General features: G+C 70.6%; 56 protein-coding genes and 1 tRNA gene (1 of these 57 only partly in view). 21 read left to right on the forward strand and 36 right to left on the reverse strand.

All coding sequences use genetic code 11. The annotated features are described in order from the left end of the window. Positions 1–416 carry the 3' end of a glycoside hydrolase family 6 protein gene (locus tag OHA89_RS12790; RefSeq protein ID WP_406366206.1) on the forward strand. Its footprint begins 622 nt before the window's first position, so only the last 416 of its 1,038 coding nucleotides appear in the window; the start codon falls outside the window, past its left edge; it ends in the stop codon at positions 414–416. Between the two features lie 14 nt (positions 417–430). Here OHA89_RS12790 and OHA89_RS12795 read toward each other — a convergent pair whose 3' ends face one another. Both OHA89_RS12795 and OHA89_RS12800 read right to left on the reverse strand, forming a co-directional pair. After that, the gene (locus OHA89_RS12795; RefSeq protein ID WP_257554101.1) at positions 431–727 is read right to left on the reverse strand and encodes an MTH1187 family thiamine-binding protein; all 297 of its coding nucleotides are present in this window, start codon (positions 725–727) and stop codon (positions 431–433) included. Further along, a complete protein-coding gene (locus OHA89_RS12800; protein WP_215140245.1) occupies positions 724–1,068 on the reverse strand; it encodes a DUF3817 domain-containing protein in 345 nt (114 codons plus the stop codon). The genes OHA89_RS12795 and OHA89_RS12800 overlap by 4 nt, the downstream gene beginning before the upstream one ends. 236 nt (positions 1,069–1,304) lie before the next feature. Here OHA89_RS12800 and OHA89_RS12805 point away from each other — a divergent pair, with 236 nt between their 5' ends. From OHA89_RS12805 to OHA89_RS12825, 5 genes are all read left to right on the forward strand, one after another. Next, positions 1,305–1,943, forward strand: coding sequence for an AIM24 family protein (locus OHA89_RS12805; protein WP_215140246.1), 639 nt, complete (start codon positions 1,305–1,307; stop codon positions 1,941–1,943). After that, entirely contained in the window at positions 1,943–2,593 is a 651-nt protein-coding gene (locus tag OHA89_RS12810) for an AIM24 family protein (RefSeq protein ID WP_215140247.1), read from the forward strand. The genes OHA89_RS12805 and OHA89_RS12810 overlap by 1 nt, the downstream gene beginning before the upstream one ends. Continuing rightward, a complete protein-coding gene (locus OHA89_RS12815; protein WP_406366208.1) occupies positions 2,590–3,417 on the forward strand; it encodes an AIM24 family protein in 828 nt (275 codons plus the stop codon). Before OHA89_RS12810 ends, OHA89_RS12815 begins: the two co-directional genes overlap by 4 nt. A gap of 68 nt (positions 3,418–3,485) precedes the next feature. Next, on the forward strand, positions 3,486–3,962 hold the full coding sequence (locus OHA89_RS12820) for a MarR family winged helix-turn-helix transcriptional regulator (RefSeq protein WP_215140274.1): 477 nt from the start codon (positions 3,486–3,488) through the stop codon (positions 3,960–3,962). Positions 3,963–4,071: 109 nt separating this feature from the next. Next, positions 4,072–4,653 carry a PepSY domain-containing protein gene (locus OHA89_RS12825; protein WP_406366210.1) on the forward strand — a complete coding sequence of 194 codons (582 nt, stop codon included), beginning with the start codon at positions 4,072–4,074 and terminating at the stop codon, positions 4,651–4,653. Between the two features lie 70 nt (positions 4,654–4,723). Here the strand turns inward: OHA89_RS12825 and OHA89_RS12830 are convergent, their stop codons facing one another. From OHA89_RS12830 to OHA89_RS12840, 3 genes are all read right to left on the reverse strand, one after another. Further along, positions 4,724–4,798 carry a 50S ribosomal protein bL37 gene (locus OHA89_RS12830; protein WP_099895366.1) on the reverse strand — a complete coding sequence of 25 codons (75 nt, stop codon included), beginning with the start codon at positions 4,796–4,798 and terminating at the stop codon, positions 4,724–4,726. A 66-nt stretch (positions 4,799–4,864) separates the two neighbouring features. Next, the gene (meaB, locus tag OHA89_RS12835) at positions 4,865–5,827 is read right to left on the reverse strand and encodes a methylmalonyl Co-A mutase-associated GTPase MeaB (RefSeq protein WP_266614912.1); all 963 of its coding nucleotides are present in this window, start codon (positions 5,825–5,827) and stop codon (positions 4,865–4,867) included. Positions 5,828–5,879: 52 nt separating this feature from the next. Then, positions 5,880–7,082 (reverse strand): acetyl-CoA C-acetyltransferase, encoded by a 1,203-nt coding sequence (locus tag OHA89_RS12840; protein WP_215140251.1) that lies wholly within the window; start codon positions 7,080–7,082, stop codon positions 5,880–5,882. Positions 7,083–7,219: 137 nt separating this feature from the next. On the opposite strand from OHA89_RS12840, the gene mce reads away from it, so the two are divergent. The 7 genes from mce (at position 7,220) to OHA89_RS12875 (ending at position 17,364) form a co-directional block, all read left to right on the forward strand. Then, on the forward strand, positions 7,220–7,648 hold the full coding sequence (gene mce, locus OHA89_RS12845) for a methylmalonyl-CoA epimerase (RefSeq protein WP_215140252.1): 429 nt from the start codon (positions 7,220–7,222) through the stop codon (positions 7,646–7,648). 179 nt (positions 7,649–7,827) lie between these two features. Further along, complete coding sequence (gene scy / locus OHA89_RS12850; protein WP_266614919.1) at positions 7,828–12,210, forward strand: polarized growth protein Scy; 4,383 nt, start codon at positions 7,828–7,830, stop codon at positions 12,208–12,210. A gap of 194 nt (positions 12,211–12,404) precedes the next feature. Next, positions 12,405–13,343 carry a cellulose-binding protein gene (locus OHA89_RS12855; RefSeq protein WP_069921983.1) on the forward strand — a complete coding sequence of 313 codons (939 nt, stop codon included), beginning with the start codon at positions 12,405–12,407 and terminating at the stop codon, positions 13,341–13,343. Between the two features lie 80 nt (positions 13,344–13,423). Then, on the forward strand, positions 13,424–14,458 hold the full coding sequence (locus OHA89_RS12860) for an ABC transporter ATP-binding protein (protein WP_215140254.1): 1,035 nt from the start codon (positions 13,424–13,426) through the stop codon (positions 14,456–14,458). A 2-nt stretch (positions 14,459–14,460) separates the two neighbouring features. After that, a complete protein-coding gene (locus tag OHA89_RS12865) occupies positions 14,461–15,240 on the forward strand; it encodes an ABC transporter permease subunit (RefSeq protein WP_215140255.1) in 780 nt (259 codons plus the stop codon). Between the two features lie 145 nt (positions 15,241–15,385). Then, positions 15,386–16,513 carry an ABC transporter ATP-binding protein gene (locus OHA89_RS12870; protein WP_215140256.1) on the forward strand — a complete coding sequence of 376 codons (1,128 nt, stop codon included), beginning with the start codon at positions 15,386–15,388 and terminating at the stop codon, positions 16,511–16,513. After that, positions 16,510–17,364, forward strand: coding sequence for an ABC transporter permease (locus tag OHA89_RS12875; protein WP_266614926.1), 855 nt, complete (start codon positions 16,510–16,512; stop codon positions 17,362–17,364). Before OHA89_RS12870 ends, OHA89_RS12875 begins: the two co-directional genes overlap by 4 nt. A gap of 12 nt (positions 17,365–17,376) precedes the next feature. Here the strand turns inward: OHA89_RS12875 and OHA89_RS12880 are convergent, their stop codons facing one another. Next, complete coding sequence (locus OHA89_RS12880) at positions 17,377–17,703, reverse strand: ATP/GTP-binding protein (protein WP_266614927.1); 327 nt, start codon at positions 17,701–17,703, stop codon at positions 17,377–17,379. Positions 17,704–17,931: 228 nt separating this feature from the next. Between OHA89_RS12880 and OHA89_RS12885 the strand changes: the two genes are divergently transcribed. Beyond that, positions 17,932–18,963, forward strand: coding sequence for an LLM class flavin-dependent oxidoreductase (locus tag OHA89_RS12885; RefSeq protein ID WP_406366213.1), 1,032 nt, complete (start codon positions 17,932–17,934; stop codon positions 18,961–18,963). 31 nt (positions 18,964–18,994) lie between these two features. On the opposite strand, the gene OHA89_RS12890 is transcribed toward OHA89_RS12885, so the two are convergent. Further along, a complete protein-coding gene (locus OHA89_RS12890; protein WP_257554130.1) occupies positions 18,995–19,387 on the reverse strand; it encodes an SCO5389 family protein in 393 nt (130 codons plus the stop codon). A 220-nt stretch (positions 19,388–19,607) separates the two neighbouring features. On the opposite strand from OHA89_RS12890, the gene nucS reads away from it, so the two are divergent. Next, positions 19,608–20,279, forward strand: coding sequence for an endonuclease NucS (gene nucS, locus OHA89_RS12895; RefSeq protein WP_215140260.1), 672 nt, complete (start codon positions 19,608–19,610; stop codon positions 20,277–20,279). A gap of 98 nt (positions 20,280–20,377) precedes the next feature. After that, positions 20,378–20,833, forward strand: coding sequence for a hypothetical protein (locus OHA89_RS12900; protein WP_406366215.1), 456 nt, complete (start codon positions 20,378–20,380; stop codon positions 20,831–20,833). A gap of 139 nt (positions 20,834–20,972) precedes the next feature. Here the strand turns inward: OHA89_RS12900 and OHA89_RS12905 are convergent, their stop codons facing one another. The 3 genes from OHA89_RS12905 to OHA89_RS12915 all read right to left on the reverse strand — a co-directional run bounded on the left by OHA89_RS12905 (position 20,973) and on the right by OHA89_RS12915 (position 24,360). Continuing rightward, positions 20,973–22,835 (reverse strand): ATP-binding protein, encoded by a 1,863-nt coding sequence (locus OHA89_RS12905; RefSeq protein ID WP_406366216.1) that lies wholly within the window; start codon positions 22,833–22,835, stop codon positions 20,973–20,975. A gap of 182 nt (positions 22,836–23,017) precedes the next feature. Beyond that, entirely contained in the window at positions 23,018–23,341 is a 324-nt protein-coding gene (locus OHA89_RS12910) for an STAS domain-containing protein (RefSeq protein WP_215148886.1), read from the reverse strand. Between the two features lie 170 nt (positions 23,342–23,511). Further along, on the reverse strand, positions 23,512–24,360 hold the full coding sequence (locus OHA89_RS12915; RefSeq protein ID WP_215148884.1) for a 3-hydroxyacyl-CoA dehydrogenase family protein: 849 nt from the start codon (positions 24,358–24,360) through the stop codon (positions 23,512–23,514). Positions 24,361–24,597: 237 nt separating this feature from the next. On the opposite strand from OHA89_RS12915, the gene OHA89_RS12920 reads away from it, so the two are divergent. After that, entirely contained in the window at positions 24,598–25,170 is a 573-nt protein-coding gene (locus tag OHA89_RS12920) for a cob(I)yrinic acid a,c-diamide adenosyltransferase (RefSeq protein ID WP_257554142.1), read from the forward strand. Here OHA89_RS12920 and OHA89_RS12925 read toward each other — a convergent pair. Continuing rightward, positions 25,167–25,739, reverse strand: coding sequence for a hypothetical protein (locus tag OHA89_RS12925; RefSeq protein WP_406366217.1), 573 nt, complete (start codon positions 25,737–25,739; stop codon positions 25,167–25,169). The two genes, OHA89_RS12920 and OHA89_RS12925, sit on opposite strands and share 4 nt — an antisense overlap. A 167-nt stretch (positions 25,740–25,906) precedes the next feature. Between OHA89_RS12925 and OHA89_RS12930 the strand changes: the two genes are divergently transcribed. From OHA89_RS12930 to OHA89_RS12940, 3 genes are all read left to right on the forward strand, one after another. After that, entirely contained in the window at positions 25,907–27,088 is a 1,182-nt protein-coding gene (locus OHA89_RS12930; protein ID WP_406368481.1) for a sensor histidine kinase, read from the forward strand. Next, entirely contained in the window at positions 27,085–27,729 is a 645-nt protein-coding gene (locus tag OHA89_RS12935) for a response regulator transcription factor (RefSeq protein ID WP_266614937.1), read from the forward strand. The genes OHA89_RS12930 and OHA89_RS12935 overlap by 4 nt, the downstream gene beginning before the upstream one ends. 106 nt (positions 27,730–27,835) lie before the next feature. Beyond that, complete coding sequence (locus tag OHA89_RS12940; protein ID WP_406366219.1) at positions 27,836–29,776, forward strand: glycosyl hydrolase family 18 protein; 1,941 nt, start codon at positions 27,836–27,838, stop codon at positions 29,774–29,776. Positions 29,777–29,851: 75 nt separating this feature from the next. Here OHA89_RS12940 and OHA89_RS12945 read toward each other — a convergent pair whose 3' ends face one another. The 25 genes from OHA89_RS12945 to OHA89_RS13065 all read right to left on the reverse strand — a co-directional run bounded on the left by OHA89_RS12945 (position 29,852) and on the right by OHA89_RS13065 (position 55,909). After that, positions 29,852–30,298, reverse strand: coding sequence for a DUF2550 domain-containing protein (locus OHA89_RS12945; protein ID WP_215148874.1), 447 nt, complete (start codon positions 30,296–30,298; stop codon positions 29,852–29,854). 164 nt (positions 30,299–30,462) lie between these two features. Beyond that, positions 30,463–30,834 carry a F0F1 ATP synthase subunit epsilon gene (locus OHA89_RS12950; protein ID WP_031150521.1) on the reverse strand — a complete coding sequence of 124 codons (372 nt, stop codon included), beginning with the start codon at positions 30,832–30,834 and terminating at the stop codon, positions 30,463–30,465. Positions 30,835–30,999: 165 nt separating this feature from the next. Next, complete coding sequence (gene atpD, locus OHA89_RS12955; RefSeq protein ID WP_030708152.1) at positions 31,000–32,442, reverse strand: F0F1 ATP synthase subunit beta; 1,443 nt, start codon at positions 32,440–32,442, stop codon at positions 31,000–31,002. Next, positions 32,442–33,359 carry a F0F1 ATP synthase subunit gamma gene (locus OHA89_RS12960; RefSeq protein ID WP_266614941.1) on the reverse strand — a complete coding sequence of 306 codons (918 nt, stop codon included), beginning with the start codon at positions 33,357–33,359 and terminating at the stop codon, positions 32,442–32,444. The genes atpD and OHA89_RS12960 overlap by 1 nt, the downstream gene beginning before the upstream one ends. 20 nt (positions 33,360–33,379) lie before the next feature. Next, on the reverse strand, positions 33,380–34,975 hold the full coding sequence (gene atpA, locus OHA89_RS12965) for a F0F1 ATP synthase subunit alpha (RefSeq protein WP_215148869.1): 1,596 nt from the start codon (positions 34,973–34,975) through the stop codon (positions 33,380–33,382). A 129-nt stretch (positions 34,976–35,104) separates the two neighbouring features. Further along, positions 35,105–35,920, reverse strand: coding sequence for a F0F1 ATP synthase subunit delta (locus OHA89_RS12970; protein ID WP_257554166.1), 816 nt, complete (start codon positions 35,918–35,920; stop codon positions 35,105–35,107). Further along, positions 35,917–36,459, reverse strand: coding sequence for a F0F1 ATP synthase subunit B (locus OHA89_RS12975; protein WP_215148865.1), 543 nt, complete (start codon positions 36,457–36,459; stop codon positions 35,917–35,919). The genes OHA89_RS12970 and OHA89_RS12975 overlap by 4 nt, the downstream gene beginning before the upstream one ends. A gap of 42 nt (positions 36,460–36,501) precedes the next feature. Continuing rightward, positions 36,502–36,735 (reverse strand): ATP synthase F0 subunit C, encoded by a 234-nt coding sequence (gene atpE, locus OHA89_RS12980; protein WP_030857147.1) that lies wholly within the window; start codon positions 36,733–36,735, stop codon positions 36,502–36,504. A gap of 79 nt (positions 36,736–36,814) precedes the next feature. Continuing rightward, on the reverse strand, positions 36,815–37,621 hold the full coding sequence (gene atpB / locus OHA89_RS12985) for a F0F1 ATP synthase subunit A (RefSeq protein WP_257559327.1): 807 nt from the start codon (positions 37,619–37,621) through the stop codon (positions 36,815–36,817). Positions 37,622–37,862: 241 nt separating this feature from the next. Then, positions 37,863–38,300 carry a hypothetical protein gene (locus OHA89_RS12990; RefSeq protein ID WP_215148863.1) on the reverse strand — a complete coding sequence of 146 codons (438 nt, stop codon included), beginning with the start codon at positions 38,298–38,300 and terminating at the stop codon, positions 37,863–37,865. A gap of 274 nt (positions 38,301–38,574) precedes the next feature. Beyond that, positions 38,575–39,909, reverse strand: a complete 1,335-nt coding sequence (locus tag OHA89_RS12995) for an MraY family glycosyltransferase (RefSeq protein ID WP_215148861.1) — start codon at positions 39,907–39,909, stop codon at positions 38,575–38,577. A 116-nt stretch (positions 39,910–40,025) separates the two neighbouring features. Next, positions 40,026–41,255, reverse strand: coding sequence for a serine hydroxymethyltransferase (glyA, locus tag OHA89_RS13000; RefSeq protein ID WP_266614943.1), 1,230 nt, complete (start codon positions 41,253–41,255; stop codon positions 40,026–40,028). Between the two features lie 136 nt (positions 41,256–41,391). Next, entirely contained in the window at positions 41,392–42,024 is a 633-nt protein-coding gene (locus OHA89_RS13005; protein ID WP_215148857.1) for a protein-tyrosine-phosphatase, read from the reverse strand. Then, positions 42,021–42,668 (reverse strand): L-threonylcarbamoyladenylate synthase, encoded by a 648-nt coding sequence (locus OHA89_RS13010; protein ID WP_257554170.1) that lies wholly within the window; start codon positions 42,666–42,668, stop codon positions 42,021–42,023. The genes OHA89_RS13005 and OHA89_RS13010 overlap by 4 nt, the downstream gene beginning before the upstream one ends. 58 nt (positions 42,669–42,726) lie before the next feature. Beyond that, the gene (prmC, locus tag OHA89_RS13015; RefSeq protein WP_054224694.1) at positions 42,727–43,572 is read right to left on the reverse strand and encodes a peptide chain release factor N(5)-glutamine methyltransferase; all 846 of its coding nucleotides are present in this window, start codon (positions 43,570–43,572) and stop codon (positions 42,727–42,729) included. A 49-nt stretch (positions 43,573–43,621) separates the two neighbouring features. After that, on the reverse strand, positions 43,622–44,701 hold the full coding sequence (gene prfA / locus OHA89_RS13020; protein WP_257554173.1) for a peptide chain release factor 1: 1,080 nt from the start codon (positions 44,699–44,701) through the stop codon (positions 43,622–43,624). Between the two features lie 126 nt (positions 44,702–44,827). Continuing rightward, a complete protein-coding gene (gene rpmE / locus OHA89_RS13025) occupies positions 44,828–45,046 on the reverse strand; it encodes a 50S ribosomal protein L31 (protein ID WP_215148851.1) in 219 nt (72 codons plus the stop codon). Positions 45,047–45,217: 171 nt separating this feature from the next. Further along, the gene (locus OHA89_RS13030) at positions 45,218–46,318 is read right to left on the reverse strand and encodes an LCP family protein (protein WP_215148849.1); all 1,101 of its coding nucleotides are present in this window, start codon (positions 46,316–46,318) and stop codon (positions 45,218–45,220) included. Between the two features lie 313 nt (positions 46,319–46,631). Beyond that, on the reverse strand, positions 46,632–48,785 hold the full coding sequence (rho, locus tag OHA89_RS13035) for a transcription termination factor Rho (RefSeq protein ID WP_406366221.1): 2,154 nt from the start codon (positions 48,783–48,785) through the stop codon (positions 46,632–46,634). Positions 48,786–49,212: 427 nt separating this feature from the next. Beyond that, complete coding sequence (gene thrB / locus OHA89_RS13040) at positions 49,213–50,139, reverse strand: homoserine kinase (protein ID WP_215146875.1); 927 nt, start codon at positions 50,137–50,139, stop codon at positions 49,213–49,215. 324 nt (positions 50,140–50,463) lie between these two features. Then, positions 50,464–51,534: a threonine synthase gene (gene thrC / locus OHA89_RS13045; RefSeq protein ID WP_257554177.1), complete on the reverse strand. Its 1,071-nt coding sequence runs from the start codon at positions 51,532–51,534 to the stop codon at positions 50,464–50,466. 6 nt (positions 51,535–51,540) lie between these two features. Continuing rightward, entirely contained in the window at positions 51,541–52,833 is a 1,293-nt protein-coding gene (locus OHA89_RS13050) for a homoserine dehydrogenase (protein WP_257554178.1), read from the reverse strand. A 124-nt stretch (positions 52,834–52,957) separates the two neighbouring features. Next, positions 52,958–54,349 carry a diaminopimelate decarboxylase gene (gene lysA, locus OHA89_RS13055; RefSeq protein ID WP_257554179.1) on the reverse strand — a complete coding sequence of 464 codons (1,392 nt, stop codon included), beginning with the start codon at positions 54,347–54,349 and terminating at the stop codon, positions 52,958–52,960. Positions 54,350–54,368: 19 nt separating this feature from the next. Further along, positions 54,369–55,340, reverse strand: a complete 972-nt coding sequence (nrtL, locus tag OHA89_RS13060) for an ArgS-related anticodon-binding protein NrtL (RefSeq protein WP_266614945.1) — start codon at positions 55,338–55,340, stop codon at positions 54,369–54,371. 95 nt (positions 55,341–55,435) lie between these two features. After that, entirely contained in the window at positions 55,436–55,909 is a 474-nt protein-coding gene (locus OHA89_RS13065; protein WP_406368484.1) for a PleD family two-component system response regulator, read from the reverse strand. 107 nt (positions 55,910–56,016) lie between these two features. Here OHA89_RS13065 and OHA89_RS13070 point away from each other — a divergent pair. After that, a tRNA-Arg gene (locus OHA89_RS13070) sits at positions 56,017–56,088 on the forward strand. Positions 56,089–56,140 lie beyond the last annotated feature (52 nt).

Here is a 56,140-nt window from a genome sequence, read left to right on the forward strand (position 1 = left end):
ACGCCGGCAACCCGGCCTGGATCCCGAACCCGCTGGACCTCGTCGAGCCGCTCTCCAAGGCCGGCCTCGCGCGCGCCGACGGCTTCGCGCTGAACGTCTCCAACTTCCAGCCAGCGGCCGCCACCCGGGCGTACGGCGCCGAGATCTCCAAGGCCGCCGGCGGCAAGCACTTCGTCGTGGACACCGGCCGCAACGGCGAGGGCCCGCTGCCCGGCGACCGCGAGAAGGCCTGGTGCAATCCGCCCGGCCGGGCGCTGGGCACGCCGCCGACCGACAGGACGGACGACCCGCTCGTCGACGCGTACCTCTGGATCAAGCGGCCCGGCGAGTCCGACGGCCCGTGCCGCGGCGGACCGCGGGCGGGCACGTGGTGGCCGGACTACGCGCTGGGACTGGCGCGCCGGGCCAGGGAGTGACCGGCGGCGGGGCCTCAGCCCCCGGCGAGGTGGCGTTCCACCGTTTCGACCTTCGAGGTCATTCCGTCGGAGACCCCGGGTCGGATGTCGGCCTTCAGGATGAAGGAGACCCGCGGCGCCCGCTCCTCCACGGCGGCCACCGCACGCCGGACCACGTCCATGACCTCGTCCCACTCACCTTCCACGGTGGTGAACATGGCGTCCGTGCGGTTGGGCAGCCCCGACTCGCGGACCACGCGGACCGCGTCGGCGACGTACTCCCCGACCTCTTCACCGACCCCCAGCGGGGTCACCGAGAACGCGACGATCACGCGTCGGCCGCCTGCCGGGCACGGGCCGCGATCACGCTGTCGGCCTCGTCCCGCTTGAGCAGCCGGTCGCCGTACAGGCCGCCGAAGGGCAGCAGCGCCAGCACGAAGAACAGCGCGACCTTCTTGACGGGCCACTTCGCCTTGTTCCAGACATCCAGCAGGAAGACCGCGTAGATGACGAACAGGATCCCGTGCAGGATGCCGAGCGGCATCATCAGGTAGTCGATGTCCGAGATCCGGCTCAACAGCGAGCCGAAGATCAGCAGAGCCGGGAACGACAGCGCCTCCGGGACGGAGATGAGGCGCAGCCGGTGCAGGGCGGAAGCGGTCTTGATGTCCACGGGGGAACCTTCGGGGTGGGAGGCCGGGGGCCGTTCCAGTGTCTCAGCCGCTTTGCGGGATCTTGACCCGGGCCCCTGTCCGCCGGAATCCGCGCGCGGCCGCGGGCTGCCAAGGACGGCCAAGGCGCCCCCGCGCGCCGGGATCGCGCCCGGATCGCGCCCGAAACCGCCCGGGTGTGGCGCATATCGGCCACGAGACCCTGTTCGCGTCCGCCCGCTGCCGATAACGTCATCCCGTGGCTCAGTTCCGACTCCAAGGCAGCAAGGTGCTCGCCGTCGACCTGACCGGGGATGCCGTGAAAGCGAAAAACGGCTCCATGGTCGCGTACGACGGCCAGATGGCCTTCAAGAAGATGACCGGCGGCGGCGAAGGCATCCGCGGGATGGTGACGCGCCGTCTGACCGGCGAGCAGATGACCGTGATGGAAGTGCAGGGGCACGGCACCTGCTTCTTCGCCGACCGCGCGAGCGAGATCAATCTGGTCAGCCTGCGCGGTGAGAAGCTCTACGTCGAGTCCAGCAACCTGCTGTGCACCGACGCGGGGCTGCGCACCGGCACGACCTTCACCGGTCTGCGCGGCGCGACGACGGGCAACGGCCTGTTCACCACGACCGTCGAGGGCTCGGGCCAGGCGGCGATCATGTCCGACGGCCCGGCGGTGGTGCTGCGCGTCAGCGCCCAGTACCCGCTCTCCGTCGACCCGGGGGCGTACATCGCGCACACCGGCGACCTCCGGCAGTCCTTCCAGTCCGGGGTGAACTTCCGCACGCTGATCGGCGAGGGCTCCGGCGAGTCCTTCCAGATCCGCTTCGAGGGCGAGGGCCTGGTGTACGTGCAGCCCAGCGAGCGCAACACCATCGGGGGCGACATCTGATGCCGTTCCGCGAGATCAACTCGAAGATGGTCGAGGCCCAGGTGATCCCCGGGCAGAAGATGTACAGCCAGCGCGGCGCGATGCTCGCGTACCGCGGCGAGGTCTCGTTCACCCCGAGTCTGACCGGTGGTCAGGGCGGGGTGATGGGCATGATCGGGCGCCGGGTGGCCAACGAGCAGACCCCGCTGATGACGGTCGAGGGCAGCGGCACCGTGATGTTCGGCCACGGCGGCCACCACATCCAGGTGATCAGCCTGACCGGGGAGACGCTGTACGTCGAGGCCGACCGGCTGCTGGCCTTCGACGGAACCCTCCAGCAGGGCACGATGTTCATGGGCTCGCAGGGCGGGGTCATGGGCATGGTCCGCGGCCAGGTGACCGGCCAGGGCCTGTTCACCACGACGCTCAAGGGCCACGGCGCGGTCGCCGTGATGGCCCACGGCGGGGTCATCGAACTTCCCATCACCCCCCAGCGGCCGGTCCACGTGGACCCGCAGGCGTACGTCGCCCACCACGGCGACGTCCGCAACAAGCTCTCCACCGCGCTCGGCTGGCGGGACATGGTGGGGCGCGGCTCGGGTGAGGCGTTCCAGCTGGAGCTGTCCGGCCAGGGCGCGGTGTACGTACAGGCCTCGGAGGAGAAGCTGTGAACTTTGGCCCCGTGACGGCCGGACCCGGCGGCGCCGGCGGTCCAACGGTCTACGACCCGTACTCCCTGCCCTCCGACGACAACGTGAACGCGTACACCTTCTGCGTGGAGCTCAAGGGGAGCCAGTGGTTCCTGCAGAAGGGCAAGATGATCTCGTACTACGGGAGCATCGAGTTCAACGGCATCGGCAACGGCCGCTTCGACCGGCTGCTGCGCACCAGCTTCCACTCGCCGCTGCACGCCAGCGACTGGGTGGTGGCCGAGGGCCAGGGCAAGATGCTGCTGGCCGACCGGGCCTTCGACGTGAACTCGTACGACCTGGAGAACGGGAACCTGACGATCCGGTCAGGCAACCTGCTCGCGTACCAGCCCTCGCTCGCCCTCAAGCAGTCGATCGTCCCGGGCTTCCTGACGCTGATCGGTACCGGAAAGTTCGTGGCGGCGTCCAACGGGCCGGTGGTGTTCATGGAGCCGCCACTGCGCGTGGACCCGCAGGCGCTGGTGGGCTGGGCGGACTGCCCCTCGCCGTGCCACCACTACGATCATGGCTACATGTCGGGCGTGATGGGCGGGCTGCGCTCGCTGACCGGCCTCGGCGGCACCTCGGGCGAGGAGCACCAGTTCGAGTTCGTCGGAGCGGGAACCGTTCTGCTCCAGTCATCGGAGATGCTGATGGCGGAGCAGGCGGTCGGCACGGTCGGCACCGGTGCGGCCACGGGCAACGCGCAGGGCGTTCCGGGGGCCGGCCAGGGCCCGCTCGGGCAGCTGGGCGTACCGCGGATGCCTGGGCAGCTGGGTGATCTCCAGCGCCGCTTCGGACTGTGATCCCCCAGACGCACGACCAATTTTTGTACGTAATTCAACTTCTTAGGTAGAGTTCATTCATGGAGACCATGGAGACCGAGACGGCCACCCGGTGGCTGACCGACGCCGAGCAGTGCGCCTGGCGCACCCATCTGGACGTCAGCAGACTGCTGATGCACCAGCTGGAAAAGGATCTCCAGCCTTTCGGACTCACCAACAACGACTACGAGATCCTCGTGAACCTCTCGGAGTCGCCCGAGCACCGGATGCGGATGAGCGATCTCGCGACCTCCACGCTGCAGTCCAAGAGCCGGCTGTCCCACCAGATCACGCGCATGGAGGCGGCGGGCCTGGTCCGCCGCGTGAACTGCGAGTCCGACCGCCGCGGCCTGTTCGCGGTGCTCACGGACGAGGGCATGGAGACGATGCGCAAGGTCGCACCGCACCACGTGGCGTCCGTCCGCCGGCACTTCATCGACCTGCTGCCGCCGGAGGCCCTGGCGGCGCTGCGCGAGTCGCTGAACCCGGTGGCGGACCACCTGCGCGGCACCCGCGGCAAGGCCTGAGGCCACCGCGCCCTGCCCGGCGATCGGCCTGACAATGGGTGGGAACGCTCACTGCCGGCCGCCCGCCGGGCAACCGTCAGAGGTGATGGCCGGCCTGAGGAGGTCAGCCATGAAGCGCAACCTGTACGTTTCCGCGGCCGCGTCCGTGGTCCTGATGGCGGGAGGCCCGGTGGCGGCCGCGACAGCGGCATCCGCCGACACGGCGAGAACCGTCCCGGCGGCCACCGCCGCCCGGGGCGACGTCACCGCGGAGGCCGCGATCGCCGCCGCCCTGAAGAACTACCCCGGAGTGGTCGAGTCCCTCGACCGGGACGGCAACGTCTGGCACGTGGACGTGATCACCAAGGACGGCAAGGGTCACGCCGAGCCGGAGGTCGACGCCGCGACCGGCGCGGTCACCCGACAGAACGTGGACACCGGCGAGGACAGCAGCGAGCACAAGGAACTGCTCGCCGCCAAGGTCACCGCGGGGCAGGCCGGCAAGGCCGCCGTCGCCGCCCATCCCGGGCAGGTCTGGACGGTCGAGTGGGATGCAGACGACAACGGCAAGGCCCCGTACTGGCACGTCGAGGTGAGGGGCGCCGACGGCAAGACGTGGGACGCCTCCGTGGACCCCACGACCGGCAAGGCCACCGCGCAGTCCGACTCGGACGGCGACTCGGACAGCGACTCGGACGGCGGCAACGGCTGACCCGCGGACGAAAGCAGCCGCGCTCCCCTGCCGGGCGCGCGGCTGCTTTCGTACTGCTCAGACGGTGCGGTCAGGCGTTGGGACGCTTGCCGTGGTTCGCCTTCTTCTTCTTGCGTGCTCGCTTCTTGTTGCCGCGCTTGGCCATGAGCCACTCCCTGAATCGGGGTAATCCGGGCGTTCGCCAGTCTAGGGGCGCCGCGCCGGTCCCGCATCAGAGTTCGGTCAGACTGCCCAGCAGGACGTCGGCGGCCGCGTACGGATCCAGCTCGCCCACGGCCACCCGGGCCGCCAGCGCGTCCAGCCGGGAGTCCCCGTGCAGATCGGCCATCCGGGCACGCAGGGACGTCACCGTGATCGTCTCCACCTCGCGCGCCGCGCGCGCCGTGCGCCGCTCCGCCAGGATCCCCCGCTCGTCCATCCACGCCCGGTGCTTCTCCAGCGCCTCGACGAGTTCGTCGATGCCCTGGGCCCGTGCGGCGACGGTCTTGATGATCGGCGGGCGCCAGTCCGCCGGCCCCCGGGACTCCCCCAGGCCCAGCATGTGGTTCAGCTCCCGGGCGGTGGCGTCCGCGCCGTCCCGGTCGGCCTTGTTCACCACGTACACGTCGCCGATCTCCAGGATCCCCGCCTTCGCGGCCTGGATCCCGTCCCCCATCCCGGGCGCCAGCAGCACCACCGAGGTGTCCGCCTGAGCGGCGATCTCCACCTCCGACTGCCCGACCCCGACCGTCTCGACCAGGATCACCTCGCAGCCGGCCGCGTCCAGCACCCGGATCGCCTGCGGGGCGGCCCAGGCGAGACCGCCCAGGTGGCCGCGGGTGGCCATGGACCGGATGTAGACCCCGGGGTCGGAGGCGTGGTCCGACATCCGCACCCGGTCGCCGAGCAGCGCGCCGCCGGAGAACGGCGAGGACGGGTCGACGGCGAGGACGCCGACCCGCTTCCCGGCCTTGCGGTACGCCGAAACGAGCGCCGAGGTCGAGGTCGACTTGCCGACACCCGGCGAGCCCGTCAGCCCCACCACGTACGCGTTGCCCGTCAGCGGGGCCAGCGCCGCCATCACCTCGCGCAACTGCGGGGACGCCCCCTCCACCAGCGAGATCAGCCTGGCCACCGCTCTCGGCCTGCCCTCACGTGCCTGGGCCACCAGCTGGGGGACGTCCACCGCCGTCATACGTGCTGCGCTCCTCGGTTCTCGTACGGGTACGGGCGGGTGCTGTACCCGGCTACGCCTTGGCCACGCGGATGATCAGGGCGTCGCCCTGGCCGCCGCCGCCGCACAGCGCGGCCGCGCCGACCCCGCCGCCGCGGCGCTTCAGCTCCAGCGCCAGGTGCAGCACGACGCGGGCGCCGGACATGCCGATCGGGTGGCCCAGGGCGATGGCGCCACCGTTGACGTTCACCTTTTCCGGGGTCACGCCGAGGTCCTTCATTGACTGCACGGCGACCGCCGCGAAGGCCTCGTTGATCTCGATGAGGTCCAGGTCGGCGACCTCCAGGCCCTCCTTCTTCAGGGCGTGCAGGATCGCGTTCGAGGGCTGCGACTGCAGCGAGTTGTCCGGGCCGGCCACGTTGCCGTGGGCGCCGATCTCGGCGATCCACTCCAGGCCCAGCTCCTCGGCCTTGGCCTTGCTCATCACGACCACGGCGGCCGCGCCGTCGCTGATCTGCGAGGAGGTGCCGGCGGTGATCGTGCCGTCCTTCGCGAAGGCCGGGCGCAGCTTGCCGAGGGACTCCACCGTGGTCTCCGGGCGGATGCCCTCGTCCTGGGAGAAGACGACCGGCTCGCCCTTGCGCTGCGGGATCTCGACCGGGGTGATCTCGGCCTCGAAGACGCCGTTCTTCTGCGCGGCCGCGGCACGCTGGTGCGAGCCGGCGGCGAACTCGTCCTGCGGGGCGCGCTCGATGCCCAGGCGGGTGTTGTGCTTCTCGGTCGACTCGCCCATCGCGATGTTCTCGAAGGCGTCGGTGAGGCCGTCGTAGGCCATCGCGTCCAGCATTTCGATCGCGCCGTACTTGAAGCCCTCTCGAGACTTCGGCAGCAGGTGCGGGGCGTTGGTCATGGACTCCTGGCCGCCGGCGACCACGATGTCGAACTCACCGGCGCGGATCAGCTGGTCGGCCAGCGCGATCGCGTCCAGTCCAGAGAGGCACACCTTGTTGATCGTCAGGGCGGGGACGTTCATCGGGATGCCGCCCTTGACCGCGGCCTGACGGGCCGGAATCTGGCCCGCACCGGCCTGGAGCACCTGCCCCATGATCACGTACTGCACCTGGTCACCGGCGATGCCGGCCCGGTCCAGGGCGGACTTGATGGCGAAGCCGCCGAGGTCGGCACCCGAGAAGGACTTCAGCGAGCCGAGCAGCCGCCCCATGGGCGTGCGGGCCCCGGCGACGATCACTGAGGTGGTGTTGTTCGTTCCGGACATGAGGCACAGCCCCTTGAGGATGAGGAGTGAACGAGGGTTTACCTGAATGTACTGAGCAGTACCGGCGGCGTCACCGGGCTGTCGGTGTGATCGCTGGCACGTTGCGTGACCACCCCTCTCGGCGGTGCACTGGTCCCATGCTGACAAGGATCGACCACATCGGAATCGCCTGCTTCGACCTCGACAAGACCGTCGAGTTCTACCGTGCCACGTACGGCTTCGAGGTCTTCCACTCCGAGGTCAACGAGGAGCAGGGCGTCCGCGAGGCCATGCTCAAAATCAACGAGACGTCCGACGGCGGCGCCTCCTACCTCCAGCTGCTCGAGCCGACCCGCGAGGATTCGGCCGTGGGCAAGTGGCTGGCCAAGAACGGCGAGGGCGTCCACCACATCGCCTTCGGCACCGAGGACGTCGACGGCGACTCGGAAGCCATCCGCGGCAAGGGCGTCCGCGTCCTCTACGACCAGCCCCGCATCGGCTCCATGGGCTCCCGGATCACCTTCCTGCACCCCAAGGACTGCCACGGAGTCCTGACCGAGCTCGTCACCTCCAACCCCGAGCACTGATGTCCCGATTCCCCGGCCGGTAGAGTGGCCATGGCTCGGCCGGGGTTCGGTGCGGAGACGGGGGTCGGGGCCTGTGTCCCCTGCCCCGGTATCTGACACCATTCCCCCCGGGGGCGTCGTTCAGCGGGCGAGCGATGCTCATTGTGAGCTTGCGACCAGGGGACGGATGGGACCGCGCTGTGCGGGGCTACGAAAGCCAGGAGAGCCATCAGGCCGAGGCCGACCATCTCTCGCGCTTCGAGGCCGAGATGGAGCGGCTGAAGAAGGAGCGCGGGAAGGCCGTCCAGCACGCTGAGGACCTGGGATACCAGGTCGAGGTGCTGCGCGCCAAGCTCCACGAGGTACGCCGATCTCTGGCGTCCCGCCCCGCCTACGACGGCGCGGACATGGGGTACCAGGCGGAGCAGCTGCTTCGCAATGCCCAGATCCAGGCCGACCAGATGCGCTCCGACGCCGAGCGCGAGCTGCGCGACGCCCGGGCGCAGACCCAGCGCATCCTCCAGGAGCACGCCGAACACCAGGCGCGCCTCCAGGCCGAGCTGCACGCCGAGGCCGTCAACCGGCGCCAGCGCCTGGACCAGGAGCTGGGCGAACGCCGCCAGACCGTCGAGGCGCACGTCAACGAGAACGTGGCCTGGGCCGAGCAGCTGCGCGCCCGTACGGAGTCCCAGGCGCGCCGGCTCATGGAGGAGTCCCGCGCCGAGGCCGAGCAGTCCCTGAACGCGGCCCGCGCCGAGGCCGCCCGGGTCGCCGAGGAGACCCGGCGCCGGATCGCCGCCGAAGCCGAGGCCTCCCGTGCGGAGACCGAGGCCACCCTGCTGCGCGCCCGCAAGGAGGCCGAGCGGCTGCTGACCGCCGCCTCCGCGCAGGCCCAGGAGGCCACCGAGCACGCGGAGCGGCTGCGCTCCAGCACCTCCGCCGAGGCGGAGCAGACCCGGCAGCAGACCCTTGACCTCGGCCGGGTGGCCGAGTCCCGTGTGCAGGAGGCCGACGGCGCGCTGCGCGAGGCCCGCGCCGCGGCCGAGAAGCTGCTCGCGGAGGCCAAGGAGAGCGCCGCCCGGCAGCTCGCCTCGGCGGAGTCCGTCAACGAGCAGCGCACCCGTACCGCCAAGGAGCAGGTGGCGCGGCTGGTCGGCGAGGCCACCAAGGAGGCCGAGGCCCTCAAGGCGGAGGCCGAGCAGGCCCTGGCCGACTCCCGCGCGGAGGCCGAGCGGCTGCGCACCGAGGCCGGCGAGCAGGCCCGTACGGCCGCGGCCGAGGACACCGCGGCGCAGCTGGCGAAGGCGGCCCGCACCGCCGAGGACGTACTGAACAAGGCCTCGGAGGACGCCCGGGCCACCACGAAGGCGGCGTCCGAGGAGGCCGAGCGGATCCGCCGCGAGGCGGAGGCCGAGGCCGACCGGCTGCGCCTCCAGGCGGCGACCACGGCCGACGAGCTCAAGGGCGCCGCGAAGGACGACACCGAGGAGTACCGGGCCCGTACGGTCGAACTCCAGGAGGAGGCCCGGCGGCTGCGCGGCGAGGCCGAGCAGCTGCGCGCCGAGGCCGTCGCCGAGGGCGAGCGGATCCGCGGCGAGGCCCGCCGCGAGGCGGTCCAGCAGATCGAGGAGGCGGCCAAGACCGCCGAGGAACTCCTCGGCAAGGCCAAGGCGGACGCGGACGAGCTGCGCGGCGGGGCCAACGCCGAGAGCGAGCGGGTCCGCGCCGAGGCCGTCGAGCGGGCCACCACCCTGCGCCGGCAGGCCGAGGAGACCCTGGAGCGGACCCGCGCCGAGGCGGAGCGGCTGCGCGCCGACGCCGAGGAGCAGGCGGAGGCCGTACGGGCCGAGGCCGACGCGGCGGCGCTCGCCCGGCGTGCGGAGACCGAGCAGGCGCTGGCCGCCAAGCGCGCGGAGGCCGACGAGGAACTCGTACGCCTGCACACCGACGCCGAGAGCCGGCTGGGCACGGCCGAGCAGACCCTGCGCGACGCCCGGACGGCGGCGGAGAACATCCGCCGGGAGACCGGCGAGGAGACCGACCGGCTGCGCGCCGAGTCGGCGGAGCGGATCCGTACCCTCCAGACGCAGTCCGAGGCCGAGGCCGACCAGCTGCGCACCGATGCGGCCCAGGACGCCGGGCGGGTGCGCGCGGAGGCCGAGCAGGTCGCCGTGCGGCTGCGCGGCGAGGCCGAGGCCGAGGCGGAGCGGGTGCGCTCCGAGGCGCAGGAGACCGCGGACCGGCTGCGCGCGGAGGCGAAGGCGGCGGCCGAGCGGATCGCCGAGGAGGGCGCGGAGGCGCTGGCCGCCGCGCAGGAGGAGGCCGCCCGGCGTCGCCGGGAGTCCGAGGAGACCCTGGCGTCGGCGCGTACCGACGCCGAGAACGAGCGGGCGCAGGCCCGCGAGCAGAGCGAGGAGCTGCTGGCCGCGGCCCGCAAGCGCTCCGAGGAGGCGCAGGCCGAGGCGGCCCGCCTGACCGAGGAGGCCGAGCGGCGCGCCTCGGAGCTGGTGGCGGCGGCGGAGGCCACCGCCCAGCAGGTACGGGACTCCGTGGCGGGTCTGCACGAGCAGGCCGAGGAGGAGGTCGCCGGACTGCGCAGCGCGGCCGAGCACGCGGCGGAGCGCACCCGGACCGAGGCCGCGGAAGAGGCCGAGCGGGTCCGCGGCGACGCGTACGAGGAGCGGGAGCGGGCCACCGAGGACGCCAACCGGATCCGCAGCGAGGCGCGTGCGGAGACGGACGCGGCGAAGGCGCTGGCGGAGCGGACGGTCGGCGACGCGATCGCCGAGGCGGAGCAGCTGCGCGGCGACACGGCGGAGTACGCGCAGCGGGTGCGTACCGAGGCCACGGACGCGCTGGCGGCGTCGGAACGGGACGCGGCCCGTACCAGGGCGGACGCCCGGGACGACGCGAACCGGATCCGCAGCGAGGCGTCGGCCGCGGCCGACGCCACCCGTGCCGAGGCGGGCGCCACCCTCGACGAGGCGCGCGCCGAGGCGAACCGGCTGCGGACCGAGGCCGCCGAGCAGGCGGACCGGCTCATCACCGAGGCCGCTTCGGAGGCGGACCGGCTCACCGAGGAGACCCGGGCGGCGAACGAGGCGACGGTCGGCGAGGCGACGGCGAAGGCCGAGCGGCTCACCTCGCAGGCGGCGGACACCCTGGCCGCGGCCGAGCGGGACGCCGCGAGGGTTCTGGTCGACGCCCGTACCGAGGGCGACCGGCTGGTCGACGAAACCCGTGCGGCCAACGAGCTCACGATCGGCGAGGCCGCCGAGGAGGCCGAGCGGCTGCGCGCCGAGGCGGCGCGGGCCCTGGACGACGCCCGGGCGGAGGGCGGCCGGATCATCGGCGAGGCCACCGCGGAGGCGGACCGCGTCACGGTCGCGGCGAACGAGACCCTGGCGAGCGCCGAGCGGGAGTCCGAGCAGACGCTGGACGAGGCGCGCGCCGAGGGCAACCGGCTGCGGACCGAGGCCGCCGAGCAGGCGGACCGGCTCATCACCGAGGCCACGGCCGAGGCCGAGAAGCTCACCGCGCAGACGCGCAAGGACACCGAGCGCACGGTCGGCGAGGCCGCGAACGAGGCGGAGCGGCTGCGCGCGGAGGCGTCGGAGGCGCTGTCCTCGGCCCAGGAGCACGCGACCCGTACCCGGTCGGAGGCCGAGCGGGTCAAGGCGGACGCCGCGGGCGAGGCGGAGCGCATGCGCGCGCAGGCCCGTACGGAGTCCGAGCGGCTGCTGGACGAGGCGCGCGAGGAGGCCAACAGGCGCCGTACCGAGGCCGCCGAGCAGGTCGACCGGCTCATCACGGAGTCCGCGGCGGAAGCCGACAAGCTCACCGGCGACGCGCAGAAGCAGGCGCTGGCATCCACCACGGCCGCCGAGGAGCAGGCCGACGCGATGGTGGACGCGGCCCGCAAGGAAGCCGCGCGGATCACCTCGGAGGCGACCGTCGAGGGCAACTCCCTGGTGGAGAAGGCCCGTACGGACGCCAACGAGCTGCTGGTCGGGGCGCGTACGGACGCGTCGGCCATAAGGGAGCGGGCGGAGGAGCTGCGCGGCCGGGTCGAGGCCGAGGTCGAGGAGCTGCACGAGCGGGCCCGCCGGGAGTCGGCCGAGCAGATGAAGTCGGCCGGCGAGCGGGTCGACAAGCTGGTGCGGGCGGCGACCGAGCAGAGCGTCGAGGCCGAGGCGAAGGCCAAGGAGCTGGTGTCGGACGCGAGCAGCGAGGCGAGCAAGGTCCGCATCGCGGCGGTGCGCAAGGCCGAGGCACTCCTGAAGGAGGCCGAGCAGAAGAAGGCCGAGCTGGCCCGCGAGGCGGAGAACGCCCTCGCCCAGGCGAAGGCGGAGGCCGAACGGCTCGTCGAGGAGGGCCGCCGCGAGCTGGAGGTCCTGGTGCGCCGTCGCGAGGACATTCAGGCGGAGATCTCCCGTGTCCAGGACGTTCTTGAGGCGTTGGAATCATTCGAGGCGCCTTCGGGCGGCGGAAAGCCCGTGGTCGGCGGCCAGGGCGCGGGGGGCGTGAAGGCCGGCGCGGCAGCGGGGTCCACTCGATCGGGTGGCAAGACGTCAGAGGGCTAGTCGGTGCACAGGACGTGTGCTCCTGATGGAGGTTCAGGCGAACGGGTGACAAGCATTCCGTCGCCTTGCCACTCAAAAGGGGTGTCATTGTCCAGATCAAACGTGGATTGACTCGATGACACGCCGCTCGGGCGCCTAGGATTCCCCTTAACACCTCACGTAGCACCTCATCGGTCTCATTCGACAGGAACCCCATGAGCGACACTTCCTCCCCCTTCGGCTTCGAGCTCGTGCGGCGTGGTTACGACCGTGGTCAGGTGGACGACCGCATTACCAAGCTGGTCTCCGACCGCGACAGCGCCCTTGGACGTATCAACTCTCTGGAAAAGCGGATCGAGGAGTTGCACCTCGAGACGCAGAACGCCCAGGCCCAGGTGAACGACGCCGAGCCGTCGTACGCCGGCCTCGGCGCCCGGGTCGAGAAGATCCTTCGGCTGGCCGAGGAGGAGGCGAAGGACCTGCGCGAGGAGGCCCGTCGCGCGGCCGAGCAGCACCGCGAGCTGGCCGAGTCGGCCGCCCAGCAGGTGCGCAACGACGCCGAGTCGTTCGCCGCCGACCGCAAGACGAAGGCGGAGGACGAGGGCGTCCGCATCGTCGAGAAGGCCAAGGGCGACGCCTCCACCCTGCGTGCCGAGGCCCAGAAGGACGCGGCCTCCAAGCGCGAGGAGGCCGACGCGCTGTTCGAGGAGACCCGCGCCAAGGCCGCCCAGGCCGCCGCGGACTTCGAGACCAACCTGGCCAAGCGCCGTGAGCAGTCCGAGCGCGACCTGGCCTCGCGTCAGGCCAAGGCCGAGAAGCGCCTCGCGGAGATCGAGCACCGCGCGGAGCAGCTGCGCCTGGAGGCCGAGAAGCTGCGTACCGACGCGGAGCGCCGTGCCCGCCAGACCGTGGAGACCGCGCAGCGCCAGGCCGAGGACATCGTGGCCGACGCCAACGCCAAGGCGGACCGTATCCGCAGCGAGTCCGAGCGCGAGCTGGCGGCGCTCACCAACCGCCGCGACTCCATCAACGCGCAGCTGACCAACGTCCGCGAGATGCTGGCGACGCTGACCGGTGCGGCGGTCGCGGCCGCCAACCCGATCGTCGACGACGAGCCGGTCACCCGCGGCGTTCCGGCCCAGCAGAGCCGCTAGTACCCGACGGGTCCGTTCGAGGGCCGTACGTCACCTGTTTGAGGTGGCGTACGGCCCTTCGGCGTTCTAGCGTGGCCCGCATGATCGAGCTTGAGGGCCTTACCAAACGATTCGGCGCGAAGACCGCCGTGGACAACCTCAGCTTCCAGGTCAGACCGGGGGTGGTGACCGGCTTCCTCGGCCCCAACGGGGCGGGCAAGTCGACGACCATGCGCATGATGCTCGACCTCGACAATCCGACCAGCGGTACGGTCCGGATCGACGGGAAGCACTACCGGGACCTGCCGGAGCCACTGAAGTACATCGGAGCGCTGCTCGACGCCAAGTCCATGCACGGTGGACGCAGCGCCTACAACAACCTGCTCTGCCTCGCCGAGTCGAACCGGATCCCGAAGCGGCGGGTCGCCGAGGTTTTGGACCTGGTCGGGCTGACGCCCGTGGCGAAGAAGAAGTCCAAAGGATTTTCACTGGGCATGGGGCAGCGGCTGGGAATCGCCTCCGCGCTGCTCGGTGATCCGGAAATCCTGATGTTCGACGAACCCGTCAATGGTCTGGACCCCGAGGGAATTCTCTGGATCAGGAATTTGATGAAGGGGCTGGCGTCGGAGGGCAGGACGATCTTCGTCTCCTCCCATCTCATGAGTGAAATGGCGCTGACGGCAGACCATTTGGTGGTCATCGGGCAGGGAAAGCTGCTGGCAGACCTGTCGATGGCTGATTTCATCCACCAGAACTCGCGCAGCTACGTACGGCTGCGCTCCCCTCAGCAGGAGCGGCTCAAGGACGTCCTGCACGAGGCGGGGATCGACGCCATCAGCGTCCCGGCCACCGGCGTGCTGGAGATCGACGGCGTGGGCCCGGAGCGGCTCGGCGAGCTGGCAGCCCAGCACCAGATCGTGCTGCACGAACTCAGCCCGCAACGGGCTTCACTGGAGGAAGCGTTCATGCGCATGACGGCGGACTCCGTCGAGTACCACGCCCACGGCATGCCGGGTGCCCTGGGGGCACCGGGCGGGCCGGCCGGCATGGCCGCCGACAACCCGGCCCGGCCGGCCGACGTGCCCGCCTGGGGCGCCGGTTCCGGCTTCGAGGCGCAGCGCAAGGGCGGCGAGTGACCATGTCGTCCTTCCCCGCCGTCCTCAAGTCCGAGTGGACCAAGATCCGTACGGTCGCCTCGACCATCTGGACCCTGGCCGCAGCCCTCATCGTCACGGTCGGCATCAGTGCCGCCCTGTGCGCGCTCCTGAACAGTTCCTTCGAGGACATGCGCCCGGAGGAGCAGGCCACCTTCGACCCGACCCTGACCAGCTTCGCCGGGATGACCCTCGGCCAGCTCGCCATGATCGTCTTCGGCGTCCTGGTCGTCGGCACCGAGTACAGCTCTGGCATGATCCGCACCTCGCTGGCCGCCGTGCCCCGGCGCGGCAGCTTCCTCCTCGGCAAGCTCCTCGTGGCGACCGGTCTCGCGCTGGTCGTCGGCCTGGTCACGAGCTTCCTGTCCTTCTTCCTCGGACAGGCCATCCTGGGTGACCGCAGCATCGCCATCGACGCGCCGAACGTCCTGCGCGCGGTGATCGGCGCCGGCCTCTACATGGCGATGATCGCCCTGTTCTCCATGGGTGTGGCCACCATGCTGCGCAGCTCGATGCTCGCGCTCGGCATCCTGATGCCGTTCTTCTTCCTGGTCTCGAACATCCTCGGCGTGGTCGAGGCGACCCGGAAGGTCGCCCAGTACTTCCCGGACCAGGCCGGATCCAAGATCATGCAGGTCGTCCCCGGAGCGATGGGCAGCGAAGCGCCGCCGTACGGACCGTGGGGCGGTTTCGGGATCATGGCCCTGTGGACGCTGGCCGCGGTACTCGGGGGCTACGTCGTCCTCCGCAAGAGGGATGCCTGACCTCCTGCCGACGTACTACGGGTGATCCCCGGGTCGGTCTCAGGGGTAGCTCAGGGATCGGCCCGGGACGGAACCGCGGGGGACTCGATATCCTCTTAATCCTTACGCGGGCGAAAGTCGTCCCGGCCTGGTAAGGGGCAGCAAGATGATCGAGGCAGTCGGCCTGACCAAGCGCTTCGGCGCCAAGACCGCCGTCGACCAGCTGTCGTTCCAGGTCAGGCCGGGTCACGTGACCGGTTTCCTGGGGCCCAACGGCTCCGGGAAATCCACCACCATGCGCATGATCGTCGGCCTCGACCGGCCCACGTCCGGTCATGTCACGATCAACGGCCGCCCCTTCCGGGAGCTGCCGAACGCCCAGCGGCACGTCGGGGCGCTGCTCGACGCCAAGGCCATGCACGGCGGCCGCCGGGCCCGTACCCACCTGCTCGCCATCGCCCAGCTCTCCGGGATCCCGGAGAGGCGGGTGGACGAGGTCCTGGCCGTGGTCGGTCTGCAGGACGTCGCCCGGCAGCGTACGAAGGGCTTCTCGCTCGGCATGGGCCAGCGGCTCGGCATCGCCACCGCCCTGCTCGGGGACCCGCAGGTGCTGCTGTTCGACGAGCCGGTCAACGGGCTGGACCCCGAGGGCATCCTCTGGGTCCGCAACCTGATGCGCCGGCTCGCCTCCGAGGGCCGCACCGTCCTCGTCTCCTCGCACCTGATGAGCGAGATGGCGCTGACCGCCGACCACCTGATCGTGATCGGCCGGGGGCGGCTGCTGGCCGATATGGGCACCCAGGAGTTCATCACGCACAACTCGGCCGGATTCGCACGGGTGCGTGCGGCCGACACCGATCCCGATGGCCGGGACTCGCTGGGTACGACCCTCACCAAGGCGGGCGCGCGGGTCCTCCAGGAGCCCGACGGAGCACTGCGCGTGACCGGCCTGGACCTGCCCCGCATCTCGGACCTGGCGCACGAGGCCGGCGTACGGCTGTGGGAGCTGTCACCGCACCGGGCCTCGCTGGAGGAGGCGTACATGCGGATGACCCAGTCCTCCCTGGAGTACACCTCCACCGAGGACCCGCGGGCCGAGCTGTGGGAGCCGGAGCCGCTGACCGTCCCGGCCTGGGAGGACGAGCCGGCCACCCCCGAGATCCCGCAGACGGGCTTCTACGCGCCTCCGCCGCCCGGAGCGGGCGGCCGGCCCTTCCTGATGCCGAGCGACCCCGGCGAGCTCGCGCGGGCCGCCCGGAACACCACCGCAGACAGCCAAGAGGACACCCGATGACCGGCCCCACGCCCACCGGCGCCACGACGACCGCGGAGGGGCAGCCGCAGGGCTACAGCTCGCCGCTGCCGACACCGCGGCCGCACCTGGGGCACGCCCTGGCCTCGGAGTGGACCAAGCTGATCTCGGTCCGCTCCACCCTGTGGACGCTCGGCTCCCTCGTGCTGACCGTCGTGGGCATCGGGCTGCTCTTCGTCGTGCAGACCAATTCCGGGGACTACGTGGAGATCTCCTTCACCACGCCCGCCCTCTTCGGTCTGCTGGTCGGGCAGATCGCGGTGATGGTCCTCGGCGTCCTGACGATCACGTCGGAGCACGCCAGCGGGCTGGTGCGGACCACCTTCACCGCCTCCCCGGAGCGGCACCGCGTGCTGACCGCGAAGTACCTCGTCTTCAGCATCACGGCCTTCGTCACGATCGCCATGTCGGTGTTCCTCGTCGGCATGGCCGCGGCCCTGGTGCACAACGGCGCCGCCGCCGGCGTGCACTCGCTCAGCGAGTGGTTCGGGGCGCTGGTGGGCTGCCTCTACGTCACCCTGCTCGGGGTGCTCGGCCTCGCCGTCGGGGCGCTCGTGCGGCATTCCGCCGGGGCGATCGCCGTGATGCTGGGCGTCGTCACGCTGCCGCCGGTGATAGGCGGGATGCTCAGTATCTGGGAGGCGTCCGCGCCCATCGGGAAGGTGATCATCGAGCGCAACGCGCCGGTGGCGCTGATGCAGCTGTTCGGCATGGAGGAGGGCGCGGGCGGCGCACCGATGCCCAGCAACCTCTCGCACATGCTGATCATCCTGCTGGTCACCGGCGGCGCGGTGGCCGCCTCGTACGCGACGGTCACCCGCCGGGACGTGTAGGCGGCGGCCGGGCTAGTACCTGGGCGCGTTACGGGACCGCTGCACCTTCGAGGTGCGGCGGTCCTTCGCGTTCCAGCAGGCCTTGTGCCAGTGGCGCCGGTCGTCCACTCCGCCGTACTCCGGCCAGGCCACCAGGTGCGGGGTCCCGGAGGGGATCTCCTGGTCGCAGCCCGGGCAGCGGTAGCGCTTGCCCGCCGCGCTCGCGCCCGCGACGTGCCGGACCTTCCACTGCTCGCCCTGGTACTCCTCCGTGCGCTCCAGCCCGTAGCGGTCGAGGCCGGTGCTGGGGCGTTCGTCCGGAGTCTCGCCGCCCCTGGGGCGGTTGTGGCGCGGTGACACGTATACCTCACGGATGGGCGGACGGCAGTGACTTTCTCCCAGACTACGCGCAGCGAGGCCGGGTACCCGCAGGGTGGCAGTGGAAGGGCGGTCCGCGAAGAGGAATGGCCCGACAATCCCAATAACTTTCCTGTCAGCCCGTGCCTTTGGCACGTGTCAGACGTTGTTGCCATCGGAAGAACCGGTCCACCTGGGGAGGCCGCGTCAGCCGCGAGGAGGGTAAAGGCGATGCGCGTAGGAGCGTTTGTACTGGCGGCCCAGTTCCCGGGTCAGGGACAGGGAGAGGCGCTGCACCGTGCGGTACGGACCGCCGAGGTGGCCGAAGAGGCCGGGCTCGACTCGGTCTGGCTCGCCGAACACCACTTCGTCCCGTACGGGGTCTGCCCCTCGGCGGTGACCCTGGCGGCCCTGCTGCTGGGCCGGACCCGGCGCCTTCGGGTGGGCACGGCGGTCAGCGTGCTGCCGAGCACGCACCCGGTGGCCCTCGGCGAGCAGTCGGCGCTGCTGCACCTGACCTCGGGCGGGCGGTTCACCCTCGGGGTGGGCCGGGGCGGGCCGTGGGTCGACCTGGAGGTCTTCGGGGGCGGCCTGGACGCGTACGAGAACGGCTTCCCGGAAGCCCTGGACCTGCTGCGGCGCTGGCTGTCGGAGGCGCGGGTGGGGGCCGCCGGCGAGCGGTTCGGCTTCCGCGAGGTGGCCGTCGTACCGCGGCCGTCGGAGGCCCTGGACGGGGACGGGGCGGGCCCGGAGGTCATCGTGGCCTGCACCTCTCCCTCGTCGGTACGGATGGCCGCGCAGCGGGGCTTGCCCATGCTGCTGGGCATGCACTGCGGGGACGAGGACAAGGCCGGGATGGTCGCGCTGTGGCGGGCCACGGCGCTGGAGGCGGGCCACTCCCGGGAGTACGTGGCCGGCGCGGGCCACGTCTCCGCCGGGGTCTGCCAGCTGGCGGACCGTACGGCGGACGCGCGCGAGACGCTGATGAAGGCGCTGCCGGGCTGGCTCAAGCAGGGTCTGGACGCGCATGTGACGGTGGACGGCCGGGTGCGCGCGATGCGGGACCCGGTCGCATACACGGAACTCCTGTGCGATCTGCACCCGGTGGGCACCCCCGAGCTGGCGGCGGACCGGCTGGCGGCCACCTCCGAGCGGACCGGCATCACGCGCTTCGCCCTCCTGACGGAGGGCTCGGGCGATCTCGCCGCGACGGAGGAGAACGTACGGCGCCTCGGCACCGAAGTCCTGCCCCGTCTCGGCTGAGATCTGCCGGCCGGGCTCCTAGGTTGTGCCCCTAGCAGTCCCGCAGCTCGGGCGACTGGTTGAGCAGCTGACCGCGGATCGAAGTGAACTTGGCCAGCCGGTCGTCCACCGCGGGGTCCAGCGGGAACACCGCTACCCGGTGACAGTTCTGGAACGCCAGGCGCACTCCGAAGTGCCGCTGCAGAGCACCGCGTATCGCGTCACTCGCGAGAGCGCGCAGCAGCTGCCCGCGCGCCTGCTCGTCGGGCGGCGGCGTCTGGTTGTCGGCGAACTGTCCGCCGTCGACCTTCAACTGGGCCACCAGCGAGCTGATCATCTCCCATGCGTAAGGCAGGGAGGTCCGGACGCAGTCGACGAAAGCGGCTTCGTCGACCTCGCCTCGCTCGGCCTGTTCGAGTAGGGCCGGTGAGACGTCGAGCGACATGGGTTCTCCTCTCGTGACCCCGGCCGATTGGGTTGCCGGAGTCTTACGGGCAGGGAAGGAGGCCGCGACGCAGCGTGCACGCTCCGCAACCTCCCGCTCACCACGGTAGGCGTCCCATGGGTGACGCACCAGGAGAATGCGCATACAACGCGCCATCCGCGAACGGGGCTTTCACGGGCGAATCGCGTGGAGCCCCATCGGTCGAGTAGCGTTGCCGACCATGCGTCTCGTCATTGCCCGCTGCTCCGTCGATTACGCGGGCCGGCTCACCGCCCATCTGCCCTCGGCACCCCGTCTGATCCTCGTGAAGGCCGACGGCAGTGTCTCGATCCACGCGGACGACCGGGCGTACAAACCGCTCAACTGGATGTCGCCCCCGTGCACCCTCAAAGAGGGGAGCGGTGACGACGCCGGTGTGTGGACCGTCGTCAACAAGGCGGGTGAGAAGCTCATCATCACCATGGAGGAAGTCCTGCACGACTCCTCCCACGAGCTCGGCACCGACCCGGGGCTCATCAAGGACGGCGTGGAAGCACACCTCCAGGAACTCCTCGCGGACCGCATCGAAACGCTGGGCGAGGGCTACACGCTGATCCGGCGCGAGTACATGACGGCGATCGGGCCGGTGGACATCCTGTGCCGGGACGGCTCCGGCGCGACGGTGGCCGTGGAGATCAAGCGGCGCGGCGAGATCGACGGCGTCGAGCAGCTGACCCGCTACCTGGAGCTCCTGAACCGCGACCCGCACCTGGCCCCGGTCCGCGGCATCTTCGCGGCCCAGGAGATCAAGCCGCAGGCCAAGGTCCTGGCGACGGACCGCGGGATGGACTGCGTGGTCCTGGACTACAACGCGATGCGCGGCATCGAGGACGACAAGCTGCGGCTGTTCTGACCCACCGCCCGCACCGTCACGATGGCTCCGTCCCGAAGGACGGAGCCTTCGGCGTTCACGGGCCGTCCCCCAGACTCCGTCCGGGGGTACCCCCAGCGGTGGCCGACGCCGTACCCGTACCCGAGGTGGCCGTCGGCGACGGCGCGGCGGTCTCCGTGGGCGTCGGGGACGCGGACGGCTCCGCGGAGGTCGGCGGCGGTGAGACCGACGAGGAGGTCGGCGGCTGCGGCGGGGTGGACTGCGGGCGGCGCGAGGGCGTACGGGACGGGGTACGGCCCGGGGTCGTCGGGGAGGTGGTCTCCCCCGGGGTGGCGGACTCCGAAGGCGGGGCCGCCGGGTCGGAGGGCTCCGGTGCGGGATCGTTCCCGCTGGCCCCCGGCACCACCGGCGGAGCCGACCGCGTCTTGGTGCCCGAGACCGCCGGACTCTGCGCGGGCGGCGCCGAGGTGTCCGAAGAGCTCATCGCGAGGCTCACCACCGTGCCCAGCGCGACCACGGCGAGCGCGCCCGCCCCGGCCAGCAGCACCCGGCGCCGACGGGCGGCGCCGTCGTGAGCCGGCTGTGGGGCGGGACGGGAGGCCGGGGCGGCGGGCTCCGGCTTCGGCGAGATCGGGAAGGCGTCCTCGAACACCTCCGACAGGGTCGTGGGCGGCTCCTGGCGCCGGATCACGGGCACCACCGGGGCCACCCGCGTCACGGCCTCCGACTTGGCGGAGGACACCGGGGCAGCCGGGGCCACGGGGGCAACAGGGGCTGCCACGGCCTTGGGGACGGCCTGGCCGGGAAAGCCGGCCGCGGCGGCAGGCGGGGCCGGGGGCAGGGCCGCGGGCGCCGCAGCCGGGGGAGGGCCGGTGCCTCCAGCCGCAGCGGCGGCGAAGCCGCCACCTCGGCGGCCTCCCGGTCCACCACCAGGGCCAGCGCCCTGCGGCCCGCCACGGTGCCCCGCTTGTCGGCCAGCGCCCCGCGCAGCCCGATCGAGGTCTCCAGCTCGGCCCGTGCCCGGTCCAGGCGTCCCTCGCACAGGGCGAGCACGCCGAGTTCGTGGTGGAAGTACGCCTGCTCGGCGACCTCCCCCGCCTTGCGCGCGGCCTCGGCGCCCGAGCGCAGCACCCGCTCCCACGCCTCCCAGTGCCGCGAGGCCGCGAACGCCGGGGCCGCCGTCCGCGCCAGCAGCACCGCCGCCACCACGTCCGCGCCGGACAGTGCGCAGAGCACCGCGTCCGCCTCGGCCGCGACCCGCTCCGGGGTCACCGAGGAGTGCCCGGTCCACCAGGCGTAGTGCCGGGCGGCCGTACGGGCCTCCTCGGCCGCGGTGTCCCCGTACCCGACCTCCTCCAGCTGCCGGGCGACGCCCGCGGCCAGCCGGTAGCGCGTGCCGACCGGTGTCAGCAGCCCGCAGTCCAGCAGTTCCGAGACCGCCGAGTCGGCGTGGGTGTCCCCCACCAGGGCCGGCAGGTGCGCGTGGTGCGGCAGCTCCCCGCCGAGCGCGCAGGCGATCCGCAGGGCGGCACGCGCCGACTCGCTGACCCGCGAGGCCAGCAGCTCCGCGGGGGCCGCGCCCTCGGCGAGCGTAGGCAGCGGCACCTCCACGGCGTCGCGGGGGCGCTCGTCGAAGACGCCGGGCTCCTCCTCGTCGTCGTCCTCGGCGGTGTGGTTGAGCTCGTCCCGCTGCCGCAGCAGCGCGGCGGCCTGTACGAAGCGCAGCGGGAGCCCTTCGGAGGCGAAGCGCAGATCGGACGCCCAGGCGGTCTCCAGGTCCGTCAGCGGCCGGCCGAGGCGCGTCTCCAGCAGCTCCAGGCAGTCGGCCTTCCCCAGCCCGCCGAGGAAGACCTCCTCGATGTGCGAGTCGTCGGAGGGAGAGCGGGTTTCGGGGGTCGCGGCCAGCAGATACGCGCACTCGGGCGTGGCGTGCAGCAGCTCGTCGAGGGCGGGCCCGCCCATCTCCAGGTCGTCGAGGAGGACGATGGCGCCGATGTCCCGTACGCGGGCCAGCAGTTCGATCCGGTCGGGCCGCTGGTCCGAGGCCTCGTACACCGTCGCGTACAGCGCCTGGAGCAGCTCGGCGGGCTGCTGGTGCCCGTGGCCGGAGAGCCGTACGACGCCGTCGGGGGCCAGGCCAGCGCACTGGGCGGCCACCGCGTCGAGCAGCGCGGTGCGGCCGGAGCCTGAGGGTCCGGTCAGGCGTACGGAGCGCCCCCGGCCCAGCAGCCGTACGAGTCGCTCCCGCTCCTCCTCGCGCTCCAGCAGCGGCCGGGCGGGTACGGGAGGGCCGGGCAGGACGGGCGGCCGGGCTGCGGCGGCCCGGGCGGTGCGGGCGGCCGCGTCGCGCTTGGCGGGGCGGCCGGGGCGCGTGCCGGGCCGGAGCGGCTCGATCTCGCTGCCGTCGACCGGGTTGACGGTGAGCGTGAACTCGCCTGCGGTGAGGGTGACGACCCGGGCGGGCCCCACGGGCGCCGGTGCGGGCACGTGCCCGGCCTTCGCGGGCAGCGCGGGAGGCAGCCCGGCGGCACCCCCGGACTGCTCCTCCGGATCGGCCTGCCCCTGTATGTGGTCCATGACCAAGTCCCCCGATCGCGCCGTGCGCCTCGCCGTCGTACCGCCCGGCCTTCGCACACGCCGCTGCCGCTACTGGTCCGGTTTCCGCCCGAACCCTAGACCGTGGCCGGTCGTGCGGGGAACCGCGGGGGTGCCATCACCACCGGACCGTTACGTTTCCGCAGGAAAACGGAACGCCAGATTCACACCCGGGGCAGGGACTCCGCTTCCAGTCCGCCCTCGATCGCGAGGATCCGGTGCAGCCGGGTGGCCACGAGCAGCCGCTGCATCTGCGGCGGCACCCCGCGCAGTACGAGGCGCCGTCCGGTCCGGCCGGCCCTGCGGTGCGCGCCCATGATCACGCCGAGGCCGGTCGCGTCCCAGGAGTCGAGCCCGGTGAGGTCGAGCACGAGGTCGCCGTGGCCGTCGTCGAGGGCGGTGTGGAGGACCGTACGGGCGTCCGCCGCGCTGCGCACGTCGAGGCGACCCCCGACGACGAGTTCGGCGTGGTCGCCCCTGATGTGCATGTGTACTCCCGGCGGTACTGCGTACGTATGGTCCGACTGGTCCGTGGTCGGCAACTCTCACTGCAACTGACTGCCGCACGGGCAGGGAAGTTGCCGACCGTGAGCGAACCGATACCTAATTCACCCTGAAGGGTGAGGGCATTCGAACGATGGCGCTCAGTGGTAAGGCCTCAGTGCTTGTAGAAGCCCTGTCCGCTCTTGCGGCCGATGTCCCCGGCGTCCACCATCCGGCGCATCAGCTCCGGCGGCGCGAACTTCTCGTCCTGGGACTCGGTGTAGATGTTGCTCGTGGCGTGCAGCAGGATGTCGACGCCCGTGAGGTCGGCGGTGGCCAGCGGGCCCATCGCGTGCCCGAAGCCCAGCTTGCACGCAATGTCGATGTCCTCGGCGGAAGCCACGCCGGATTCGTACAGCTTTGCGGCCTCGACGACCAGCGCGGAGATCAGACGGGTCGTCACGAAACCGGCGACGTCGCGGTTGACGACGATGCAGGTCTTGCCGACGGACTCGGCGAACGCGCGGGTGGTGGCCAGGGTTTCGTCGCTCGTCTTGTAGCCGCGGACGAGCTCGCAGAGCTGCATCATCGGAACGGGCGAGAAGAAGTGCGCGCCGACGACCCGCTCCGGACGCTCCGTCACGGCCGCGATCTTGGTGATCGGGATGGCGGAGGTGTTGGAGGCGAGGATCGTGTCCTCACGGACGATCTTGTCGAGGGCCCGGAAGATCTCGTGCTTGATCTCGATCTTCTCGAAGGCGGCCTCGACCACGATGTCGACATCGGCGACGGCGTCGAGGTCGGTCGTGGTCGTGATGCGCGCGAGGGCCGCCTCGGCGTCCTCGGCCGAGAGCTTGCCCTTGGAGACGAACTTGTCGTACGAGGCCTTGATCCCGTCCGTGCCACGGGTCAGCGCGGCGTCGGTGACATCGCGCAGGACGACGTCCCAGCCCGCCTGCGCGGAGACCTGAGCGATCCCGGACCCCATCAAGCCGGCACCGATGACGGCAAGCTTCCCAGCCACTGCACACCCCTCTGTTCTTGAAAAGGCCCAGTCGCGAAAGGGCCCGGGCTCTAAAGCCCGGTCAAGGCCCGGTCGCGAAACGGCCCAGTCTCGTAGCCACTCCGGCGGAGACTAGCGCCCGGCCGGTGCGGTGTGACCGTGAAGTAACACGCGTCACGTCTCAGATGACGGACATCACACCGGGACGGCCCAGCAGTGCGGCGGATGCCCGCAGTTGGCCCGGACTACGCTGGCGGCATGGTGAACCTCACGCGCATCTACACCCGTACCGGCGACAAGGGCACGACCGCGCTCGGCGACATGAGCCGCACGGCCAAGACCGATCTGCGGATCTCCGCGTACGCCGACACCAACGAGGCCAACGCGGCCATCGGGACGGCGATCGCGCTCGGCAGCCTGCCGGAAGAGGTCGTAAAGGTCCTGGTCCGGGTGCAGAACGACCTGTTCGACGTGGGTGCGGACCTGTGCACCCCGGTGGTCGAGAATCCGCAGTACCCGCCGCTGCGCGTGGAGCAGTTCTACGTCGACAAGCTGGAGGCGGACTGCGACGTCTTCAACGAGGAGCTGGAGAAGCTGCGCAGCTTCATCCTCCCCGGCGGCACCCCCGGCGCCGCCCTCCTGCACCAGGCCTGCACGGTGGTCCGGCGCGCCGAGCGGTCCACCTGGTCGGCGCTGGAGGTGCACGGCGAGGTGATGAACCCGCTGACCGCCACCTACCTGAACCGCCTGTCCGACCTCCTGTTCATCCTGGCCCGTACGGCCAACAAGGAGGTCGGGGACGTGCTGTGGGTGCCGGGCGGCGAGCGCTAGCGCTCCGTCCCGGCGAGCGCGGGCCGCTCCTCGGCGCCCGCCGGGGCCTTCTTCGGCCACACCGTGTAGGCGACGGCGATCAGCGCGTGGATGCCCACCGCCCGCAGGGCGCCGAACTGCCACGCCCCGAGCGAGCTGACGTCGCCCGCGTCGCCCACGTACCAGATCGCGATCTGGAGCAGGGTGAGGGCGACGGCCGCGGCGATGATGGTCCGGATCCACAGCTTCCACTCGTGGACGGCCCGCGCCTTCCCGTATCCGGCACCGGCCGGCTTGGGTCCGCCGGCCAGCCGGTGCGCGGCGTGGCCGTCGAGCCACTTGATCGTGTAGTGGCCGTAGGCGACGGTGTAGCCGATGTACAGGGCGGCGAGGCCGTGCTTCCAGTCCGGCTCGGCTCCGTTCTTGAGGTCCAGTGTGGTGACCACCAGCAGGACCAGCTCCATCAGCGGCTCGCACAGCAGGACCGCCGCGCCCAGCCTCGGCATCTTCGCCAGGTAGCGCAGGGCCAGGCCGAGGGCCAGCAGTACCCAGAAGCCGACCTCACAGGCGATGATCAGCGCGACGATCACGGGACTCTCCGTTCCGCTCGGGTGTGCGACGTACTCCCAGACTCCCGGCAGGCCGGGCCCGATGCGTCGTCACCACTGACGACCTGCGACTGCATCCTTCGATGTACTGACAACTCGGCCTCTCCGCCGAGGTCGGCGCCCCGCGCACCCTGTTGGATGGGATCGTGATCACGAAGAGCCTGCGCCCGCACCGCCACGACGTCATCCTCGCCGTGGCCGGCCTCCTCGTGGGCCTGGTGATGTGGTCGCTGGGCATCTACAGCAGCTCGAACCGGCACCTCCTGCCCGCATGGGCCGCCCTGGTCCCCCTCGCGGTCCTCAGCGCGATGGAGCTGCTGCGCCGTTCCATGCCCTCGGTGGCCCTGGCCGTCGGCACCCTCGGCGTGATCGCCAACGAGTTCACGGTCGGCAGCCTCACCACCGTCCTGATCTTCACCGACCTGATGTACGCAGCCGTCGTCTACGGCAAGCCCGCCACGGCCCGGCGGCTCCCGGTGAGCACCGGTCTGATCACCGTGGCCGTCACCATCGGCTTCCTGGCCTGGCTGCGCACCCCGGAAGCCCTGCTGATCGGCGTGGTCACCGGCCTCGTCAGTTTCGCCCCGGCCCTGACCGGAGCCACCCTGCGCAACCACCGCGAGGCCGCCGTGGCCGCCCGGCTGCGAGCCGAGCAGACCGCGCTGCTGGCCGAGATGGACCGGAGCCAGGCGGTCGCCGCCGAGCGCGCCCGGATGGCCCGGGAGCTGCACGACATGGTGGCCAACCACCTCTCCGCGATCGCCATCCACTCCACGGCCGCGCTCTCCATCGACCGGGCCGACACCAGCCGTGACGCCCTCGGGGTGATCCGGGAGAACAGCGTCCAGGGCCTGGCCGAGATGCGCCGGCTGATCGGGCTGCTGCGGGACGCCGGGGCGGAGCAGGAGGCCGTGGCCGTGCCCTCGCTCGACGGCTTGGAGGCCCTGCTCGGCCAGGCCCGCACCAATGGCTCGGCCAGCGGGCTGGAGTTCGTACTCCATGACGACCGGCCACCGGGGGAACGGGTACCGGCCCCGGTGGAGCTGGCCGCGTACCGGATCCTCCAGGAGTCGCTGACCAATGCCCTCAAGCACGGGGTGGCGGGCACCGTCACGGTCCGCGTGGCCCGGACGGACGGACAGCTGACCGTGGCGGTGGACTCCCCCTACGGGGAACGCCCCGGCCCGCGGGCCCCCGGCTCCGGCGCCGGGCTGATCGGCATGCGGGAGCGGGTGGAGCTGCTGGGCGGGGAGTTCTCGGCGGGCCGGACCGGCGAACTGTGGCGGGTGCGGGCAACGCTGCCCGCGGAGGAAGGGGCGGTGGAGGCATGACCATCAGCGTGGTGGTGGCGGAGGACCAGAGCGCGGTGCGGGCCGGGCTGGTGCTCATCCTGGGCAGTGCGGACGGCATCGAGGTGGTGGGCGAGGCGGCCGACGGGGAGGAGGCGGTGCGCCTCGCCCGGGAGCTGCGGCCGGATCTGGTCCTCATGGACGTGCAGATGCCGAAGCTCGACGGGGTGTCCGCGACCCGCCAGGTGGTCGCGGAAGGGCTGGCCGATGTCCTGGTGCTGACCACCTTCGACCTCGACGAGTACGTCTTCGGGGCGCTGCGGGCGGGGGCCTCGGGCTTCCTCCTGAAGAACGCGGAGGCCTCCGAGCTGATCGAGGCGGTACGGACGGTCGCGCGCGGGGAGGGTCTGATCGCCCCTGCGGTGACCCGGCGGCTGATCGCCGAGTTCGCGACTCCGGCGCGCCCGGCCCGGCCTGCCGCCCCGCCGGCCCTGGAGACGCTGACCCGCCGCGAGCGCGAGGTGCTGTCCTGCCTGGGCGAGGGCCTGTCGAACGCGGAGATCGCCGCGCGCCTGGAGATGGCGGAGGCGACGGTGAAGACGCACGTCAGCAGGCTGCTGGGGAAGCTGGAGCTGCGCAGCCGGGTCCAAGCCGCCGTAATGGCGCAGGAGTTGGGCCTCTAGGTCCTGTCCGGCACCCCGCCGGGGGAAGTTCCGGCATGAGGTCTGGACCTCTTGACGCTTGGTCCAGACCTTTCTACTCTCACCGCAACACTGTGGTGAGCGTGCCATGACAAAGCGTGCTCACGGGCGGCGCAGGTCCCACCCCCATGTCGAGTCGGCCCCACGACCACGACGGACCTACGGAGGATCACCCTTGAGCACAGCATCCCCACCCCGTACCAGGCGTACCCGGTTCTTCACGCGGGTCGCGGCGATCGTGGCCGCCCTCGCCCTGCCCGTCACCGGGCTCGTCGTGCTGGCAGGCCCCGCCCAGGCCGCCACGTCCGCGACCGCGACGTACACCAAGGTCTCCGACTGGGGCACCGGCTTCGAGGGCAAGTGGACGGTGAAGAACACCGGCACCACGACCATCACCTCGTGGACCGTCGAGTGGGACTACCCGGCCGGCACCTCGGTCACCTCCGCCTGGGACGCCACCGTCACCAGCTCCGGCACCCACTGGACCGGCAAGAACGTCGGCTGGAACGGCACCCTCGCCCCCGGCGGCAGCGCCAGCTTCGGGTTCAACGGCGCCGGCAGCGGCTCCCCCAGCGGCTGCAAGATCAACGGCGCTTCCTGTGACGGCTCCCAGCCGGGCGACACTCCCCCCACCGCGCCCGGCACCCCCACCGCGGGCAACGTCACCGAGACCTCGCTGACCCTGAGCTGGTCCGCGGCCACCGACGACAAGGGCGTCAAGAACTACGACGTCTACCGCGGCGGCGCCAAGATCGCGACCGTCACGGGCACCAGCTACGGCGACTCCGGCCTGACCAAGGGCACGACGTACAACTACACCGTCACCGCCCGCGACACGATCGACCAGACCGGCCCGTCCTCCGGCGGCCTGTCGGTGACCACCCTCGGCGGCACCATCCCGCCCCCGGACCCGGGCGGCAAGGTCAAGCTCGGCTACTTCACCGAGTGGGGCATCTACGGCCGCAACTACCACGTGAAGAACCTGGTCACGTCGGGCACGGCGAGCAAGATCACCCACATCAACTACGCCTTCGGCAACGTCCAGAACGGCCAGTGCACCATCGGTGACGCCTTCGCCGACTACGACAAGGCCTACACCGCCGACCAGAGCGTCGACGGCGTGGCCGACACCTGGGACCAGCCCCTGCGCGGCAACTTCAACCAGCTGCGCAAGCTGAAGAAGGCCTACCCGAACATCAAGATCCTGTGGTCCTTCGGCGGCTGGACCTGGTCCGGCGGATTCCCGCAGGCCGCGGCCAACCCGACCGCCTTCGCCCAGTCCTGCTACAACCTGGTCGAGGACCCGCGCTGGGCCGATGTCTTCGACGGGATCGACCTGGACTGGGAGTACCCGAACGCCTGCGGTCTGTCCTGCGACACCAGCGGCGCGGCCGCGTTCAAGAACCTGATGCAGGCGACCCGCGCCAAGTTCGGCGCGAACAACCTGGTCACCGCGGCCATCACCGCCGACGCCTCCAGCGGCGGCAAGATCGACGCGGCCGACTACGGCGGCGCCGCCCAGTACGTCGACTTCTACAACGTCATGACGTACGACTTCTTCGGCGCGTGGGCGGCGCAGGGCCCGACGGCCCCGCACTCCCCGCTCACCTCCTACACCGGCATCCCGCAGGCCGGCTTCAACTCGGCCGACGCCATCGCCAAGCTCAAGGCCAAGGGCGTGGCCGGCTCGAAGCTCAACCTCGGCATCGGCTTCTACGGCCGCGGCTGGACCGGCGTCACCCAGGCCGCACCCGGCGGCACGGCCACCGGACCGGCGGCGGGCTCGTACGAGCAGGGCATCGAGGACTACAAGGTGCTCAAGAACAGCTGCCCGGCCACCGGCACCATCGCCGGCACGGCCTACGCCAAGTGCGGCAGCAACTGGTGGAGCTACGACACCCCCGCCACCATCGCCGGGAAGATGACCTGGACCAAGCAGCAGGGCCTCAGGGGAGCCTTCTTCTGGGAGTTCAGCGGCGACACCGGCAACGGTGAGCTCGCGAACGCGATCCACACCGGGCTCCAGTAGCAAGACCGAAGCCGGGGAGAAGGGTCCGCCCCCGTCTCCCCGGCTTCTTCACGTCTGAAATACGTCTGGAATGCCTCAGGCCACGTTCACCCTTTGCCCGGGCGGCGCCGCCTCCAGCCACGCCAGGAAGCCGGTCAGCGCGTCCTCGCTCATCGCCAGCTCCAGGCGGGTCCCCCGGTGGACACAGCCGAGCACGACGGCGTCGGAGAGCAGGGCCAGCTCCTCCTCGCCCTCCGGGGCCCGGCGGGCGACGACCTCGATGGAGGAACGCTCCAGCAGCCGACGCGGGCGCGGGGAGTACGAGAACACCCGGAACCATTCGATCCGGTCGCCGCTGTAGCGCGCGACCCCGTACACCCAGCCCTTGCCCGAGGTGTCGGTCTCCTCGGGCACCCCCCAGCGCATGCTGCAGTCGAAGGTGCCGCCGGACCGCTGGATGAGTCTGCGGCGCAGTCCGAAGACAAACAGCCCGATCACCACCAGGGCTACGACCAGGCCGCTCACAAGCAGAGCGAGGAGCATCTTCACCGACCTCCTCGCTCATCGAATACCGCATGCCAAAAAAACGACCTGCATCGCCTCAGCCGCGACCCGGTCTGGAAAACTCCAGAACGGACCGCGGCTGAGGTCTGCCGTGCCCCGGAGGTCGCCCTCCGGAACTCAGCGGTTCAAACTCCGACGGGTGTTCAGCCCGTTACGGCGCGCAGCCGGACATCCGCGCGACGCTCGGCGGCCGCATCGGCCTCCGACTTCGCGCGCTCCAGTGCCCGCTCCGCACGCTGGACGTCGATCTCGTCCGCGAGCTCGGCGATCTCGGCCAGCAGGGACAGCTTGTTGTCCGCGAACGAGATGAAACCGCCGTGCACCGCCGCGACGACAGTGTCGCCCCCGCTGGTACGGATGGTCACAGGGCCCGATTCCAGCACACCGAGAAGCGGCTGGTGACCGGGCATGACGCCGATGTCGCCGGACGTGGTGCGGGCGACAACAAGGGTGGCCTCGCCGGACCAGACATTGCGGTCCGCCGCGACCAGCTCGACGTGCAGCTCAGCAGCCAAGGTGGCTCCTCGGGTCACCACCCGGCGGGTCGGCCGGGTGTTGGGTCAAATTCTAATGGGCGTGGGGAGAGGGACGGGACATACCCGCCCCTCTCCGTCTGCAGACACTGTCAGCGTTCGCTGGTGGCCTGCGAACCGGATGCGCTCCTCGCGGAGCGCGCCGGATCAGGAGACGCCCAGCTCCTTGGCGTTGGCCTTCAGGTCCTCGATGCCACCGCACAGGAAGAACGCCTGCTCGGGGAAGTGGTCGTAGTCACCGTCGCAGATCGCGTTGAACGCGGTGATCGACTCTTCGAGCGGAACGTCCGAACCGTCCACACCGGTGAACTGCTTCGCCACGTGGGTGTTCTGCGACAGGAAGCGCTCGACACGACGGGCACGGTGGACAACGAGCTTGTCCTCCTCGCCCAGCTCGTCGATACCGAGGATCGCGATGATGTCCTGGAGGTCCTTGTACTTCTGGAGGATCCCCTTGACGCGCATCGCCGTGGCGTAGTGGTCCGCCGCGATGTACCGCGGGTCGAGGATGCGGGACGTCGAGTCCAGCGGGTCCACGGCCGGGTAGATGCCCTTCTCGGAGATCGGACGGGAAAGAACCGTCGTCGCGTCGAGGTGGGCGAAGGTGGTCGCCGGCGCCGGGTCGGTCAGGTCGTCCGCGGGGACGTAGATCGCCTGCATCGAGGTGATCGAGTGACCACGGGTCGAGGTGATGCGCTCCTGCAGCAGACCCATCTCGTCAGCCAGGTTCGGCTGGTAACCCACGGCGGACGGCATGCGGCCCAGAAGGGTCGACACCTCCGAACCGGCCTGGGTGTAACGGAAGATGTTGTCGATGAAGAAGAGCACGTCCTGCTTCTGCACATCGCGGAAGTACTCCGCCATGGTCAGACCGGCAAGCGCGACGCGCAGACGGGTGCCCGGGGGCTCGTCCATCTGGCCGAAGACAAGCGCCGTCTTGTCGATGACGCCCGAGTCGGCCATTTCCTCGATGAGGTCGTTGCCCTCACGGGTACGCTCACCGACGCCCGCGAAGACCGACACACCGTCGTGGTTGTTGGCGACGCGGTAGATCATTTCCTGGATCAGAACGGTCTTGCCGACACCGGCACCACCGAACAGACCGATCTTTCCACCCTTGACGTACGGGGTGAGAAGGTCGATGACCTTGACGCCGGTCTCGAACATCTCGGTCTTCGACTCGAGCTCGTCGAAGCGAGGCGCCTTGCGGTGGATCGGCCAGCGCTCGGTGACGTTGGCGTTCTCCTCCGGGTAGTTCAGCACCTCACCGAGGGTGTTGAACACCTTGCCCTTGGTGAAGTCACCGACGGGGACGGTGATGCCCTCGCCCGTGTCGGTCACCGGGGCCTGGCGGACCAGACCGTCGGTCGGCTGCATCGAGATGGTACGGACGAGGCCGTCACCCAGGTGCTGCGCGACCTCGAGGGTCAGGGTCTTGAGCTTGCCGTCCTCGGCCGGGTCTGCGACCTGGACCTTGAGGGCGTTGTAGATCTCGGGCATGGCGTCGACGGGGAACTCCACGTCGACGACCGGGCCGATGACCCGGGCGACGCGGCCCGTGGCGGCGGCCGTCTCAACAGTGGTCGTCATTACTTGTCACTCCCCGCGGTCGCGTCAGCCATGGCGCTCGCGCCACCGACGATCTCGCTGATTTCCTGGGTGATTTCGGCCTGGCGGGCCGCGTTGGCAAGCCGGGAGAGGCTCTTGATGAGATCCCCGGCGTTGTCGGTCGCCGACTTCATCGCGCGGCGGCGGGCGGCGTGCTCGGAAGCGGCCGACTGCAGCAGTGCGTTGTAGATACGGCTCTCGACGTAGCGCGGCAGAAGGGCGTCGAGGACGTCCTCCGCCGACGGCTCGAAGTCGAACAGCGGAAGGATCTCGCCCTTCGCGCCGGTCTCCTCCTCTGCCTTGTCGAGGCTGAGCGGCAGCATCCGGCCGTCGACCGCGTTCTGCGTCATCATCGACACGAATTCCGTGTAGACGACGTGCAGTTCGTCGACGCCGCCCTCGGCCGTGTCCAGCTGGATGGCCTCGATCAGCGGTCCGGCGACGCGCTTGGCGTCGGCGTAGGCCGGGCTGTCGGTGAAGCCCGTCCACGAATCCGCGACCTTGCGCTCGCGGAACCCGAAGTAGGCGACACCCTTGCGGCCGACGATGTACGTGTCGACCTCCTTGCCCTCAGCGCGCAGCCGCTCGGTGAGCCGCTCCGCCTGCTTGATGGCGTTCGAGGAGTAGCCGCCGGCCAGACCGCGGTCGCTCGTGATGAGCAGGATCGCGGCACGGGTCGGCTGCTCGACCTCGGTCGTCAGGGCGTGCTTGGTGTTCGAACCGGTCGCCACCGCGGTCACCGCACGGGTGAGCTCGGTCGCGTACGGCATCGACGCCGCCACCTTGCGCTGCGCCTTGACGATGCGCGAGGCGGCGATCATCTCCATCGCCTTGGTGATCTTCTTGGTCGCCGTGATGGCACGGATGCGACGCTTGTAGACCCGGAGCTGCGCTCCCATGAGTCAGGTCCCTTCCGTCGTCACTTGGAGACGTTGACGGCCGGTGCGTCCTCGCCCAGGAGCTTGCCGTCCGAGGTCTCGAACTGGCGCTTGAAGCCGGCGATGGCGTCCGCGATCGACGTCAGGGTGTCGTCCGACATCTTGCCGCCGTCGGCGATGGAGGTGAGGAGGTCCTTGCGCTCGCGGCGCAGGTGCTCCAGCAGCTCCGACTCGAAGCGACGGATGTCGTTGACCGGAACGTCGTCCATCTTGCCGGTGGTGCCGGCCCAGACGGAGACGACCTGCTCCTCGACGGGCATCGGCTGGTACTGGCCCTGCTTCAGCAGCTCGACCAGACGCTTGCCGCGCTCCAGCGAAGCCTTCGAAGCGGCGTCCAGGTCGGAACCGAAGGCGGCGAACGCCTCCAGCTCGCGGTACTGGGCGAGGTCCAGGCGCAGACGGCCGGAAACCTGCTTCATGGCCTTGTGCTGGGCCGAGCCACCGACGCGGGAGACCGAGATACCGACGTTCAGCGCCGGGCGCTGGCCCGCGTTGAACAGGTCGGACTCCAGGAAGCACTGGCCGTCGGTGATGGAGATGACGTTGGTCGGGATGAACGCCGACACGTCGTTCGCCTTGGTCTCGACGATCGGCAGACCGGTCATCGAACCGGCACCCATGTCGTCGGAGAGCTTCGCGCAGCGCTCCAGCAGACGGGAGTGCAGGTAGAAGACGTCGCCCGGGTAGGCCTCGCGGCCCGGCGGGCGGCGCAGCAGCAGCGACACGGCGCGGTAGGCGTCGGCCTGCTTCGACAGGTCGTCGAAGATGATCAGGACGTGCTTGCCGGCGTACATCCAGTGCTGGCCGATGGCGGAACCGGTGTACGGCGCCAGGTACTTGAAGCCGGCCGGGTCGGACGCCGGGGCGGCGACGATCGTCGTGTACTCGAGCGCGCCGGCGTCTTCCAGGGCGCCGCGAACGGACGCGATGGTCGAGCCCTTCTGGCCGATGGCGACGTAGATGCAGCGAACCTGCTTGTTCACGTCGCCGGAGCGCCAGTTGTCGCGCTGGTTGATGATCGTGTCGACGGCCAGAGCGGTCTTACCCGTCTGACGGTCGCCGATGATCAGCTGACGCTGGCCGCGGCCGACCGGCACCATCGCGTCGATGGCCTTGTAGCCGGTCTGCATCGGCTCGTGGACCGACTTGCGGACCATGACGCCGGGGGCCTGCAGCTCGAGGGCGCGGCGGCCCTCGGTCGCGATCTCGCCGAGACCGTCGATCGGGTTGCCGAGCGGGTCGACAACGCGGCCGAGGTAACCCTCGCCGACGCCTACGGAGAGCACCTCACCGGTGCGCTGCACCGGCTGGCCCTCCTCGATACCGCTGAACTCGCCGAGGACGACCGCACCGATCTCGCGCTCCTCGAGGTTGAGGGCGAGACCGAGGGTGCCGTCCTCGAACTTCAGCAGCTCGTTCGCCATGGCGGAGGGCAGGCCCTCCACCTTCGCGATGCCGTCGCCGGCAACGCTGACCGTTCCGACCTCCTCGCGCGAGGCCGCGTCCGGCTGGTACGACTGGACAAAGTTCTCCAGTGCGTCCCGGATCTCCTCCGGCCGGATCGTGAGCTCCGCCATCTGGGTTCCCTGCTCTCCTTGTTGGGCCTGAAGCTTCTTAGGGGTCTGGGGGCGACCCCCAGGAATCTTCTGCAAGTTCTGCACGGCCCAACCGGGCCGCTAGGAATGCGTTGTTCTATTGGTGGCTGGTCAGCCGGCCATGCGGCGGGACGCCTCTGCGAGGCGGTCCGCGATGGTGCCGTCGATGACCTCGTCGCCGACTCGCACCGAGATCCCGCCGAGGACCTCGGGGTCCACGTCGAGGTTCAGGTGCATCTGGCGGCCGTACAGCTTGGCCAGCACCGCGCCGAGACGCTGCTTCTGCACGTCGCTGAGCGGAACCGCGCTGGTCACGGTGGCGACCATGCGGTCACGGCGCTCGGCGGCGAGCTTGGAAAGGGACTCGAGTCCCGCTTCCAGGCTACGTCCACGCGGGTGCGTGACAAGACGGATCACCAGGCGCTCGGTGACGGCGTTCACCTTGCCGCCGAGCAGGCTGCGCAGCAGCTCGCTCTTGGCGGAGCCGGTGGCCGCGCGGTCGGTCAGCGCGGAACGCAGCTCGGTGCTCGAGGAGACGATCCGGCCGAAGCGGAAGATCTCGTCCTCGACGTTGTCGAGAGCGCCCGTCTGCTGGGCCGCCGTGAGGTCGGCGGTGGCCGCCAGCTCCTCCAGCGAGTCCACCAGGTCACGGGACTGCGACCAGCGGGACCGGGCCATGCCGGACACCAGGTCGAGGGTTTCCCCGCCGACCTGACCGCCGAGCAGCCGAGCGACGAGCTCGGCCTTGGCCTCGCCGGACTGCGCCGGGTCCGTGATGACCCGACGCAGCGAGACCTCACGGTCGAGCAGCGCGGTGACGGCAGCCAGCTCACCGGCGAGCTTCGCCGCGTCGACGGACGTGTTGTCCGTCAGCGCGTCGAGACGCTCGCGCGCGGAGGCCAGCGCCTCGCGGCTCGCTCCGTTCATCGGGCCGCCTCGGCCTTCTCCTCGAGCTCGCTGAGGAAACGGTCGATCGTGCGGCTCTGTCGGGCGGCGTCCTCGAGGGACTCGCCGACGAGCTTTCCGGCCAGGTCGGTGGCGAGCTTGCCAACGTCCTGACGCAGCGCCTGAGAGGCGGCCTTACGGTCGGCCGCGATCTGGGCGTGGCCGGCAGCGATGATCTCCTCACGCTGCCGCTGGCCCTCTGCGCGCAGTTCTTCCTTGAGCGCAGTGCCCTGCTCCAGCGCTTCCTGGCGCAGGCGCGCGGCCTCGTGCCGGGCTTCGGCGAGCTGGGCCTTGTACTGCTCCAGGACGCTCTGAGCCTCGGTCTGAGCGGCTTCTGCCTTTTCGATACCGCCTTCGATCGCCGCGTGACGCTCGTCCAGAACCTTGTTGATGTTCGGGAGGAGCTTCTTCGCGAGGAAGCCGAAGACGATGACGAAGGCCAACAGACCGATGACGAGCTCGGGGATCGGCGGGACGAGGGGGTTACCCGGCTCCTCGGCCGCGAGAACCAGGAGGTTCACATCAGTGCCTTTCGTCGATTCGGACTAGTCGTGGAGTTCGTCTTAGTAGACGAACGGCATGACCAGACCGATGAGGGCGAGCGCCTCACAGAAGGCGAAGCCGAGGATCTGGTTGGCGCGGATCAGACCGGCAGCCTCGGGCTGACGGGCGAGAGCCTGCGTGCCGTTACCGAAGATGATGCCGACGCCGACGCCCGGGCCGATCGCCGCGAGGCCGTAACCGACGGAGCTGAGGGAACCGGTGACGCCTTCGGCGGCAGCGAGGATCTGGGACATGCCAGTTCTTCCTTCTCTTTCATGGACCGGTGGGGGTTGGCCACCGGACGATTCGGGGGTTTGCAGGAGCGGGCGGCGCTCAGTGGTGCTCGGCGACCGCGCCCTGCAGGAAGCTGCAGGCCAGGAGCACGAAGACGTACGCCTGAACAGCCTGGATGAACAGCTCGAACGCGGTCATGACGATGACCATGATGAACGAGACGCCCGCGTAGGCGATGCCGATCCCGTTCAGCAGGTACCAGCTGGCGATGGTGAACAGCAGCAGCAGGGTGTGACCGGCGAACATGTTCGCGAACAGTCGGACCGCGTGGGTGAAGGGGCGGACCAGGACGTTCGAGAAGAACTCGATCACCATGACCAGCGGCAGGATCCCGCCGAGGGACTTGTCGTAGCCCGTGACGTTCTTCAGGCCGCCGACGAAGCCGTGGCGCTTGAAGGTCACCGACATCCACATGACGTAGATGACGAGGGCGAGCCCGGCCGGGTACGCGATGACGGCGGTCACCGGGAACTGGGCGATCGGGATGATCGACCAGAGGTTCATCATCCAGACGAAGAAGAACGTCGCGACCATGAAGGGGACGTACTTCTCGCCTTCCTTCTTGCCCAGCGTCTCGTAGACGATGCCGCGGCGAACGAAGTCGTAGCCGGCCTCGGCGATCATCTGGAGCTTGCCCGGGACGACCTTCGGCTTCCGGAACGCGGCCCAGAAGAAGCCGACGATGATGATCGAGCCCAGCAGGGCCAGCAGCATCGTCTTGTTGAAGTACAGGCCGCTGTCGTCACCGAAGATCGGCTTGAACAGGAACGAGTACAGGGTCGGGCCCGGGAAGCCGCAGCCAGTGCCGTCTTCGAAATGACAGTTGATCTCGAAGGCGAGCGTCATGTCAGCAGCACTCACCGCAGGGCTCCTTCAGCGTGGCGCATAGGTACGGCAACCTCGTTGTGTCGGCGCGGCGCGCAGCCGCGGTTCGGCACTGGACAGGTGTTTCGGATGGTGGGGCGGCAATCAGGCATCGAGCCTCGCGATGGAACAGGCGTCAGCTCAGATGCCCGCGCCCGCAGTGCCGCAGTTGGCACCGGACGATAGCAGGATCTCGAACGCCCACTTATCCCGGCCCTACCCCTCACGACTTCGGCCCCGGATTTTCGGGCTTGTCGCCCTTCATCGAGTCCGGTTCGACGTAGAGGATCTTGGCCTTCATATGAGCACGGGTCTGTGCGCCGATCCACACGAGGGTGGTGGCGACAAGCGTGATCGCGAAGGCCTTGGGGTGGAACAGAGTGGTGTTCTTGAACGCGGCGAGAAAGACGAAGAGCAGCAGAATCTGGGCCGCGTAGAGCATGAGCCCCATGGCCTGGAAGAGATGCGGAAGTGATTTCGCCGTGCGCTGCAGAACCACGAATCCGATGCCCATGAACAAAATCACGACCAGCGTCGCGACGATGGCACCGACCGCACCTTTACCGCCGACGACCAGAGCGCTGATCACAGCGGCGAGAGCGCCGGCGGCAGCGGTGGGTACGGCGGCTTGCAGGAGGGATCGGACGTCATCAGACCGCATGGCGGGTTGCTCCGCGTGGTGGTGGGGGCACGGGACTCGTACGGGACGAGCGTAAGCCCGGTCCGAGTGTGATCCTCGGGCCAATGGACCGTCGCACTACGGTCCTTCGGCTCTGTCGCCGGGTTTAGTGAACGGTATCACAAACTATTTGATGAGAGCTTTACCTGCGAAGTGTGCTGACTGTCACACATGAGAGGGACCCTGCGCGTGTGTGCGCGACAGGCGAGCCTCTTGTCTGGTATTGGACACCCATATCCGACATGCCCATGGACTGTCAGCGGGTGGATTCAGCCTTACGCCGGTCGGGGAAGCGCGAACGGGGGCCGATGGCGGTCGCCCCGTTGACGCCGGACACCCCCACGGCGATCGGCCTGGCGGGCTCCGGCTCGGTGCCCGAGGCGTCCCGGGCGGCCGCTTCGGCCGCGGCCTCGGCGGCCCGGGTGGTGTGCCGGTAGCGCGGCGGCACGAGGCCCTCCGCCCAGCGCGGGGCGCGCGGGGTGAAGCGCGGCAGGAGCAACAGGATCAGGCCCACGGCGCTGAGCGCGGCGATCGCCAGCACGATCCACATCGAGGCGGAATTCACCGAATACGCCACCGTGCCGAAGGCGATCAGCCCTGACCAGAAGTACATGATCAGCACCGCGCGGCTGTGCGAATGCCCGAGCTCCAGCAGCCGGTGGTGCAGGTGCCCGCGGTCGGCCGCGAAGGGCGACTGGCCCTTCCAGGTGCGCCGGACGATCGCCAGGACCAGGTCCGCCATCGGGATCGCGATGATCGTCAGCGGCAAGATCAGGGGGATGAAGACCGGGAACATCGCGTGCGTCGCGTTGCGCTCACCGCCCGCGAACAGGGCCAGCGCGTCCGGGTCCACCTGGCCGCTGAGGGAGATGGCGGAGGCGGCCAGCACCAGGCCGATGAGCATCGAGCCGGAGTCGCCCATGAAGATCCGGGCGGGGTGCATGTTGTGCGGCAGGAAGCCGAGGCACATGCCCATCAGGATCGCGGCGAAGAGGGTCGCGGGCGCGGCCTGTTCGATGCCGTAGCCGAACCACAGCCGGTACGCGTAGAGGAACAGCGCGGTGGCGGCAATGCAGACCATGCCGGCGGCGAGGCCGTCCAGTCCGTCGACGAAGTTCACGGCGTTGATGGTGATCACGACGAGTGCGACGGTGAGCAGGTTGCCCTGCCACTGGGTGAGCGGGACCGTGCCGATCCCCGGGACGGGGATCCACAGGATGGTCAGCCCCTGCATGACCATCACACCGGCGGAGATCATCTGCGCGCCGAGCTTGATCAGGGCGTCGAGCTCGAACTTGTCGTCGAGTACGCCGACCAGCCAGATCAGGGCGGCGCCGGACAGCAGCGCGCGCGGTTCGTTCGAGAGCTCGAAGACGCCGTTGAGGTTGCGCAGGTTGTCCGCGACCAGCAGCCCCGCGCACAGACCGCCGAACATGGCGATGCCGCCCAGGCGTGGCGTGGGCTCGCGGTGCACGTCGCGGGCGCGGATCTCCGGCATGGCCCCGGCCGCGATCGCGAACTTCCGCACGGGCCCGGTCAGCAGGTAGGTCACCGCGACCGTGACACAAAGTGTCAGCAGATATTCACGCACGGGCTGCCCCAGATGTATCGCCGGCCATCTCAGCCCCACACATTAGCTGTGATGTCCCCTCCACCAAGGACGCGAGGGGGCGGTATACCGGTTGCAGTACGCCCCGCTTGTCCTGCTTACTCCCCGTAAGGGGGAAATCCCATCGTCAGCTCCTTGACCTCCGTACGGGTCCTCGCGGCTTCCCCGTGCAGCGCGGCCGCAAACAATGCCGCGATCCGGAGCATCTCCGTCTCCCCCATCCCCTGGGTGGTCACGGCGGCGGTGCCCAGGCGGACGCCGCGCTGGTCCCCGTACGGGAGGGCGCAGGTGTCGAGCACGATCCCGGCGGCGGCCAGCCGGCCGCGGGCGGTCGGGCCGTCGATGCCCAGCGGCGCCGGGTCGGCGGTGATCAGGTGCGTGTCGGTCCCGCCGGTGGTCACGGTGAAGCCGTGGTCCTCCAACGCCTCTGCCAGCGCCCGGGCGTTGGCGACGACCCGGTGGGCGTACGTGGCGAAGGCGGGAGCCGCGGCCTCCCCGAAGGCCACGGCCTTTGCGGCGATGGTGTGCATCTGGGCGCCGCCCTGGGTGAAGGGGAACACCGCCCGGTCGATCCGCTCGGCGAATTCGGCGCCGCACAGCAGCATGCCGCCGCGCGGACCCCGCAGGACCTTGTGCGTGGTCGCGCAGACGATGTCGGCGTACGGGACGGGGCTGGGCGCGGCCCCGCCGGCCACCAGCCCGATGGGATGGGCGGCGTCGGCGATCAGATAGGCCCCGACCTCGTCGGCGATCTCCCGGAAGGCCGAGTACTCGGGGTGGCGGGGGTAGGAGATGGAGCCGCAGACGATCGCCTTCGGCTGGTGCGAGCGGGCGAGCTGCTGCACCTGCTCGTAGTCGATGAGCCCGGTCTCCGCGTCCACGCCGTAGCCGACGAAGTCGAACCACCGGCCGGAGAAGTTGGCGGGCGAGCCGTGCGTGAGGTGGCCGCCGTACGGGAGCCCCATCGCCAGCACCGTGTCCCCGGGCCGCAGCAGCGCGGCGTAGGCGGCCAGGACCGCGGAGGAACCGGAGTGCGGCTGGACGTTGGCGTGCTCGGCGCCGAACAGTGTCTTCGCCCGTTCCACTGCCAGCTGCTCGGCCACGTCCACGTACTCGCAGCCGCCGTGGTACCGGGCGCCGGGGTATCCCTCGGCGTACTTGTTGGAGAGCGAGGAGCCGAGCGCGGCGAGCACGGCGGGGGAGGTGAAGTTCTCGGCGGCGATCAGCTGGAGGGTGCTCGCCTGCCGCTGCCGCTCCCCCGCGAGCACGTCTGCCATCTGCGGGTCCTGCTGTCGCAGGACGTCCGTGGGCTGGGTGATGACACTCATGGCGCGACTCCATGGGGTACCGGGTACCAGCCACCATATCCCCGACGCCCTCCTCGCACCGCTCGGCGCCAGGGCGCCCCCCGGACGGAGTCCAGGAGAGGGTCCGGGGCGGAGCCCCGGGCAACGGCTCCGCAGGTCAGCGGGAAGCGGTCACGCCCGTCAGCGCGGTCACGACGGGGTCCAGCGCCTGGTTGATCTCGTCGCCGATCGACCGGAAGAAGGTGATCGGCGCCCCGTACGGGTCGTACACCTCGTCCGCGTCCGGCGACGGGGCCAGCAGCCAGCCGCGCAGCGCCGCCGCGGCCCGTACCAGGGCGCGTGCGCGCTCCGCCATGCCGTCGTCCAGGGGCGGCAGGGTGGCCGGATCTATCGCCCGGACCAGCCGGGTGAACTCCTTCAGCGTGAAGGTCCGCAGCCCCGCCGAATGACCCATCGAGATGACCTGCGCCCGGTGGTCGCGGGTCGCGGTCAGCACCAGGTCGGCCCGGATGACGTGCTCGTCGAGCAGCTCCCGCCCGGTGAAACCGGAGGCGTCGGCTCCGAAGTCCGCCAGCACGGCAGCCGCGTTCGCCTCCATCGGCGCGCCCTCGTGGCCCCAGGTGCCGGCGCTCTCCACGATGAGGTCCGCGCTGACCAGGCCCCCGAGGCGGTGGGCCAGGGCGTGCCGCGTCAGCCGCTCGGTGATGGGTGAGCGGCACACGTTGCCGGTGCTGACGTGGAGTATGCGGAAAGCGGTTCCCCCAGCTATGCCACGCCCGTCAGGGCTCACGGGGCGACCTCGAGGTCGGGTACGACCTCCCGCAGCTGCTCCGCGGTGAGCGCCCCTTCGCGCAGCAGGACGGGAACCTTCCCGGTGACGTCGACGATCGACGACGGCTGGATGCCGGGCGTCGGACCGCCGTCGAGGTACACGGACACGGAGTCCCCGAGCATCTCGCGCGCCGCGTCGCAGTCCTCGGGCGCCGGGTGCCCGGACAGGTTGGCCGAGGACACCGCCATCGGGCCGACCTCGGTCAGCAGCTCGATCGCGACGGGGTGCAGGGGCATTCGTACGGCCACGGTCCCCTGGGTGTCGCCGAGGTCCCAGGCCAGCGAGGGCTGGTGCTTGGCGACGAGCGTCAGCGCGCCCGGCCAGAAGGCGTCGACAAGCTCCCACGCCTGCTCGGAGAAGTCGGTGACCAGGCCGTGCAGGGTGTTCGGGGAGCCGATGAGCACCGGGGTGGGCATGCTGCGGCCCCGTCCCTTGGCGGCGAGCAGGTCGTGGACGGCCTCCGGGCTGAAGGCGTCCGCGCCGATCCCGTACAGGGTGTCGGTGGGCAGCACGACGAGCTCGCCGCGGCGCACGGCGGATGCGGCTTCGCGCAGACCCGTCTTGCGGTCCGTCGCGTCGTTGCAGTCGTATCGCCGGGCCATCAGCGGGACTCCTCGTGCATCAGGGGGGTGACTGTGTCACTGGGTGAACTGGCGCGGATCACGGCAGTGCCTTGCGGGCGGTCGCGAAGCGCGGGCGGTTGTTCAGGTCGGGGTGGTCGGCGGCGTCGGCCCAGCCCCGCTCCTCGGCGAAGATCCACGGGACCTGGCCGCCCTGGGTGTCGGCGTGCTCGATGACGACGATGCCGCCGGGCCGCAGCAGCCGGTGGGCGGTGCGCTCGATGCCGCGGATGGTGTCGAGACCGTCCTCGCCGGAGAAGAGGGCCATCTCCGGATCGTGGTCCCGGGCCTCGGGGGCCACGTACTCCCACTCGGTGAGCGGGATGTACGGCGGGTTGGAGATGACCAGGTCGACCTGCCCGTCGAGCTCCGGCAGGGCGCTCAGCGCGTCCCCCTGGTGGACGGTGACCCGGGAGCCCTCGGCGTTCTTGCGGGTCCAGCGCAGGGCTTCCTCGGACAGCTCGACCGCGTGCACGCGCGAGCGCGGCACCTCCTGCGCCATGGCCAGCGCGATCGCGCCGGAGCCGGTGCACAGGTCGACGATCAGCGGCTCGACCACGTCCATCGCCCGGACGGCGTGTATGGCCCAGTCCACGACCGACTCGGTCTCGGGCCGCGGGACGAAGACCCCGGGCCCGACCTGGAGCTCCAGGTAGCGGAAGAAGGCGCGGCCGGTGATGTGCTGGAGCGGCTCGCGCGCCTCGCGGCGGGCGACGGCCTCCCAGTAGCGGGCGTCGAAGTCCGCGTCCTTGACGTGGTGCAGTTCCCCCCGCTTGACGCCGTGCACGAAGGCCGCGAGCTCCTCCGCGTCGAAGCGCGGTGAGGGCACGCCGGCGGCGGCCAGCCGCTGGGTGGCCTGGGCCACCTCGGCAAGCAGCAAGTTCACGCTGGTCCTCCGGGCTGCTGTCGTACGGGGGGTGAAGCAGGGTTCAGGGTCAGTGCGCGGCCGCGAGCTTGGCCGCGGAGTCGGTGTCGACGCAGGCCTGGATGACCGCGTCGAGATCGCCGTCGAGCACCTGGTCCAAGTTGTACGCCTTGAATCCGGTCCGGTGGTCCGAGATCCGGTTTTCCGGGTAGTTGTACGTGCGGATCTTCTCCGAGCGGTCCACGCTGCGCACCTGGCTGCGGCGCACGTCGGAGGCCTCCTGCTCGGCGGCCTCCTGGGCGGCGGCCAGCAGGCGCGAGCGGAGGATGCGCATGGCCTGCTCCTTGTTCTGGAGCTGGCTCTTCTCGTTCTGGCAGGAGGCGACCACGCCGGTCGGCAGGTGCGTGATGCGCACGGCCGAGTCGGTGGTGTTGACGGACTGGCCGCCGGGGCCCGACGAGCGGTACACGTCGATGCGGAGGTCGTTCATGTTGACCTCGACCTCGACCTCCTCGGCCTCCGGGGTGACGAGCACGCCGGCGGCGGAGGTGTGGATGCGGCCCTGGGACTCGGTGGCCGGAACCCGCTGGACGCGGTGCACGCCGCCCTCGTACTTCAGGCGGGCCCACACGCCCTGGCCGGGCTCGGTCGCGCCGTTGCCGCCCTTGGTGCGGACGGAGACCTGCACGTCCTTGTAGCCGCCGAGCTCGGACTCGGTGGCGTCGATGATCTCGGTCTTCCAGCCCACGCGCTCGGCGTAGCGCAGGTACATGCGCAGCAGGTCGCCGGCGAACAGGGCCGACTCGTCACCGCCCGCGCCCGCCTTGACCTCCAGGAGCACGTCCTTGTCGTCGCTGGGGTCGCGCGGGACCAGCAGCAGGCGGAGCTTCTCGGTGAGCTCCTCGCGCTGCTGCGTCAGCTCCTTGACCTCGGCGATGAAGTCCGGGTCGTCGGCCGCGAACTCCTTGGCCGTCTCGATGTCCTCGGCCGACTGCTTCCACGCCCGGAAGGTCGCGATGATCGGGGTCAGCTCCGCGTAGCGCTTGTTCAGCTTGCGCGCGTTGGCCTGATCGGAGTGGACCGAAGGGTCGGCGAGCTTCTTCTCAAGATCGGCGTGCTCGCCGACCAGTTCCTCGACCGCCTCGAACATCGGGGTACTCCTGGGGTAAAAGTGCGAAGGACTGCAGGGGGTGACGGGGCTAGCCGACGACAAAGGCGCCGGTCCGGCCGCCCCCGAGTGGACAGGGGGCGGCCGGTGACCGGCGCCTGGGTCGCGCTACTTCTTGGCCGCACCCTTGCCGAAGCGAGCCTCGAAGCGCGCCACACGGCCACCGGTGTCGAGGATCTTCTGCTTGCCCGTGTAGAACGGGTGGCACTCGGAGCAGACCTCGGCACGGATGGTGCCTTCGGTCAGGGTGCTACGGGTGGTGAACGACGCGCCACAGGTGCAGCTGACCTGGGTCTCGACGTACTGGGGGTGGATCTCGCTCTTCAAGGTGTCTCCTAGATTCGGGAGGGCGCCGGGTCGCAGGAGCCGAATTGCGCGCTGCGTGAACCGGGGCCGACAGACCAGTCTGCCAGGACCGGGCTGCCTGTCAAAATTCTGAGGACGCCTCCCTCAACGGAGAGGGGCCGGCATCTATTCCGCACCGGATCGGAAGGCTCTCTACTGGACGACCTTGCCGGCGGTGCCCTTGTCGCCCATCGAGTTCTCGGTGGCCTCGGCGGGAACGGGCTGGTCGGCCAGCAGGGCGTCCCAGACCAGCTTGGACTGCTTGGTCAGCGGGGCCACGCGGTCGGAGTCGAGCGCGTCCGCCGTCACCGGCAGCGTGATCATGTGCATGTTCTGGGCGTCGATGCCCTGGAGGCTCTGGGCGAAGCCCATGAGGGACTTCACATCGCCGAGCGCCTTGTCGGTGGTGATCGTCTTGGTGCCGGTGTCGGCGAGGTCGAGCAGCCGCTTGGGGTTGTCGAACAGGCCGATGCTCTTGACCTGCTTGATCAGCGCCTTGATGAAGGCCTGCTGGAGCTGTATTCGGCCGAGGTCGCCGCCGTCGCCGACGCCGTGGCGGGTACGGACCAGCCCGAGGGCCTGCTCGCCGTTCAGCTTGTTGGGGCCGGCCGGGAGGTCCAGGTGGCTGTAATCGTCCTTGATCGGCTTGCTGGTGGTCACCTCCACCCCGCCGAGGGTGTCGATGATCTTCTTGAAGCCCGTGAAGTCGACCTCGATGTAGTGGTCCATACGGATCCCCGACATCTTCTCGACGGTCTTGACCGCGCAGGCCGCCCCGCCGATCGTGTACGCCTCGTTGAACTGCTTGCGCGTCCCGCCGGGGTCGGTCTTCCCCTTGGCCGTGGCGCAGGAGGGGCGGGCGGTCATGGTGTCGCGCGGGATCGATATGACGCTGGCCTTCTGGTGGCCCTCGTAGAGGTGGACGATCATCGCGGTGTCGGAGCGGGCGGAGCCGCCGTCGTCCGGGCCGTACTCGCCGTTGGCGCCGCCGCGGGAGTCGGATCCCAGGACCAGGATGTCCATCGAGCCGTTGTCGACGTTCTGCGGTCGGTCGGTGCCGAGCGCCTGGTCGATGTCGACGGTCTTCAGGTTGCCGTTGAGCTTGAAGTAGAAGTAGCCGAGCCCCGCCCCGCCGAGCAGGACCACGCCTGCGGCGGTCCACGCGGCGATGACGAGAGCCCTGCGGCGCTTCGGCGGTTTCCGTCGGCGCCGGCCCGCGGCGCGCCCGCCGCTGCCCTTGCTGTCGTCGCTCATGCTCTCCTCGGTCCTTAGGTCCGTGCCCCGGTCGTCTGCGGCCGCCATCCACCGTGCGTCCTCTGACACAGACGGCCGAGCGCCCCCCAGGGTTCCACGGCGCCGGGAGCCCCCCGATCGGCGCGTACATGACCATCCGCGCGGGTGATCATCACGTGACACCGCCTCCAGCCTGCGGTTTTGGCCGGGGACGCCGCGGAGCGGGAGAGGGTTCACCGCGGGACGGGGTGTGCGCAAGAGCACAGCGGCGGCAAAAGCACAGCCGCCCCCGCCGCGGGTGCGGCGGGGGCGGCTGTGTGGTGACGCCGGTGACTCAGTCGTCGTTCTTGCCCGACGGAGTCGTCTTCGCGATCTGCATCAGGAACTCGGCGTTCGACTTCGTCTGCTTCATCTTGTCGAGGAGCAGCTCGATCGCCTGCTGCGAGTCGAGCGCGTGCAGCACTCGGCGCAGCTTCCAGGTGATGGAGAGCTCCTCGCTGTTGAGGAGGATCTCCTCCTTGCGCGTGCCCGACGCGTCGACGTCGACGGCCGGGAAGATGCGCTTGTCGGCGAGCTTCCGGTCGAGCTTGAGCTCCATGTTGCCGGTGCCCTTGAACTCCTCGAAGATCACCTCGTCCATGCGCGAGCCGGTGTCGACCAGCGCGGTGGCCAGGATGGTCAGCGAGCCGCCGTCCTCGATGTTGCGCGCGGCACCGAAGAAGCGCTTCGGCGGGTACAGCGCGGTCGAGTCGACACCACCGGACAGGATGCGGCCGGAGGCGGGCGCCGCGAGGTTGTACGCGCGGCCCAGGCGGGTGATGGAGTCCAGCAGGACGACCACGTCGTGACCCAGCTCGACGAGACGCTTGGCGCGCTCGATGGCCAGCTCGGCGACGGTGGTGTGGTCCTCGGCCGGACGGTCGAAGGTCGAGGAGATGACCTCGCCCTTGACCGACCGCTGCATGTCGGTGACCTCTTCCGGACGCTCGTCGACCAGGACGACCATCAGGTGGCACTCGGGGTTGTTGGTGGTGATCGCGTTGGCGATCGCCTGCATGATCATCGTCTTGCCGGCCTTCGGCGGCGAGACGATCAGACCACGCTGACCCTTTCCGATCGGTGCGACCAGGTCGACGATCCGGCCGGTCAGCACACCCGGGTCGGTCTCCAGGCGGAGCCGGTCCTGCGGGTAGAGCGGGGTCAGCTTCTGGAACTCCGGCCGTCCGCGCCCGGATTCGGGCGCCATGCCGTTCACCGAGTCCAGTCGCACAAGGGCGTTGAACTTCTCGCGGCGCTCGCCGTCCTTGGGCTGGCGCACGGCACCGGTGGTGTGGTCGCCCTTGCGCAGACCCGCCTTGCGGACCTGGGCGAGGGAGACGTACACGTCGTTGGGGCCGGGCAGGTAGCCCGAGGTCCGGATGAACGCGTAGTTGTCGAGGATGTCGAGGATGCCCGCGACGGGGATCAGCACGTCGTCGTCGGCGACCTGCGGCTCGTTCGGGGCGAACTCGTCGCGGCCACGACGGCCACGGCGGTCGCGGTAACGGCCGCGACGGCCGCGACGGCCGCCCTCGTCGTCGAAGTCGTCCTGCGGACCGTTGTCCTGGGGACCCTGGCGGTCCTGGCGGTCCTGGCGGTCCTGACGGCCCTGCTGGCCCTGGCTCTGACCCTGGCCGCGGCCGCCCTGCGGCTGACGGTCGCCGCGCTCGGCGCGGTCCTGACGGCCGCCGCCCTGGCCGCCCTGCGGCGCGCCCTGACCCTGGCCGCCCTGGCCCTGCTCGTCGGCCTTGGCGCCGCGGTCGCGACGGTCACGCTGGCGGTCGCCGCGCTCGGCGCGCTCGCCGCGCTCGGCACCGCGGTCACGGCGGTCGCGACGGCCGCGGCCCTCGCCGTCCTGCGCGGGGGCGGAGACGGCGGTGGCGGCCTCGGCCTTCACGTCCGTCTGCGGCGCGGTGGCGGTCGCCGTGGCGGCCTCGGCCTTGACGGTCTCGGTCTTCTCCTCGACCTGCACGGCGGCGGGGGCCGAGGCCTCCGGGCTGCCGGACGGGGCAGTGGCCCGACGCCGGCGGCGCTCGCCGACCGGGGCGTCCTCGCTGGCCGGCTGGCCCGGGATGTCGATCTGGGCCTGCGCGGCAGGCTTCTCGGCGGGCGCCTCGGCGGCGGCCTCGCCCGTGCGGGCCTTGCTGGTGGCGCGGCGCTTCGGCTTGGCCTCGGCGGTGGCGGTGGCGGCGGCGCCTGCGGCGGAGGCGGCCTTGGGCGCTCCGGCGCCACCCGCCTGCGTCTCCTTGATGACCTCGATCAGCTGGCTCTTGCGCATCCGCGCGGTGCCCCTGATGCCGAGGCCCGACGCGACCTGCTGCAGCTCGGCCAGGACCATGCCGTCAAGGCCGGTGCCGGTGCGGCGACGCTTGGGTGCGGCGCCCGCGGCGGGGGCACTGGTGTCGACAGAGGTGTCGGCAGCGCCCATCAGATCGGTGGTGTCGCTCACGAAGGGTCCTTCCCTGGAGCGGACGTCGGCCTGTCTGGCTCGGCGACCGGTTGTGCTGTCCGACAACAGTCCATTACCTGATGGGTCATGGACCGCGGCCGGGGCGGTGGTCCGCCGATAGAGATACGGCGGAGAGAAACGTGCGTGGGTGGTTCCGGCGAGAAGCCCCCGAGCTGGAAGCGTGGGAATGTCACGCCGATTCCGGAGCGTGCTCGAAACTGCTGGAAGTGATCAAAGCAGTCGGGGAGGCTCCCGGAAGAAAGGTGGTCCCGGATGGGGACACTGAGCACCGAGCCATGGCGGCTTCGGATGCGCACTTGAGACTAACACTACCGGATCCAACAGACATTCCCCCTCTCAGTCACCGGCAATCGCGCCCTTCCGCGCGGGCGGCCTGCCCTGGCCGCCCGCCCCTGACCGGCCTGGCTCAGCCGCCCTGGGTTCCCAGCGGGAGTACGCTCGCGCCCGCGGCGTCGAGGGCGAGCCGGTTCGCCGCCCACCCTTCGCCCGCGAGCTGCGCGACCTTGTCGGCCGCACCGTTGTCGACCAGCGCGAGGACCGTGGGGCCCGCGCCGGAGATGACCGCGGGGATGCCGTCCGCCCGCAGTCGGTTCACAAGTGCCACGCTCTCCGGCATCGCCGGGGACCGGTACTCCTGGTGGAGCCGGTCTTCGGTGGCCGGCAGGAGCAGCTCGGGGCGCCTGGTCAGGGCCTCCACGAGCAGTCCCGCGCGACCCGCGTTCACGGCCGCGTCCACGTGCGGAACGGTGCGCGGCAGCAGGCCGCGCGCGGTCTCCGTCAGGACCGGCTTGGAGGGGACGAAGACCACCGGAACGATGGAATCGGCGGGCTCCATCCGGATCGCCTTGGCACTGCCCCCGTCCATCCAGGCCAGGGTGAAGCCGCCGAGCAGACAGGCGGCGACGTTGTCGGGGTGGCCCTCGATCTCGGTGGCGAGCTCCAGCAGCGCCGCGTCGTCGAGCCTGGTCTCTCCGCCTATGGTCACGGCGCGGGCGGCGACGATGCCGGCGCAGATGGCGGCGGAGGAGGAGCCGAGGCCCCGGCCGTGCGGGATGCGGTTGGCGCAGACGACCTCGAGGCCGCGCGGCTGGCCGCCCAGCAGGTCGAAGGCGGTGCGCATGGAGCGTACGAGCAGGTGGCTCTCGTCCCGCGGGAGGGTGTCGGCGCCCTCACCCGCGATGTCGATGTTCAGGCCGGAGTCGGCCACCCGGACGACTACGTCGTCGTAGAGCCCCAGGGCCAGGCCCAGGGCGTCGAAGCCCGGGCCGAGGTTGGCACTGCTGGCGGGGACGCGCACCCGTACGGCGGCGGCGCGGAACGCTGGACCGGCCATCGTCCGATGACACTCCTTGTGACTGTGCGAGATCTTCGCTCTTCGCTGGCTCGCTGCGAATGTACTGGAGAACGTACGACACCCGAAGGCCCTCGGGGCAGCACCGCAGTCATATGCGCGGTGGCGGATGTAAGTACAGCGTATCGAAGGAAGGTTCTCTCGCGACATAGGGCGCACAGGAGGCGCACGATGCGTGTCGCGCCCTTCGACGGACTCCGACGGTTTTCGGCCGCACTTTTGTTGTCGTACGGGGCGAGTTGCCGGGTTCCGGGGGTCTTGGGGACCCCCGGAACCCGGGTCACGCGTTGCTGCCCGGCCTGTGCGTCAGACGAGGCCGAGGCGGATGGCCGCGGCTTCGGCGTCCACCGGAACGGTGACCGGCTGCGGAGCGCCGGCGATCGCCCAGTCGGGGTCCTTGAGGCCGTTGCCGGTGACGGTGCACACGATCGTCTGGCCGGGGTCGACCAGGCCCAGCTCGGCGGCCTTGAGCAGACCGGCCACGGAGGCGGCCGAGGCGGGCTCGACGAAGACGCCCTCCTGTGCGGCCAACAACCGGTAGGCGGCCAGGATCTGGCGGTCCGTCACCTCGTCGATGAAGCCGCCCGACTCGTCGCGCGCGGCGAGCGCGTACTCCCAGGAGGCCGGGTTGCCGATCCGGATCGCGGTGGCGATGGTGTGCGGCTCCTTGACGATCTCTCCGCGCACGATGGGCGCGGAGCCGGAGGCCTGGAAACCCCACACACGGGGCGTACGGGAGGCCAGGCCGTCGGCCTTGTACTCCTTGAAGCCCTTCCAGTACGCGGTGATGTTGCCGGCGTTGCCGACGGGCAGCACGTGGATGTCGGGGGCGTCGCCCAGCGCGTCGACGATCTCGAACGCGGCCGTCTTCTGGCCCTCGATGCGTACCGGGTTGACCGAATTGACCAGCGCGACCGGGTAGTTGTCGGACAGCGCGCGGGCGAGATTCAGACAGTCGTCGAAGTTGCCGTCCACCTGGAGGATCTTGGCGCCGTGCACGAGGGCCTGGCCCATCTTGCCGAGCGCGATCTTGCCGCGGGGCACGAGGACGGCGGAGACCATGCCGGCGCGCACCGCGTACGCGGCGGCGGAGGCCGAGGTGTTGCCGGTCGATGCGCAGATGACGGCCTTCGCGCCGTCCTCCTTGGCCTTGGTGATGGCCATGGTCATGCCGCGGTCCTTGAAGGACCCGGTGGGGTTCGCCCCCTCGACCTTGAGGTGCACCTCGCAGCCGGTGCGCTCGGAGAGCACCTGCGCGGGAACGAGCGGCGTGCCGCCCTCGCGGAGTGTGACCACGGGAGTCGTGTCCGTGACCGGCAGCCGGTCCCGGTACTCCTCGATGATGCCGCGCCACTGGTGGGTGCGATTGCTGCTCATGGGTCCTTACTCCCCTTCAACACGCATGATGCTGGCGACACCGCGGACGGTGTCCAGCTTCCGCAGCGCCTCGACGGTCCCGGTGAGGGCGGCGTCGGGTGCGCGGTGAGTGACGACGACGAGGGAGGCCTCGCCATCCTTGCCCTGCTGGCGGACGGTGTCGATGGAGACGCCGTGCTCCGCGAAGGTCGTCGCCACCTGGGCCAGCACGCCGGGCTTGTCGGCCACGTCGAGGCTGATGTGGTAGCGGGTGACGACCTCGCCCATGGGGCTGACCGGCAGCTGGGTGTACGCCGACTCGCCCGGCCCCGTTGCCTCGGCGAGCTTGTTGCGGCAGACGGCGACGAGGTCGCCGAGGACCGCGGACGCGGTCGGCGAGCCGCCCGCGCCGGGCCCGTAGAACATGAGCCGCCCGGCGGCCTCCGCCTCGACGAAGACCGCGTTGTACGCCTCGCGGACGGAGGCGAGCGGGTGGGTGAGCGGGATCATTGCCGGGTGCACGCGGGCGGTGACGGACTCCCCGTCGGCGGCGCGCTCGAGGATCGCCAGGAGCTTGATGGTGCAGCCCATCCGCTTGGCGGAGGCGAAGTCGCTGGCGCTGACCTCGGTCATGCCCTCACGGTAGACGTCGTCGAGGCGGACCCGGGTGTGGAAGGCGATGCCGGCCAGGATGGCGGCCTTGGCGGCGGCGTCGTAGCCCTCGACGTCGGCGGTGGGGTCGGCCTCCGCATACCCGAGGGCCGTGGCCTCGTCGAGCGCCTCCTGGTAGCCGGCGCCGGTGGAGTCCATCTTGTCGAGGATGAAGTTCGTCGTGCCGTTGACGATGCCCATGACGCGGTTGATCTTGTCGCCCGCGAGGGACTCCCGCATCGGGCGGACCAGCGGGATGGCGCCGGCGACGGCGGCCTCGTAGTACAGGTCCAGCCCGTGCTGCTCGGCGGCGGCGTGCAGGGCGGCGCCGTCCTGGGCGAGCAGCGCCTTGTTGGCGGAGACGACGGAGGCCCCGTTCTCGAACGCCGTGGTGATCAGCGTCCGGGCGGGCTCGATCCCGCCGATGACCTCGACGACCACGTCGATGTCGCCGCGTTTGAGGAGGGCGGTCGCATCGGTGGTGATCAGGGCCGGGTCGATGCCCTCGCGGACCTTGGAGGGGCGGCGCACGGCGACGCCCGCGAGCTCGACGGGCGCGCCGATCCTGGCCGTCAGGTCGTCGGCGTGCGTCGTCATGATGCGAGCAACTTCCGAGCCGACCACTCCACAGCCCAGCAGCGCCACCTTCAGCGGACGCGTACGCATCATTCGACCTACGCCTTTCGATCTTCCTTCAGTACCCCGCGCGCGGCTTGCGCGAGGGGTGAGAACCAGTCTCACTCAATGGACAGCAGTTTCCACCCTCGGTCCATTGAGTGAGACGTCAATTTCATCATCCGAGGTCGAGGCGCAGGAGATCTTCCTCCGTCTCGCGACGGACGATCACCCGGGCCTGACCGTCGCGCACGGCGACGACGGGCGGACGCAGCGCGTGGTTGTAGTTGCTGGCCATGGAGCGGCAGTACGCGCCGGTGGCAGGGACGGCGAGCAGGTCACCGGGGGCGAGGTCGGCGGGCAGGAACGCGTCCTTCACGACGATGTCGCCGCTCTCGCAGTGCTTGCCGACGACGCGGACGAGCATCGGCTCGGCGTCGGAGGTACGGGAGACGAGCGCGATGGAGTACTCGGCGTCGTACAGAGCCGTCCGGATGTTGTCGGACATCCCGCCGTCGACGCTGACGTACGTCCGGAGTCCCTCGAGCGGCTTGATAGTGCCGACCTCGTAGAGGGTGAAGGCGGTGGGGCCGACGATGGCGCGGCCGGGCTCGACGGAGATGCGGGGCGCGCGCAGGCCGGCGCTCTCGCACTCGCGCGCCACGATCTCGGTGAGCGCCTTGGCGATCTCGTGGGGCTCGCGCGGGTCGTCGTCGGAGGTGTAGGCGATGCCGAGACCGCCGCCGAGGTCGATCTCGGGCAGCTCCACCCCGTGCTCGTCCCGCACGGCGGCGAGCAGCTGCACGACCCGCTTCGCCGACACCTCGAAGCCGGCCATGTCGAAGATCTGCGAGCCGATGTGGGAGTGGACGCCGAGCAGCTCGAGCGAGTCGTGCCCGAGGGCCCGCCGTACGGCCTCGGCGGCGACCCCGTCGGCCACGGCGATGCCGAACTTCTGGTCTTCATGGGCAGTCGCGATGAACTCGTGCGTATGGGCCTCGACGCCCACCGTGACGCGGATCTGTACGGGCTGGCGTACGCCCAGCTCGCGGGCGATGTGCGCGACGCGGGCGATCTCCTGGAAGGAGTCGAGGACGATGCGCCCGACGCCGGCCTCGATGGCGCGCCGGATCTCGCCCTCGGACTTGTTGTTGCCGTGGAAGGCGATCCGGGAGGCGGGCATCTCGGCGGCGAGCGCGGTGGCCAGCTCCCCGCCGGAACACACGTCCAGATTGAGCCCCTCTTCCTTCAGCCACTTCACGACGGCCTTGGAAAGAAACGCCTTACCGGCGTAGAACACGTCGGCGTCCTTGCCGAAGGCGTGCGCCCAGGCCCGGCACCGCGCCCGGAAGTCCTCCTCGTCGAGGAAGAAGGCGGGGGTCCCGAACTCCTCGGCGAGCTTGGTCACTTCGATGCCGCCGACGCTGACGACGCCGTCACTGTCGCGCGTGACGGTCCGGGCCCAGACCTTCTCGTCGAGGGCGTTGAGGTCGGCCGCGGGCGGGGAGTAGTGCCCCTCGGGCAGGACATCGGCGTGACGGGGTCCGGCGGGGTGCGCGGAACGGCTCATCGGTATCTCTCTTCACAGGTCACAGGCGTGTCGGTGCGTCTATGCCGAGGAGGGCCAGGCCGCCGGCCAGCACCGTCCCGGCGGCTTCGGCAAGAGCCAGCCGGGCACGGTGGGCGGCCGAGGGTTTCTCGTCCCCCTGGGGCAGTACGCGGTACTGGAAGTCGAGCAGCGCGTCCGCCAGCTCGACGAGGTGCCGGGTGAGCCGCTCGGGCGCGCGGTGGTGCGCGGCGGCTTCGAGTACGAGGGGATGGCCGGCGAGGGCGCGCAGCAGCGCGGGGGCGTCCACCTCTCCGACGGCGGGCCCGAACCCGAGGCCGTCGGCGTTGCTGAGCAGCGCCCGGCTCCGCGCGTGGGCGTACCGCACCCGGAAGAACTCGCTGCCCTCGCCCTGCAGGAGCAGCCGGTCGGAGAACTCGGGCGTCTCGCGGGCCGGCACGCAGAGCATCGCCCAGCGGGCGGCGTCGACCCCGAACCGGGCGACGACGTCCCCGTCCCGCTTGGCGAGGGGAGCAACGGAAAGCCCGTCGGTCACGTCGTGCTCGCTGCGGCCCTGGCTCCCACCCTGGCTGCGCACGAGCCGCAGGACACTCTCGCGTACGACGCGCTCGCGCAGCCCGAGGCCGGGGCCGGCGCCGATGTCGACGGGGAGGAAGGCGGCGCCCTCGAGCACGACGGCATCCCGGATGACGAGGGGAGCGGAAGGCGCGGGCAGCACGAAATTCAGAAACCCGGGTCCGGTGACCTCGACACTCACGATCCCCGGCTCCTGACCGAGCCGACGGGCCAGCACCCTGGCCACCTCACCGGGCGCGCGTCCGGCGGCCTTGGCGACCTGGAAGGCGACGGGGGTGGCGTACTCCCCCACCCCACCGGGCCGGGTCCGCTCGACGACGACCCGCCCGGGCACGGCCACATCGGCGCCCAGCTCCCCGTCCTCGACGGCGCAGCGCACGGCGCGCACGACGGTACGGGAGAGATCGGCGGGGTTCACGAGACCCAGCCTAGGGGAGACGGCCGCTCACTCCGCGAAGGGTTTCGCCATGTGAAATGAGGAGGAGCGGGAGAGCAGCAGGAGGCGGCAGGGTCTCAGCCCCTCCCCCTCCCGGCGGGGGCGCCCTTCCTCCCGTCGCGCAGGTCCTTCCTCTCGACCAGCCGCCGTACGACCCGTACCAGCTCGGCGGGCTCGAAGGGCTTGGCGACGAATGCATCCACCCCGGCCGCGATCCCCGACTCCACCTCGTGCTGCGTACAGGCACTCACGATCGCGACGGGCACGGCGCTGGTCCGCGGATCGGCCCGCAACTGCGCGGCGGTCCCGAACCCGTCCAGCCGGGGCATGACCACATCAAGGGTGATGACGTCGGGGCACACGCGATGCACGACGTCCAGACACTCGGCACCATCGTTCGCGGTCACGACCTCGAAGCCCTCCAGCTCGAGATTGACCTTGATCAGCTGCCGGATGACCTTGTTGTCGTCGACAACAAGCACCCGGCCCGAGACGCCTGGCACAACTCGAGAGTAGGTCGGCCCGGGCCCCCGCGTCCGGGTTTTTGCCACTTCCACCCCCTGCGGGCGACCCACCTCCTTCTCCCCCGACAAACCGGTTCCTGATCACCCCAGGGAAGCTGGTAGTGTTCAACCCGTCGCCGCACAGCGAACGACACGCCCCCGTAGCTCAGGGGATAGAGCAACGGCCTCCGGAGCCGTGTGCGCAGGTTCGAATCCTGCCGGGGGCACTTCGCAGGAAGTGCCCAAAGACCCCGCCATCAGCGAGTTCGCTGAGAACGG

The sequence above is a fragment of the Streptomyces sp. NBC_01546 genome (genome assembly GCF_045208355.1).
Taxonomy (GTDB): Bacteria; Actinomycetota; Actinomycetes; order Streptomycetales; family Streptomycetaceae; genus Streptomyces.

Bases quoted from the DNA above. Each gene is read 5' to 3' on its own strand.
- OHA89_RS12970 (WP_257554166.1), bottom strand. From the start codon at position 35,920: ATGAACGGAGCGAGCCGCGAGGCGCTGGCCTCCGCGCGCGAGCGTCTC.
- OHA89_RS12960 (WP_266614941.1), bottom strand. From the start codon at position 33,359: ATGGGAGCGCAGCTCCGGGTCTACAAGCGTCGCATCCGTGCCATCACG.
- meaB (WP_266614912.1), bottom strand. From the start codon at position 5,827: ATGACGGCGGTGGACGTCCCCCAGCTGGTGGCCCAGGCACGTGAGGGC.
- OHA89_RS12935 (WP_266614937.1), top strand. From the start codon at position 27,085: ATGACCATCAGCGTGGTGGTGGCGGAGGACCAGAGCGCGGTGCGGGCC.
- nucS (WP_215140260.1), top strand. From the start codon at position 19,608: ATGCGTCTCGTCATTGCCCGCTGCTCCGTCGATTACGCGGGCCGGCTC.
- OHA89_RS12840 (WP_215140251.1), bottom strand. From the start codon at position 7,082: ATGTCCGGAACGAACAACACCACCTCAGTGATCGTCGCCGGGGCCCGC.
- OHA89_RS12885 (WP_406366213.1), top strand. From the start codon at position 17,932: ATGCGCGTAGGAGCGTTTGTACTGGCGGCCCAGTTCCCGGGTCAGGGA.
- OHA89_RS12820 (WP_215140274.1), top strand. From the start codon at position 3,486: ATGGAGACCGAGACGGCCACCCGGTGGCTGACCGACGCCGAGCAGTGC.
- OHA89_RS12855 (WP_069921983.1), top strand. From the start codon at position 12,405: ATGAGCGACACTTCCTCCCCCTTCGGCTTCGAGCTCGTGCGGCGTGGT.
- OHA89_RS12990 (WP_215148863.1), bottom strand. From the start codon at position 38,300: ATGCGGTCTGATGACGTCCGATCCCTCCTGCAAGCCGCCGTACCCACC.
- OHA89_RS13030 (WP_215148849.1), bottom strand. From the start codon at position 46,318: ATGAGCGACGACAGCAAGGGCAGCGGCGGGCGCGCCGCGGGCCGGCGC.
- thrC (WP_257554177.1), bottom strand. From the start codon at position 51,534: ATGAGCAGCAATCGCACCCACCAGTGGCGCGGCATCATCGAGGAGTAC.
- OHA89_RS12940 (WP_406366219.1), top strand. From the start codon at position 27,836: ATGACAAAGCGTGCTCACGGGCGGCGCAGGTCCCACCCCCATGTCGAG.
- OHA89_RS12825 (WP_406366210.1), top strand. From the start codon at position 4,072: ATGAAGCGCAACCTGTACGTTTCCGCGGCCGCGTCCGTGGTCCTGATG.
- mce (WP_215140252.1), top strand. From the start codon at position 7,220: ATGCTGACAAGGATCGACCACATCGGAATCGCCTGCTTCGACCTCGAC.
- prfA (WP_257554173.1), bottom strand. From the start codon at position 44,701: ATGTTCGAGGCGGTCGAGGAACTGGTCGGCGAGCACGCCGATCTTGAG.
- OHA89_RS12910 (WP_215148886.1), bottom strand. From the start codon at position 23,341: ATGCACATCAGGGGCGACCACGCCGAACTCGTCGTCGGGGGTCGCCTC.
- OHA89_RS12890 (WP_257554130.1), bottom strand. From the start codon at position 19,387: ATGTCGCTCGACGTCTCACCGGCCCTACTCGAACAGGCCGAGCGAGGC.
- OHA89_RS12810 (WP_215140247.1), top strand. From the start codon at position 1,943: ATGCCGTTCCGCGAGATCAACTCGAAGATGGTCGAGGCCCAGGTGATC.
- glyA (WP_266614943.1), bottom strand. From the start codon at position 41,255: ATGAGTGTCATCACCCAGCCCACGGACGTCCTGCGACAGCAGGACCCG.
- OHA89_RS13010 (WP_257554170.1), bottom strand. From the start codon at position 42,668: ATGGCCCGGCGATACGACTGCAACGACGCGACGGACCGCAAGACGGGT.
- OHA89_RS12860 (WP_215140254.1), top strand. From the start codon at position 13,424: ATGATCGAGCTTGAGGGCCTTACCAAACGATTCGGCGCGAAGACCGCC.
- OHA89_RS12865 (WP_215140255.1), top strand. From the start codon at position 14,461: ATGTCGTCCTTCCCCGCCGTCCTCAAGTCCGAGTGGACCAAGATCCGT.
- atpB (WP_257559327.1), bottom strand. From the start codon at position 37,621: ATGACGCTCGCCTTCGAGATCAACTGTCATTTCGAAGACGGCACTGGC.
- OHA89_RS12870 (WP_215140256.1), top strand. From the start codon at position 15,386: ATGATCGAGGCAGTCGGCCTGACCAAGCGCTTCGGCGCCAAGACCGCC.
- thrB (WP_215146875.1), bottom strand. From the start codon at position 50,139: ATGGCCGGTCCAGCGTTCCGCGCCGCCGCCGTACGGGTGCGCGTCCCC.
- atpA (WP_215148869.1), bottom strand. From the start codon at position 34,975: ATGGCGGAGCTCACGATCCGGCCGGAGGAGATCCGGGACGCACTGGAG.
- atpE (WP_030857147.1), bottom strand. From the start codon at position 36,735: ATGTCCCAGATCCTCGCTGCCGCCGAAGGCGTCACCGGTTCCCTCAGC.
- OHA89_RS13050 (WP_257554178.1), bottom strand. From the start codon at position 52,833: ATGATGCGTACGCGTCCGCTGAAGGTGGCGCTGCTGGGCTGTGGAGTG.
- OHA89_RS12905 (WP_406366216.1), bottom strand. From the start codon at position 22,835: ATGGACCACATACAGGGGCAGGCCGATCCGGAGGAGCAGTCCGGGGGT.
- lysA (WP_257554179.1), bottom strand. From the start codon at position 54,349: ATGAGCCGTTCCGCGCACCCCGCCGGACCCCGTCACGCCGATGTCCTG.
- OHA89_RS12875 (WP_266614926.1), top strand. From the start codon at position 16,510: ATGACCGGCCCCACGCCCACCGGCGCCACGACGACCGCGGAGGGGCAG.
- atpD (WP_030708152.1), bottom strand. From the start codon at position 32,442: ATGACGACCACTGTTGAGACGGCCGCCGCCACGGGCCGCGTCGCCCGG.
- OHA89_RS12945 (WP_215148874.1), bottom strand. From the start codon at position 30,298: ATGCTCCTCGCTCTGCTTGTGAGCGGCCTGGTCGTAGCCCTGGTGGTG.
- OHA89_RS12920 (WP_257554142.1), top strand. From the start codon at position 24,598: ATGGTGAACCTCACGCGCATCTACACCCGTACCGGCGACAAGGGCACG.